This is a genomic window from Macrococcoides goetzii, from assembly GCF_002742385.2.
Taxonomy (GTDB): Bacteria; Bacillota; Bacilli; order Staphylococcales; family Staphylococcaceae; genus Macrococcoides; species Macrococcoides goetzii.
This window is the reverse complement of record NZ_MJBI02000006.1, coordinates 1-57671: the sequence shown is the minus strand read 5'-3', so window position 1 is coordinate 57671 and position 57671 is coordinate 1. Positions and strand designations below refer to the sequence as shown.

65 protein-coding genes (1 of these 65 running past the window's edge) are annotated in these 57671 nt (G+C 34.9%); 58 read left to right on the top strand and 7 right to left on the bottom strand.

The window, feature by feature from the left end; translation table 11 throughout:
- The 36 genes from BFS35_RS11110 to BFS35_RS10930 all read left to right on the top strand — a co-directional run.
- On the top strand, window positions 1-67 hold the final stretch of the coding sequence (locus tag BFS35_RS11110) for a hypothetical protein (RefSeq protein ID WP_099576968.1). Its footprint begins 332 nt before the window's first position; only the last 67 of its 399 coding nucleotides appear in the window; the start codon falls outside the window, past its left edge; it ends in the stop codon at window positions 65-67.
- Entirely contained in the window at window positions 60-380 is a 321-nt protein-coding gene (locus BFS35_RS11105) for a hypothetical protein (protein WP_099576970.1), read from the top strand. Before BFS35_RS11110 ends, BFS35_RS11105 begins: the two co-directional genes overlap by 8 nt.
- Entirely contained in the window at window positions 377-670 is a 294-nt protein-coding gene (locus tag BFS35_RS11100; RefSeq protein WP_099576972.1) for a hypothetical protein, read from the top strand. The genes BFS35_RS11105 and BFS35_RS11100 overlap by 4 nt, the downstream gene beginning before the upstream one ends.
- A gap of 133 nt (window positions 671-803) precedes the next feature.
- Window positions 804-1076, top strand: a complete 273-nt coding sequence (locus BFS35_RS11095) for a hypothetical protein (RefSeq protein WP_099576974.1) — start codon at window positions 804-806, stop codon at window positions 1074-1076.
- A gap of 33 nt (window positions 1077-1109) precedes the next feature.
- Window positions 1110-1331, top strand: coding sequence for a hypothetical protein (locus BFS35_RS11090; RefSeq protein WP_099576976.1), 222 nt, complete (start codon window positions 1110-1112; stop codon window positions 1329-1331).
- 48 nt (window positions 1332-1379) lie between these two features.
- Entirely contained in the window at window positions 1380-1772 is a 393-nt protein-coding gene (locus BFS35_RS11085; RefSeq protein ID WP_099576978.1) for a beta-sandwich lipoprotein, read from the top strand.
- Between the two features lie 233 nt (window positions 1773-2005).
- Window positions 2006-2437, top strand: a complete 432-nt coding sequence (locus BFS35_RS11080; RefSeq protein ID WP_099576980.1) for a hypothetical protein — start codon at window positions 2006-2008, stop codon at window positions 2435-2437.
- A 221-nt stretch (window positions 2438-2658) separates the two neighbouring features.
- Window positions 2659-3138: a terminase small subunit gene (locus tag BFS35_RS11075; RefSeq protein ID WP_099576982.1), complete on the top strand. Its 480-nt coding sequence runs from the start codon at window positions 2659-2661 to the stop codon at window positions 3136-3138.
- Entirely contained in the window at window positions 3131-4435 is a 1305-nt protein-coding gene (locus BFS35_RS11070; protein ID WP_099577054.1) for a PBSX family phage terminase large subunit, read from the top strand. Before BFS35_RS11075 ends, BFS35_RS11070 begins: the two co-directional genes overlap by 8 nt.
- Window positions 4436-4446: 11 nt before the next feature.
- A complete protein-coding gene (locus BFS35_RS11065; RefSeq protein ID WP_099576984.1) occupies window positions 4447-5823 on the top strand; it encodes a phage portal protein in 1377 nt (458 codons plus the stop codon).
- Window positions 5804-6742, top strand: coding sequence for a phage minor head protein (locus BFS35_RS11060; protein ID WP_099576985.1), 939 nt, complete (start codon window positions 5804-5806; stop codon window positions 6740-6742). Before BFS35_RS11065 ends, BFS35_RS11060 begins: the two co-directional genes overlap by 20 nt.
- Window positions 6739-6948, top strand: coding sequence for a hypothetical protein (locus BFS35_RS11055; RefSeq protein WP_099576987.1), 210 nt, complete (start codon window positions 6739-6741; stop codon window positions 6946-6948). The genes BFS35_RS11060 and BFS35_RS11055 overlap by 4 nt, the downstream gene beginning before the upstream one ends.
- A gap of 170 nt (window positions 6949-7118) precedes the next feature.
- Window positions 7119-7700: a phage scaffolding protein gene (locus tag BFS35_RS11050; RefSeq protein ID WP_158554312.1), complete on the top strand. Its 582-nt coding sequence runs from the start codon at window positions 7119-7121 to the stop codon at window positions 7698-7700.
- Window positions 7701-7715: 15 nt separating this feature from the next.
- Window positions 7716-8651 (top strand): phage capsid protein, encoded by a 936-nt coding sequence (locus tag BFS35_RS11045; RefSeq protein WP_099576991.1) that lies wholly within the window; start codon window positions 7716-7718, stop codon window positions 8649-8651.
- Window positions 8652-8679: 28 nt separating this feature from the next.
- Complete coding sequence (locus tag BFS35_RS11040; RefSeq protein ID WP_099576993.1) at window positions 8680-9018, top strand: Rho termination factor N-terminal domain-containing protein; 339 nt, start codon at window positions 8680-8682, stop codon at window positions 9016-9018.
- 8 nt (window positions 9019-9026) lie between these two features.
- The gene (locus BFS35_RS11035; RefSeq protein ID WP_099576995.1) at window positions 9027-9323 is read left to right on the top strand and encodes a head-tail connector protein; all 297 of its coding nucleotides are present in this window, start codon (window positions 9027-9029) and stop codon (window positions 9321-9323) included.
- 1 nt (window position 9324) lies between these two features.
- Window positions 9325-9651, top strand: coding sequence for a hypothetical protein (locus tag BFS35_RS11030; protein WP_099576997.1), 327 nt, complete (start codon window positions 9325-9327; stop codon window positions 9649-9651).
- The gene (locus BFS35_RS11025; protein ID WP_099576999.1) at window positions 9648-10034 is read left to right on the top strand and encodes an HK97-gp10 family putative phage morphogenesis protein; all 387 of its coding nucleotides are present in this window, start codon (window positions 9648-9650) and stop codon (window positions 10032-10034) included. The genes BFS35_RS11030 and BFS35_RS11025 overlap by 4 nt, the downstream gene beginning before the upstream one ends.
- A 12-nt stretch (window positions 10035-10046) precedes the next feature.
- Window positions 10047-10493, top strand: a complete 447-nt coding sequence (locus BFS35_RS11020) for a hypothetical protein (RefSeq protein ID WP_099577001.1) — start codon at window positions 10047-10049, stop codon at window positions 10491-10493.
- 14 nt (window positions 10494-10507) lie between these two features.
- Window positions 10508-11050: a phage tail protein gene (locus BFS35_RS11015; protein WP_099577003.1), complete on the top strand. Its 543-nt coding sequence runs from the start codon at window positions 10508-10510 to the stop codon at window positions 11048-11050.
- A gap of 88 nt (window positions 11051-11138) precedes the next feature.
- Window positions 11139-11729, top strand: coding sequence for a tail assembly chaperone (locus BFS35_RS11010; RefSeq protein ID WP_158554311.1), 591 nt, complete (start codon window positions 11139-11141; stop codon window positions 11727-11729).
- A 26-nt stretch (window positions 11730-11755) separates the two neighbouring features.
- Window positions 11756-12100: a hypothetical protein gene (locus BFS35_RS11005; protein ID WP_099577007.1), complete on the top strand. Its 345-nt coding sequence runs from the start codon at window positions 11756-11758 to the stop codon at window positions 12098-12100.
- Window positions 12093-15953, top strand: a complete 3861-nt coding sequence (locus BFS35_RS11000) for a hypothetical protein (RefSeq protein WP_099577008.1) — start codon at window positions 12093-12095, stop codon at window positions 15951-15953. The genes BFS35_RS11005 and BFS35_RS11000 overlap by 8 nt, the downstream gene beginning before the upstream one ends.
- A gap of 13 nt (window positions 15954-15966) precedes the next feature.
- On the top strand, window positions 15967-18015 hold the full coding sequence (locus BFS35_RS10995) for an Ig-like domain-containing protein (protein ID WP_099577010.1): 2049 nt from the start codon (window positions 15967-15969) through the stop codon (window positions 18013-18015).
- Window positions 18016-18020: 5 nt separating this feature from the next.
- Window positions 18021-21626, top strand: coding sequence for an Ig-like domain-containing protein (locus tag BFS35_RS14155; protein WP_147329919.1), 3606 nt, complete (start codon window positions 18021-18023; stop codon window positions 21624-21626).
- Between the two features lie 67 nt (window positions 21627-21693).
- Entirely contained in the window at window positions 21694-22341 is a 648-nt protein-coding gene (locus BFS35_RS10980; RefSeq protein WP_099577014.1) for a hypothetical protein, read from the top strand.
- A 40-nt stretch (window positions 22342-22381) separates the two neighbouring features.
- A complete protein-coding gene (locus tag BFS35_RS10975; protein WP_099577016.1) occupies window positions 22382-24334 on the top strand; it encodes a phage tail protein in 1953 nt (650 codons plus the stop codon).
- 11 nt (window positions 24335-24345) lie between these two features.
- The gene (locus tag BFS35_RS10970; RefSeq protein ID WP_099577018.1) at window positions 24346-24702 is read left to right on the top strand and encodes a hypothetical protein; all 357 of its coding nucleotides are present in this window, start codon (window positions 24346-24348) and stop codon (window positions 24700-24702) included.
- 52 nt (window positions 24703-24754) lie between these two features.
- Window positions 24755-25045, top strand: coding sequence for a hypothetical protein (locus tag BFS35_RS10965; protein WP_099576886.1), 291 nt, complete (start codon window positions 24755-24757; stop codon window positions 25043-25045).
- The gene (locus BFS35_RS10960; RefSeq protein ID WP_099577020.1) at window positions 25045-25485 is read left to right on the top strand and encodes a hypothetical protein; all 441 of its coding nucleotides are present in this window, start codon (window positions 25045-25047) and stop codon (window positions 25483-25485) included. Before BFS35_RS10965 ends, BFS35_RS10960 begins: the two co-directional genes overlap by 1 nt.
- Before the next feature lie 38 nt (window positions 25486-25523).
- Window positions 25524-25865, top strand: coding sequence for a phage holin (locus tag BFS35_RS10955; protein ID WP_099577022.1), 342 nt, complete (start codon window positions 25524-25526; stop codon window positions 25863-25865).
- A complete protein-coding gene (locus BFS35_RS14280; protein WP_117946036.1) occupies window positions 25866-26630 on the top strand; it encodes a LysM peptidoglycan-binding domain-containing protein in 765 nt (254 codons plus the stop codon).
- Window positions 26631-26710: 80 nt separating this feature from the next.
- Window positions 26711-27130, top strand: a complete 420-nt coding sequence (locus BFS35_RS10945) for a CHAP domain-containing protein (RefSeq protein ID WP_099577023.1) — start codon at window positions 26711-26713, stop codon at window positions 27128-27130.
- 512 nt (window positions 27131-27642) lie between these two features.
- Entirely contained in the window at window positions 27643-27837 is a 195-nt protein-coding gene (locus BFS35_RS10940; RefSeq protein WP_099577025.1) for a hypothetical protein, read from the top strand.
- 325 nt (window positions 27838-28162) lie between these two features.
- Window positions 28163-28855, top strand: coding sequence for a GNAT family N-acetyltransferase (locus BFS35_RS10935; protein WP_099577027.1), 693 nt, complete (start codon window positions 28163-28165; stop codon window positions 28853-28855).
- Window positions 28856-28938: 83 nt separating this feature from the next.
- Window positions 28939-29316, top strand: a complete 378-nt coding sequence (locus BFS35_RS10930; protein ID WP_099577029.1) for a PH domain-containing protein — start codon at window positions 28939-28941, stop codon at window positions 29314-29316.
- A gap of 41 nt (window positions 29317-29357) precedes the next feature.
- On the opposite strand, the gene BFS35_RS10925 is transcribed toward BFS35_RS10930, so the two are convergent.
- Entirely contained in the window at window positions 29358-30596 is a 1239-nt protein-coding gene (locus BFS35_RS10925; RefSeq protein WP_158554310.1) for a helix-turn-helix domain-containing protein, read from the bottom strand.
- Window positions 30597-30701: 105 nt separating this feature from the next.
- Here BFS35_RS10925 and BFS35_RS10920 point away from each other — a divergent pair, with 105 nt between their 5' ends.
- Window positions 30702-31979, top strand: coding sequence for an MFS transporter (locus BFS35_RS10920; RefSeq protein ID WP_099577033.1), 1278 nt, complete (start codon window positions 30702-30704; stop codon window positions 31977-31979).
- 81 nt (window positions 31980-32060) lie between these two features.
- Window positions 32061-32354, top strand: coding sequence for a type II toxin-antitoxin system RelB/DinJ family antitoxin (locus BFS35_RS10915; protein ID WP_099577035.1), 294 nt, complete (start codon window positions 32061-32063; stop codon window positions 32352-32354).
- Between the two features lie 24 nt (window positions 32355-32378).
- Here the strand turns inward: BFS35_RS10915 and BFS35_RS10910 are convergent, their stop codons facing one another.
- Window positions 32379-33290 carry a DMT family transporter gene (locus BFS35_RS10910; protein ID WP_099577037.1) on the bottom strand — a complete coding sequence of 304 codons (912 nt, stop codon included), beginning with the start codon at window positions 33288-33290 and terminating at the stop codon, window positions 32379-32381.
- A gap of 178 nt (window positions 33291-33468) precedes the next feature.
- Between BFS35_RS10910 and BFS35_RS10905 the strand changes: the two genes are divergently transcribed.
- From BFS35_RS10905 to BFS35_RS10895, 3 genes are read left to right on the top strand one after another with little or no spacing between them, the layout of a single operon-like run.
- Window positions 33469-34284, top strand: coding sequence for a coiled-coil domain-containing protein (locus BFS35_RS10905; RefSeq protein ID WP_099577039.1), 816 nt, complete (start codon window positions 33469-33471; stop codon window positions 34282-34284).
- 1 nt (window position 34285) lies between these two features.
- Window positions 34286-34678 carry an HIRAN domain-containing protein gene (locus BFS35_RS10900; protein WP_099577041.1) on the top strand — a complete coding sequence of 131 codons (393 nt, stop codon included), beginning with the start codon at window positions 34286-34288 and terminating at the stop codon, window positions 34676-34678.
- 30 nt (window positions 34679-34708) lie between these two features.
- The gene (locus BFS35_RS10895; protein ID WP_099577042.1) at window positions 34709-35515 is read left to right on the top strand and encodes an alpha/beta fold hydrolase; all 807 of its coding nucleotides are present in this window, start codon (window positions 34709-34711) and stop codon (window positions 35513-35515) included.
- A 4-nt stretch (window positions 35516-35519) separates the two neighbouring features.
- On the opposite strand, the gene BFS35_RS10890 is transcribed toward BFS35_RS10895, so the two are convergent.
- Window positions 35520-35732 carry a YkvA family protein gene (locus BFS35_RS10890; RefSeq protein WP_117946032.1) on the bottom strand — a complete coding sequence of 71 codons (213 nt, stop codon included), beginning with the start codon at window positions 35730-35732 and terminating at the stop codon, window positions 35520-35522.
- 76 nt (window positions 35733-35808) lie between these two features.
- On the opposite strand from BFS35_RS10890, the gene BFS35_RS10885 reads away from it, so the two are divergent.
- Together BFS35_RS10885 and BFS35_RS10880 are read left to right on the top strand one after the other, a co-directional pair.
- The gene (locus BFS35_RS10885) at window positions 35809-36618 is read left to right on the top strand and encodes an aminoglycoside phosphotransferase family protein (protein ID WP_099577046.1); all 810 of its coding nucleotides are present in this window, start codon (window positions 35809-35811) and stop codon (window positions 36616-36618) included.
- Between the two features lie 25 nt (window positions 36619-36643).
- Window positions 36644-37138 carry a P-loop NTPase family protein gene (locus BFS35_RS10880; protein ID WP_099577048.1) on the top strand — a complete coding sequence of 165 codons (495 nt, stop codon included), beginning with the start codon at window positions 36644-36646 and terminating at the stop codon, window positions 37136-37138.
- A gap of 293 nt (window positions 37139-37431) precedes the next feature.
- Here the strand turns inward: BFS35_RS10880 and BFS35_RS10875 are convergent, their stop codons facing one another.
- Window positions 37432-37986 carry an ATP-dependent Clp protease proteolytic subunit gene (locus BFS35_RS10875; protein ID WP_096075971.1) on the bottom strand — a complete coding sequence of 185 codons (555 nt, stop codon included), beginning with the start codon at window positions 37984-37986 and terminating at the stop codon, window positions 37432-37434.
- A gap of 165 nt (window positions 37987-38151) precedes the next feature.
- Here BFS35_RS10875 and BFS35_RS10870 point away from each other — a divergent pair, with 165 nt between their 5' ends.
- A complete protein-coding gene (locus BFS35_RS10870) occupies window positions 38152-38502 on the top strand; it encodes a nucleoside triphosphate pyrophosphohydrolase family protein (protein ID WP_099577050.1) in 351 nt (116 codons plus the stop codon).
- Between the two features lie 91 nt (window positions 38503-38593).
- Window positions 38594-39640, top strand: coding sequence for a PTS sugar transporter subunit IIC (locus BFS35_RS10865; protein ID WP_099577052.1), 1047 nt, complete (start codon window positions 38594-38596; stop codon window positions 39638-39640).
- 174 nt (window positions 39641-39814) lie between these two features.
- On the opposite strand, the gene BFS35_RS10860 is transcribed toward BFS35_RS10865, so the two are convergent.
- Window positions 39815-40969 (bottom strand): aminotransferase class I/II-fold pyridoxal phosphate-dependent enzyme, encoded by a 1155-nt coding sequence (locus BFS35_RS10860; protein WP_099577419.1) that lies wholly within the window; start codon window positions 40967-40969, stop codon window positions 39815-39817.
- Window positions 40970-41172: 203 nt separating this feature from the next.
- Between BFS35_RS10860 and BFS35_RS10855 the strand changes: the two genes are divergently transcribed.
- The 10 genes from BFS35_RS10855 (at window position 41173) to BFS35_RS10815 (ending at window position 52162) form a co-directional block, all read left to right on the top strand.
- Window positions 41173-42579, top strand: a complete 1407-nt coding sequence (locus tag BFS35_RS10855) for an ABC transporter substrate-binding protein/permease (RefSeq protein WP_205757161.1) — start codon at window positions 41173-41175, stop codon at window positions 42577-42579.
- Complete coding sequence (locus BFS35_RS10850; RefSeq protein WP_099577422.1) at window positions 42572-43294, top strand: amino acid ABC transporter ATP-binding protein; 723 nt, start codon at window positions 42572-42574, stop codon at window positions 43292-43294. Before BFS35_RS10855 ends, BFS35_RS10850 begins: the two co-directional genes overlap by 8 nt.
- A 155-nt stretch (window positions 43295-43449) precedes the next feature.
- On the top strand, window positions 43450-44574 hold the full coding sequence (queG, locus tag BFS35_RS10845) for a tRNA epoxyqueuosine(34) reductase QueG (protein ID WP_099577423.1): 1125 nt from the start codon (window positions 43450-43452) through the stop codon (window positions 44572-44574).
- Entirely contained in the window at window positions 44575-45048 is a 474-nt protein-coding gene (gene trmL / locus BFS35_RS10840; protein ID WP_099577424.1) for a tRNA (uridine(34)/cytosine(34)/5-carboxymethylaminomethyluridine(34)-2'-O)-methyltransferase TrmL, read from the top strand.
- Between the two features lie 12 nt (window positions 45049-45060).
- Window positions 45061-45798 (top strand): oxygen-insensitive NADPH nitroreductase, encoded by a 738-nt coding sequence (gene nfsA / locus BFS35_RS10835; RefSeq protein WP_099577426.1) that lies wholly within the window; start codon window positions 45061-45063, stop codon window positions 45796-45798.
- Window positions 45799-46127: 329 nt separating this feature from the next.
- The gene (locus tag BFS35_RS10830; RefSeq protein ID WP_099577428.1) at window positions 46128-46739 is read left to right on the top strand and encodes a sugar phosphate isomerase family; all 612 of its coding nucleotides are present in this window, start codon (window positions 46128-46130) and stop codon (window positions 46737-46739) included.
- 12 nt (window positions 46740-46751) lie between these two features.
- Window positions 46752-46895: an SAS053 family DNA gyrase inhibitor gene (locus BFS35_RS13910; protein WP_165958672.1), complete on the top strand. Its 144-nt coding sequence runs from the start codon at window positions 46752-46754 to the stop codon at window positions 46893-46895.
- Window positions 46896-47004: 109 nt separating this feature from the next.
- Window positions 47005-48390: a class II fumarate hydratase gene (gene fumC / locus BFS35_RS10825; RefSeq protein WP_099577430.1), complete on the top strand. Its 1386-nt coding sequence runs from the start codon at window positions 47005-47007 to the stop codon at window positions 48388-48390.
- A gap of 30 nt (window positions 48391-48420) precedes the next feature.
- On the top strand, window positions 48421-49953 hold the full coding sequence (gene ppx / locus BFS35_RS10820; RefSeq protein ID WP_099577432.1) for an exopolyphosphatase: 1533 nt from the start codon (window positions 48421-48423) through the stop codon (window positions 49951-49953).
- A 58-nt stretch (window positions 49954-50011) separates the two neighbouring features.
- Entirely contained in the window at window positions 50012-52162 is a 2151-nt protein-coding gene (locus tag BFS35_RS10815; protein WP_099577433.1) for an RNA degradosome polyphosphate kinase, read from the top strand.
- Window positions 52163-52238: 76 nt separating this feature from the next.
- On the opposite strand, the gene BFS35_RS10810 is transcribed toward BFS35_RS10815, so the two are convergent.
- On the bottom strand, window positions 52239-52850 hold the full coding sequence (locus tag BFS35_RS10810; RefSeq protein ID WP_099577435.1) for a nitroreductase family protein: 612 nt from the start codon (window positions 52848-52850) through the stop codon (window positions 52239-52241).
- Between the two features lie 79 nt (window positions 52851-52929).
- Window positions 52930-53748, bottom strand: coding sequence for an RluA family pseudouridine synthase (locus BFS35_RS10805; protein ID WP_099577437.1), 819 nt, complete (start codon window positions 53746-53748; stop codon window positions 52930-52932).
- Between the two features lie 123 nt (window positions 53749-53871).
- Between BFS35_RS10805 and BFS35_RS10800 the strand changes: the two genes are divergently transcribed.
- From BFS35_RS10800 to BFS35_RS10790, 3 genes are read left to right on the top strand one after another with little or no spacing between them, the layout of a single operon-like run.
- Window positions 53872-55413, top strand: a complete 1542-nt coding sequence (locus tag BFS35_RS10800; protein ID WP_099577439.1) for a bifunctional GNAT family N-acetyltransferase/carbon-nitrogen hydrolase family protein — start codon at window positions 53872-53874, stop codon at window positions 55411-55413.
- A gap of 20 nt (window positions 55414-55433) precedes the next feature.
- A complete protein-coding gene (locus tag BFS35_RS10795; protein ID WP_099577441.1) occupies window positions 55434-56567 on the top strand; it encodes a GAF domain-containing sensor histidine kinase in 1134 nt (377 codons plus the stop codon).
- On the top strand, window positions 56545-57168 hold the full coding sequence (locus BFS35_RS10790) for a response regulator transcription factor (RefSeq protein ID WP_099577443.1): 624 nt from the start codon (window positions 56545-56547) through the stop codon (window positions 57166-57168). Before BFS35_RS10795 ends, BFS35_RS10790 begins: the two co-directional genes overlap by 23 nt.
- Window positions 57169-57671 lie beyond the last annotated feature (503 nt).

The following is a 57671-nucleotide window of genomic DNA, read 5'->3' as shown; positions in this document are numbered from 1 at the left end:
CCTTCAAAACCCTGACGGTTCAATCTGCGAATTGATTTGGAGTAAGGAGCGTGGGCTTATTGATTAATCTAATTGGAGAAAAGTTGTATCACCCACACTTGAATGCTGAGTATACTGTAATCAATTTTGAAAGAGGATTGTTGAAGGTTAAAAGTAATAACAGTGATGTAACTGAATGGTTATCAGTACAACAGGGGTTAGAGTTATATGCCGAACAACAAAAACGCCGTGCTGATCGAGCAGAAAAGCGATGGGAAATATTAAAAGAAAAAATAGAAGAATCATCTAACAGCGCTTTTATGGCTGGTAAGGGTTATATAGGTGGTTTACTTGTAGACATTGAAAATTTGATGAAACACTTAGAGGAGGATGGCGAGTGAAACACAAAACAGCTCATGTCCATATTCCACCATTTTTAATTGATGGTTCTAATAGGTTAGAAAATTACGTTTTGAACAACATTAACATCTATAAAAAACTAGGTTATCGAGATATATGGTTTAACGTAATGCTCAGTTATAACCAGGAGTTAGAGGAAGTGCTGCGAAAAAATGATATTCGTTCGTATGGAATGATGTTTGATGGTTCGTTTCATCATTCAAAGGTATTTTTGAATCCTACATGGATAGACAAAATTAGATACAGACTAACTAGCACAAAAACAAAGTAAAACGGAGTAATGAAGAGTAACTAGAAAGCTACTAGAAACGTCCATCAAACACTTTGGTACCGACATTGAAGTCGGTCGCAAAATCTAAACTAGTCGAATTCGACTACTTTAAATCACAAGGAGGAAATGAGAGATGGCTGTTAAAACAATAGAAGTAGAAGAATATATATGTGATGTGTGTGGAGGTTATGCTGACGGTTCATGGTTTGAAGTGACACATCTAAACGGAGAAGTTTATGCAGAGATGAGTTGTCCTATAGATTTATGTCAAGAACACATGGGAATATTTGCGCGATGGTTTACAAGTTATGCATACGAACGTGGATGCGGTCAAACAACTAGCAATGATGAATTGATTAAAAAAATGAAAAAGAAAGTAGAAGAAATTAAATCGGATGTTTTTTGAAAAAGATTGTAACTCACGAAAGGAGTGAGGGTTGTGCGTAACTTAGGAACGCCAATGTTAAAAAAAGAAATAGAGAAATTAGGATATGAATTTAAACGTTGGAGTGGTACATCGACATTTATGGTGCTAAAACATGATGAGATTATAACTGAATACGACCATAAAAATGAACAATATGGTATTTCGGAAGATGAACGAGTTAATACTCTCATGGAAGAATATAAGAAATACAGACAACGTTGTAGGATTGATTAGATTAAACAATATCATGGTCTAAATAAAAACTGAAAAGGAGAATGACAAATGAAAAAGATACTAGGTACATTATTTTTATCTTCAGTACTATTAACAGCTTGTGGTACAGAGGCGGATAGGGTGACAGAGAACTTAGCTCAGGAGTCTGATAATTTCAATACTGTGAGAAAAGTCACAGTAATCAATGCAATCAAGAATGACATCATCTTTCAGATGTCTGGACGTATGAGTATTAAAGCAGATAGAAAAGATAAGCAATTAGAAGTGGTTGTTGAAAATGACAAAGGGCAATACCAAAAACATATCATTGGTCTATCTGACAACGTTTCTTACGTTGTTGAAGATATGGAAGTTAAAAATGTTAGTAAGTACAGATATGAAATCAATTACAACCCTCACATGTGGGTGCCGGCTGTACCTAAACCTAAGTATGTAGATTAGGGAGGAATTATATATGACACCAACACAAATTGCATCAAATAATCTATTATCAAACAATGCATCAAGTAGTGCAGGAGATGGAGAGTTTTCGTTATTGGCATTGATTGTGTTTATACTCCTAATTTATTTAATCTACAAGATATATAAAACCTACTAATTAACATTAAAAAAGAGCCCTCTCGGACTCTATAATTTATTCTCAACAAATATATTATATCATTCGGGAGGTACTCATGGCATTAAGTGACACAAAAGAATATATCAAAGAATTGATAGATAGTTATGCCTGGAAAAATAACATGTTAAAAACCGATAAAGAATATTTTCAAATTAAAATAACAGCTGCATATGGTATTGAATCATCTTTACCATCAGGAAAAGGAACAACATCGGACAAGGTAGGTAATGAAATCATCAGACGTATATCAAGGCAAGAGCGATTACAACAATATGCAGATGATATTGTATTCATGAATTACTGTGCTAATCAGTTGGAAGGTATAGAACGTGAAATACTTGAGTATCGTTTTGATGGTAGATCATTAAATAACTGTGGTGCTTTATTAGGTATAAAACGTACAAGGTTGGAAAATATTCATGATTCCATAATTGAAAAATGTACTAAGGTGTATGAAACGAAAAAAGAAGAAAAGGAAAAACAGTAAATTAACTAAGAAAAGCAAGAAAACGACAATCCAACACATTCTTTTTTTATTAATAAGTTTCTTGTTATACTGTGTATGTACTTCATGGTACTCCTTATTGTTTTATGGTTCATGATGTACCTCCTTTAAGTTTATTAACATACAGACACTCATTAATTTGGGTGTCTTATTTTTATGCAAAAATATATTAAGCGATTAGCGATAAGTAGGTGATATATGAAATGAAATTAACATTGAAACAACAGAAGTTTGCAGATGAGTATATTAAGACAGGAAATGTATATCAGTCAGCAAAAAGTGCTGGATATAGTGAAAACTATGCAAAAGGTAATTCAGTAAAATTGTTGGAGAATGTGAGTGTTTCCGAGTATATAGACAATCGAATGAATGAAATCAAATCTCAAGCAATAGCAGACCAAACAGAAGTACTTGAATATTTAACGTCTGTGATGCGTAGAGAGAAGAAAGAAAGCCAAGTTGTTACATTAAGCAGAACAGAATCAAAGTGGGTTGATGGCAAGAAACAAACTGTTACTGAAGAATATACTGAGATTGTTGAGACACCAGCAAGATTAAGCGATGCAAATAAAGCTGCTGAATTATTAGGAAAACGATACAGATTATTTACTGAACGTCATGAAATTGATGCTAATGCAGTTATTCAAATTGTTGATGATTTGGATGTATTAGATGATGAATAAAAGAATTAAAATATCTGAAATCATCACTGATCAATTTAAATTGTTTTGGATTGCATCAAAAGCTAAGAAACATTTAAGGTACGTTCTTAAAGGTGGTCGTGGTAGTGGTAAATCATTTCATGTGCCAATAAGAATATTATTAGACATCATTGAATATCCTGTATCAGCTATTGCAATACGTAAAATACAACGTAACTTAGCAAAGTCAGTTATACAGAACTTTAAAGCAGCAGCAAATATCTTAGGTGTGAGACATCTATTCAGATTCATTGATAGTAAATTAGAAGCTACTTATTTACCGAGAGGGAACAAGATTTATTTTACTGGTGCTGATGACCCTGAAAAGATTAAATCAATTAAAGATGCAGATTTTCCATTAGCTATTATGTGGATTGAAGAAGTTGCAGAGTTTAGAACTGAGGATGAAGTTACTTCAATTGAAAACTCTGTATTACGTGAAGAATTAGAAGGAAACGTTAAAGCTGAAAACAGTATTCGCAAGAATGTATATCCTTTTGATTATTCGTTCTATTACACATACAATCCACCAAAGAGAAAACAACACTGGTTGAATAAGAAGTATGAAAGTGCATTTATTGAGAATAATACTTTTGTTCATCACAGTACATATTTAGGAAATCCATTCATCTCTAAAAAGTTTATTGAAGAAGCAGAGAATGTTAAAAAGAATAATCCTAAAAAGTATCGTTGGGAGTACCTGGGTGAGCCTATCGGTTCGGGTGTTGTTCCATTCGACAATTTAAACTTCAGAGAAATAACTGATGTTGAGTTGAGTGCATTTGATAATATTCGCAATGCAGTCGATTTTGGTTATGCTACTGATCCATTAGCATTCGTTAGGTGGCATTACGACAAAAAGAAAAATACAATTTACGCTATTGATGAATTGTATGGTCAAAAGATAAGTAATAGACAGTTATCTAAATGGTTACATGAAAAAGAATATGCAAGTGAAGAAATTGCAGCCGATTCAGCAGAGCCAAAGAGTATTGCAGAACTGCAAGATGACTTTAATGTTCCAAGAATATATGGAGTTAAAAAAGGTGCAGATTCGGTTGAGTTTGGTGAACGTTGGTTAGATGATTTAGATGCTATAGTAATCGACCCTAAACGAACACCAAACATCGCAAAAGAGTTTGAGAATATAGATTATCAAACAGATAAGGATGGTAATCCAAAACCTAGATTATTAGACAAGGATAATCATACTATTGATGCAACAAGATATGCATTTGAAGATGATATGAACAATAACGGAATGTTTATTTTAACTTAAGGAGGTAACACATGAGTGATGTGAGATTATACTTTGAAGAAGTATTAGATAATATGAGACGTGAAGAAACAGAATCAAGAGGTAGATTGATTAAGAGATTAATTGATGAACATGTTTATGTAGTTCAGAAACAACGTGTAGGACATTTATATTACAATGATGAACCTGATATTTTGTTGAGACCTAGACCAAAAGACCCGTTAGGTCAGATAGATGAAGATAAGCCGCATAATTTACTTGTTGCTAACTTTCATCCTAATCAGGTAGACCAAAAGGTTGGTTACTTATTAGCAGAACCTATTAACTTTAAAGCAGAAAACACTACAATCTTAGAAAAGATTGGTGAAGTGTTAAACGATGACTTTGACGACATGATGAACGATATATTAACTGCAGCATCAAATAAAGGTGTTGAATGGTTACATGTTTATTATGATGATAAAGGAAACTTCAGATACAGACAGATTCCTGCTGAACAGATTGTTCCTGTGTATGATGAATATGGAGATCTAGTGACAGTAATCAGACATTACTTGTTAAAAGATGTTGAACGTGCTGAAGTATGGAACGCTGAAACAGTTTCTTACTGGATGTTAGAAGGTGGAGAATTCGTACCTGATTATTATTGGGGAGAACATGAAACTTATCATCATAGCAATGGTTCGTGGGATAAGATTCCGTTCATTCCGTTTAAGAATAACTCACAAGAAAAAGGCGACATTTGGAAGTACAAGACATTGATTGATGCATTCAATAATCGTTTATCTGATTTACAGAATACGTTTGATGAATCAACTGAAATCATATTCGCTTTAAAAGGGTTTAGAGGTCAAGGACTTAAAGAGTTTATGGCAGGACTGAAACATTACAAAGCAGTCAATTTAGGTAGTGATGGTGGTATTGATACGATAAGTGTTAAGATTCCGATTGATGAAACAGAAAAATATTTAAAGATGTTACGTGAGATGATCATAGACTTTGGTCGAGGTGTTGACTTCAATTCTGATAAGTTTGGAAATAGTCCATCTGGTGTAGCTTTAAAGATTTTATACAGTGGGTTAGACATTAAAGCTAAACAGTTAGAACGTAAAACAAGAGTAGCTCTTAAAGAGTTGCTCTTTTTTGTATTCAAGCATCAAGGAATCAATGCAGACCCTCAAGATGTTGAAATGAAATTCAATTACAACAGATTGAAAAACGATATGGAAGATACTCAGATTGCTACTATGTCTAAAGGAATTGTATCTGATATAACTATCGTTACAAATCATCCGTGGACAGATGACCCTCAAGGCGAATTAGAGCGCCTGGAAGAACAAGAAATGGCAATGAATGATATTCTACCTCAGATTGAAGTAGGTGCTGAAGATGAACCAGGAACAGATTAAGAAACAGATTGAACAACTTATTGCACAGACTGAAAAAGAGATTGATAAAGTATGGTCGGAACGATTAGACAGTATTCTAAAGATACTCACAACGCTTTATGAAAAAGTATCTGATAAAGATGGTCATGTTGGTTGGACTGAAGTAAATAAATTCAATCGACTGAACAAAGAATTAGATATGATTGCTAAAGAGATTACCGGTGATTACTCAAAAATTGCAACGATCATAAAGAAGTCTCAAGAGAATATTTATCTCGAAGCTTATCTTATGCACATGTTTATTTATGAGTTCACAACACAGAAAATTGTAATGCCTCAAATTCCACGAATAGAGACGATTAGAGAGGCTTTAGAATTACCTATAGAATATATCAAACTACTTCCTACACTGGCTAAACAACGCATGAGAGTGCTTGACAGGATAAGAAATGACATAGCACAAGGAATTATGGCAGGTGAAGGCTTTGGTAACATTGCAAAACGTTTAAGAGAATCATTAGGAATGACTTCAAAACAATCTAAACGAGTTGCGAGAACTGAGGGTGGTCGTGCAATGATGACTGCTAAATATAAATCAGCAGTTGAGTTACATGAATCTGGTATTGAAGTTAAAAAAGTATGGCAGGCAACCCTTGATAAAAGAACACGTACAACTCATAGATCGTTAGACGGTCAAACTGTAGGTATTTACGAAGAATTTGAATCACCTTCAGGATGTAAAGGACAGCATCCAAAGATGCTATATGGACTTAATTCAGCAGCAGAAAACATTAACTGTAGATGTGACTTGATGATAATTATTGATGGTAAGTTACCTGAAGTAAGACGTGCAAAGAATGATGATGATGAATCAATTGTTATTCCTTACATGACGTATGACAAATATAAATCTTGGGTCAAAGGTGGTCGAGCAGCGTGATAGAAGAACATACACCACATAATATATTGAAAGATGTTATAGAGAATATAAAGGATATTGAGGATATTGTAGTAGTTGTGCGATATGATAACGAACAAATTACACAATCATATTCTCATATGAAAACTACAGAAGTTGTAGGTTTATTAGAATGTGCTAAACATAGCGTTTTATTAGATATGACAGAAGAATTTGAAGAAGATTAACCGACAGTCGTGAGGATTGACGGTTTTTTTAATGCAGTTTTTTACTTCAACACAAGGAGATGATCACTGTATCTCATGATGGTGGTATTCCATCACTTGCCTGACGGGGCGTTAAATACGTGACGTGCTTGTAAAATCAAGCGTAATAAAAAATGTAAAGGATGATAAGAATGAATAGAGAATTTTTAAGAGGTTTAGGAGTTACTGAGGACATTATTCCACAGATTATTAATCAACATCATGATGCATTACGTCCATTACGTGAGAAAGCTGATAAGGCTGACGAATTGCAACAAACTGTTGATGGATTAAACGAGGAATTAAAGAATCGTGATACTCAACTCAATGCTTTACAAGAGAAAGCGAAAGATAATGAAGATTTAAACGCTGAACTTGAAAAGTACAAGCAACAAAACGAGCAGAAAACAACAGAGATTAAGCAGTTACAACTTAACAATGCAATTAAAGTTGAAGCTTTAAAACACAATGTTGTTGATGCTGACGCATTCATTAAGTTAGTTGATACTTCAAAGGTAAAACTTAATGAAGATGGCACTTTTGAGGGATTAGACAGTTTGATCACTGAATCAACTGAGAAAATGCCTTACTTATTCACTGACACTAAGCCATTAGGAAAACCGTTGCCAGTTGGTGGACAACCTCAAGCAATGACTAAAGAACAAATTCTGAAAGTCGAAGATCGTTCGGAACGTCAAAGACTTATCAGAGAAAACATGAATTTATTTCAATAACAAAGGAGAAATAATATGAAAACAAATTTAGCATTAAAATTAAACATTCAACACTTTGCAACACAAACATTTCCGGAACCAAATTTACAAACAGTTCCAACATTAGATAACTTTAAAGAAAAGTCAGTAGACTTTGCTTATCGTTTTGAACAAGATTTAATTGATTTCCAAAAAGCTTTAGGTATTACTCGTTTAATGCCTGTAGCAAGTGGTATGACAATTGAATTGTTCGGTAAACCTGAGGTTACTTTAGCAAATGGAGATGTTCCTGAAGGTGATTTAATTCCACTTTCTTACGTTACACCAGTTGTTGCATCAACTAAAAAAATCACTTTAAAAAAATATCGTAAAGCGACTAGTGGAGAAGCAATTCAAACTTATGGCGCAGATGCTGCAGTAGATATTACTGATACTGCGTTGATTAAAGAAGTACAAAACAATGTACGTAAAGATTTATTTACTTTAGTACAGTCTGGTGAAGCTCAAACGAATTTAAACACAGGTAATGGTTTACAAGGTGCACTTGCTACAGTATGGGGTACTTTACAAACTATTTTTGAAGATGACACTGTTCGTCCGATTGTTTTTGCGCACCCTATGGACGTTGCACAAGCAGTTGCTGATAAACAAATGACATTAGAAACTACTTTCGGTTTAAACTATTACACAGATCTAACTGGAACAATTGTATTTACGTCTACTCAAGTTGAGCGTGGAAATGTTTATGGAACTGCTGCAGATAATTTAGTTATTGCTTACATTCCGGCTGGAACATCTGACTTAGGTCAACAATTCGGCTTAACTTCAGATAACACTGGATTTATTGGAATGAAACATTTCTTACACAACGAAACATTAACACAACAAACATTATTAGTTTCTGGTGTATTAATGTTCCCAGAACGTTTAGATGGAGTTGTTAAGGTGCCTCTTGCTTCAGCAGGTGCTTAATCTATTATTCAAAGGAGTGAATTAGCTTATGGCTAAGACAGATAAAACTGGTACTACTCTAACATATTGGGAAGATTTAAAGGATAATAGTCGTCCGTACAACATGGGCGATGTTTTTCCTCATCCTGAAGTAAGTTATGAAGTAACTGACGCACGCATGAATGAATTAGCAAGTGAAAAGAACAGACGTAAGCAACCACTTATTAAAATTAATGAAGATGCAGAAACAGTTGAGACTGAAACAAGCAACAAAATTAATTTTGATGAATATTCAGTTACTGAATTAAAAGCACTTGCGAAAGAACGAAAATTAGAAGGTTATTCAGCATTAAAACGTGATGAATTAATCAGCTTATTAAGTAAGTAGGTGATTGTATGAACCCTTTAGAGGTTAGAACAATCAATCAATGGCCTGATAGTAAAGTAGTTGATGATACTAAGTTACAGATGTTGATTGAAGTATATAGAGGCATTGCACAAGATGAATGTAATGATCAATTCATAGATGGATATGAGCCGATGGGCGTGAAGAAATTTATTGCCTATTCAATCAATCTGCATGGAGAAGAATTATTTACGTCTAAGTCTATGGGTAGTGTCTCTTATTCTTATTCAGACATTCCGAAAAGTATCACGAATTACTTAAGTCCATACATGAAAATGAGGTGGTAACGTGTTTGAAGAATTTTATATTCACGACATTCTCATTGAGCGTAAGACGACTGTACGAGATACATCTACTTATCCACCAAAAACAGTTACAAATACTGAACTGATTCCTTTAACAGTCTCTATGGATACACCATCATCAAGAGAACAAACTCTTTACCATGAACGTAATATTGAACTAACTAACGTCATGTTTTATCCGAAAGGTAGCGCACAAATCAAAAAAACAGACATCATTTTATTTGATGATCAACGCTATGAAGTGGTTGGTAAACCTGAACATCAGGGTCAAAGAAGTGGTGTCATGCGATTACCTTTGAGAGAACTATGAAAGATTTAGTAATTGCGTTAGATTATTTCGGTAAAGATGTTGAAGATTGGGCAAAAAAAGGCGTTGCTAAAACTATTATGGAGATTTATAACACTGCATTATCTTTAGCTGCTACTGATACCGGATTTTTAAGGCAATCCATTGATTTTAAAATATCTAATGGTGGTCTTAAAGGTGTTGTGTCAGTTGGTGCAGAGTACGCAATTTACGTTGAGTTTGGGACGGGAATATATGCTACTCAAGGCAGTAAAGCTAAAAAGATACCGTGGGTATATCAATCTCCTGATGGTGAATGGGTTACTACTTATGGTAGTCCACCGCAACCTTTTTGGATGCCCGCACTTGATGCAGGTGAAAAGGTATTTAGAGATTATTTCAGTTAAAGGGGTGATGATATGGCAGATTGGTTAAGTGCAGAACAGCCATTGATTAAAGCGATCATGGAACATCTTTATCAATCTCATTTGATGATTGAGTTAAATGGAAACATTTACGATAAAGCACAAGTTGATATTCAAGGAGACACATACATCATTATTGGTGAGACAAACGTCATTGAGTATCAGACGAGCAACACAAACAAAGAAGTTATAGCAGTAACCGCTCATATATATCACAAGAACGAAGCTAATCCAGAACTAACTGTTGATGAAACACGTCAGTTCATGCGTTGGCTTCGTTTTTATATGCAGCAGATTCAGCGTATGCAAATGGAACACTATGTGATTCAACATGCAAGGCTTGATTTACAAGAAACAATTGCAGATGTCGATTTAGTTACACAGCACGGAATATTACGAATCAAATATGAAGTCTGGCATAAAGTCAGATATTTAAAATAAGGAGTGGTTTATAGATGGCAGCATCAGATATGTTTATTCTTATGCAACCTGTTGATAATGCGTTAGGTGACCAAGGGTTAGTATTCGCAGGATTACAAGAGGGCGCACACAAGTATTCAAATGAAGTAAGGGAGAAACCGATTGGCGGTAAAATGGATCACTCATATGGAGTGAGTTCAGAAGAAATTGATTTTACATTAGATAGAATCAAAGACGACCCTGCACAACTTCAATTATTAGGTGCATTCCGTAAAAAGAAACAAATCAAGTTTTGGAAAGGTTACAGAGCTTATGACCCTGTTACTAATAAACATGATGTTGATTTCGGTTACGGAGTAGTTGAAGAAATTGAAGATGGTTTTGATGACGAATCAGCAACAATTGAATCAACGTTAAAGGTTAAGTTGGAAACTGTACCTATGCAAATTCCTAAGCTACCGGATTCTATCCTTAATCCATCAAGTGCATCAATCACTATTACACCTGAATTACCAGGTGAATATAAAGGTGAACTTGAAACACGTACTAAGACACCTGATGAAAATGCGGGTGCTTAATTCTATAGGGGCTTAAATGCCCCTCTTTTTTTATTTTGGCCAAGATAAAAACAAAAATAAAACTATAAAACGAAAAGAGGAAATTAAAATGACAGAATCAATTAAAGTATTAAATTTTGGTAAGAAAGTTGAATTAGTGGAGAGTGTAAATGAGTTAGGTGAAACAGTAAAAGAAGAAAAAGTTGTAGATTACGGAAAAGATATTGCGGCACGAGGAACGTTTTGGTTCTCAAAGATTGCTAAAGAGAAATTCGGTTCTAAGGATAGTAATAGTGCAACTGATACATTCTTCAGTAATTTATACACTGGTTTAATCATGATGGATGAATCTAAACTAGTTGAATTTTGGGTATGTGCGACTGCTTACCTTCGTGACAAAGCACCTACTGAAGATGAAATCATGGATAAATTGCAAGAGGTTGCAGATGTTAAAGGTATGAAACCATTATTCAAAGGTGCACTTGAAGTGCTTGAGTATTCAGGTTTTTTCAAAGACAAAGTAGCTCAATCTTGGGACATGATGCAGAAGGGCGCGCGTATCGAAGCGAAGAAGGAAATGAAGAAAGTGGAAACTCAACAGGAGAAAGACGAGATTATGGAAGAGTCGATGGAACAGATGACAATGATGGTGGATATGAAGAACGAAATCCTAGAAATCAATCAAGAAGCAACAGTATAGATATATCCACCATTGAAAGAGATGCAGTGCGTTATTTCGACATGATTGATTTAACGCAACTGTATGATCTTACACCTAACGAATGGAACAACATGTTAGAAGGTCATGAATACCGAATGATTGACAAGAAAAGATTTGCAGTTGAAGAGGCTTATCTATTTGCTAATGCAAATAACGGTAAAAAACTTACTTCTTATACTAGGTCTTTAGATTTGCAAGAGGCAAAAGTCGGCAAAACTGAAGAAGAGGTTAAGAAAGATAAAGCTTATCAGAAAGCACTGCATCAGAAGCAATCTATTGATATGTCAATTTGGTATAAAAACTTACCAAATGCTCAAGAAGAGGAAGAGAAGGAGGAAGAGGATGAATAAAAACTTTGTTGCTAATATTACTGCCAATGTTAATAAATTCATAGCAAACATCAATAGAGCACAAGCAGCAGCTAACAAATTACAAGATAATGTAACTGTTGATGTTGAAGCGAATACTGCTGCAGCTACTGCTCAAATCAGTAAATTCAGATTGATGTTAAAGTCTATTCCTAATAAATTCCGTGTACGAGGTGACGTGGATACTTCAGCGATATCTAAAATGAATTTAATCAGAACAGCAATGGCAAATGCCGGCAAGGGTGTTGAAACGTTAAGAAGTAAGATTGGTTTATTACCGTCTGCATTTCTAGCCTTAGCACCTGCAGCAATACCTGTACTAGCTTCTATCGTACCTGCTGTAATGGCTATTGGTAATGCATTAGCTGTTGTCGGTGGTGGTGCTATTGGTTTAGTAGGTGCATTTGGTATAGCAGGTGCAGGAGCAATGGCATTTGGTGCAATGGCAATGACTGCTTATAAAATGTTGCAGGACGGAACAATTCAAGCTACGGCACAGACGAGAGCATTTCAAACAGCATTAGCATCATTAAAAACACAATGGCAGAGTTTAGTTCAAGCTAATTCAGGAGCAATATTTACTACAATGACAAATGGTATCAATATTGCTAAAACTGCTCTAAGTGGGCTTACTCCATTCATTACAGGGGTAGCAAACTCAATGAGTACATTAAGTGCTAAGATGCTTTCATTTTTTCAAACGTCTAGTATAGCGAATAACTTCTTTGCGATGTTCAACACGATCGGTGTACAAGCATTTAATAACGTTATGAATGCAGTTGGTCAATTTGGTGCAGGATTCATGGCTTTAATCACGCAATTTGGGCCATTATTTTCATGGATGGCTCAAGGATTAGCGAACATGTCAGCACAGTTTCAAGCATGGGCAACATCAGTGAGTACTGCAAATGGAATTAAGACATTCATTAGTTATGTTCAAACTAATTTACCGTTGATTGGTCAAATTTTCGGTAATGTGTTTACGGGTATTTTTAATTTATTTAAAGCATTCGGTACTAACTCACAGACTATTTTTCAATCATTAGCACAAATGAGTGCAAAATTTGCACAATGGTCTGCTACTATCGGACAATCTCAAGGCTTTAAACAGTTTATTGACTATGTCCAAACAAATGGACCAACAATCATGAGTACAATCGGTAATATTGTTACAGCTGTTATTGCATTCGCTACTGCTATGGCTCCTGTAGGTGCGGCAGTTATGAGTGTGGTATCGAGTATTGCTCAATGGGTAGCTTCATTTGCTACTGCTCATCCACAGATTACTATGGTGATTGGAGCGGTAGCGGCATTTATAGGTGCAGTAGCTCAAATAGCCCCTATTGTAATGAGCGTGGTTAGTGGTATTACTACATTTGTTAGTATTGTATCTAAAGTTTTCAATGTAGTAAAAATGGCTAGTATGGCCTTTACTTTATTGTCTAGTCCTATAGGTATTGCTATTGTAGCTATCGTGGCCATAGGTGCAGCATTGTATTTATTATGGACAAAATGTGAAACATTCAGAAATGGTGTAATGATACTAGTTGGTGTTATGCAGACATTAGGTAGTGCGATCATGAGTGGATTGGGCGCTGCATTCACATGGATAGGTCAACAATTACAAGTTGTTATGGGTGTTTTATCAGCTTTTGGCTCCTTTTTAATGGGGGTTTTTGCAGGAGCTTGGAACGGATTAGTAACCGTTGTACAAACTGTATGGACAGCAATTTCTACAGCTGTAACCACTGGTATTCAGTTAATCATTGCAGGTATTACTGCGTTTGGTTCAATGGTCATGTCTGTGTTTGGTGCAGCCTGGAATGGTATAGTGATGATTGTTACAACAGTGTGGAATACCATCGTTACAATAATAAGCACTGTTATTTCAACTGTAGTATCTGTAGTTTCATCAGGATTTAATATGGTTGTCTCAACAGTATCATCAATAATGAGTTCTGTATTTAGCGTTATCTCAAGTATTTGGAATTCTATTGTATCTACAGTAACGAGTGTAATCAGCAATATTGTTTCATTTGTTTCTAGTGGATTCTCAAATATGCTTTCTACTGCAAGTTCAATCATGAGCAGTATTTTCTCAGCAGTTTCTTCTGCTTGGTCAAATATTGTATCGACAATATCAAACTTCCTGTCTCAAGCAGTATCATTTGTTATAAATGGTTTTTCTCAAATGATTTCAGCAGTGGTTGACTTTGCTGGTCAGTTAGTGAGTAACATTTCACGCGCCATGAGTGATTTCGTAAATCGAGTTATGGAAGGTGGAAGTAATGCAGTAAATGCGATTACTGACGCATGTTCTAACATGATTTCAGCGATTTCAGGCTTTGTTGGTGATATGGCTAGCGCAGGGATGGATTTAGTAAAAGGTTTTATTAATGGTATTAAAGACATGGCAGGAGAAGCGGTTGCAGCAGCTAAGAACATGGCTAGTGAAGCAGTTGCTACTGTCAAATCATTCTTAAAAATCGGATCTCCATCTAAAGTACTTAAGCAGATTGGTCAATGGTTAGCTCAAGGTTTCGCAATCGGTATCGAGAAAGATATTCCACGAGTAGCGACAGCAGTAGAACGTATGCTCAGACCAGTAACAAAAGGATTGGCTAAATTAAAAACTGCTAATTATGGTAACGCTCAAGAAGGTGCATCTTCTGTTTATAGCTTGATGGCTGAAAATATGAAAGAAGCAACGAAAAAGATTGAAGAAATTATTGATAAGCGTAAATCACTTAGCAAAAAAATTGCAGAAGCGAATAAGTCACTTGCTAAAAATATGAGTATAAAGGCACGTGCTGCAAAAATTTCAAACTTAAACAAGTTAAAGGCGCAATATGTTAAGTTAGGAAAAATAGCACACGGTCAATATATGAAACGAGCTAAAAATAGAAACTTGATTAGAGAAGTCCGTCCAATGCTTATCTATATGACGCGTATCGCTAAGAAACGTGAGGCGATTGCTAAGCAATTAGAAAAAGCACAAGATAAATTACAAGCAGCACTTGATAAGAAAACGGATTTTAAAAATGCTATTCGTAATGATTTACGTGGCTATGCATCAATTATGAACACGGGTCGTAAGACATCACAAGGTATGGTTAAAATGATGACTAAACGACTTGATGAGATTAAAAAATATGAAGCTTTAATCGGATCGTTGAAGAAACGAGGATTAAATAAAGATACCCTTAAAGAAATATTAGATGCGGGTATTGAACAAGGCTCTGTAATTGCAAAAGGTCTATTTGTTGGTGGACAAGATGCGATCAAACAAGTAAATATCTTACAATCTCAGATTAACAAAGCATCTGCAAATATGGGAGATGCTAATGCTAAACATTTTTATCAAGCAGGTGTAGATGCAGCAAAAGGTATTGTAAATGGATTAAAGGCACAAGAAAAGTATCTTAAATCCGTTGCAGTTAAAATTGCTGATGTCATTTCAAGCACTATAAAGAAACGATTGAAAATTCACAGTCCATCAAGAGTTATGCTTGATTTAATGAGGTATGTTGGTGCAGGACTTGTTAATGGATTGAATACCGCAGCGAAATTGTCTGCTAAAGCAGCAAGTGCAATCAGTGCAGGTATTGAGTCGAATATTGACCCGAATGTTCATATTGCCGATATTAAAACTGCATCTGATCTGAAAGGATTAAACAGTACTGTAACACAAAGTATGATTACAGATATGTCTAACGAAGATAATAAGAACATTACTATTGTTCTTAAATCAGATACAGATTTACCTGCAGTAAAAACATATATTGAACGAGTACAAGGTATTAATTCGGGTGTGCGTATACTTAGAAAATCTTAGGAGGTGCTAGTTAATGCACGGTTTTGAAATCTCAAGGGGTAATACAGTCATTGCTTTAGAGCGTGAGGGCTTTATCATTGATGACATCATTGTTAGCACCCCTGAGCAAGAAAATAACTTTGAATCAAGTAATGGCTTAATGGGTCGTTATTTGATGAACTCATCACATACATTTACATCAATCGAGGTCAAATTATCATATGAAGGTGATTATGATCTCGATTTTCCTTTACTCAGAGATAAACTTTATGGCTTAGTGTCTGACACTAAGCCTTTTTATATTCGTGGAAAGTGGGCAAAAGCTCCTAATATTCTTCCTGAATTGCCTGGTGAAACAACAGGTGATATGAAATTTGAAGCGCCGGAATTTGAAAGTGGAAAAAGATTCTATGTAATTAGGACTGGTAGCAGTTCAATTGAAAAGGTGGCTTTAAATGGAGAAGGATCAATCACATTTGAAACTGCAGCATTACCTTATGCAGAATCTGTGTGGACAACAATGGATATTAATAATAACGGTATTAATTATGACGGTAAATGGTCGTATGGCATGGGCCTTTATTTTAAAGGTGTAGATAATTTCGGTAATGACAAGACTTATACATGGAAATACAGACATACTACTTCTCCATTCACTATCTTTAATGCGGGAGACGTTGCAATAACAAGCAAGCGAATGTATCGCAAGATAAAGATAACGCTTGGACAAAGTACAAGTAAGATTCAATTAAAAGATGATTCAGGACGTATATTTGAAATCAATCGAGCAATGTACAGTGGTGACGTTATTTTATTAGATGGTCCATTTATTACTGTAAACGGAATGAATGCAGTACATCAAACAAATAGAGTGTTTCCTTATATTTATAAAGGAGATAACAAATTTGAATTGATTGGCGCTACATCATTCACGGTTGAATTTGATTTCAGATATTATTATGGATCACCTGACATTGAACGAATTCAATCTTCAAGTTCAGGTACTACTGTTTATCGTGACATTACACCACCTGCACCACCTTCTGTTGATGAGATTAATTTAGGTGCAAGTAAATTTACAGGAATTTCAGAAGAAGGAGCTACTATTACAGTAACTTATCCTGATGGAACAAAACTTACTACAATAGGTGGTTTGAATGGTGCATTTTCAGTAACTAACTCAAAAATATTAACAAGTGGACAGAATATTACATTCACTGCCACTGATACATCCGGAAATATATCTGCAGTAACAACGAAAACTGTTAGAGGATTTATGTATACAGCACCAATTGTACAATCTTTTAATAAGGAAACGATGGATATGGTGATTACAAATATCCCATCATCTTTAACTGGAGATTCAAGATATTTAATGTATAAAGTCTATCGAGGTAGTAATGAAGTAGGAAGTGGATTCAACAGTATTTTATCAGTTCCTTACACTTTAAATTTAAGAAATATTAGTAATTATACGCCTTCTAATGGCGATGTAGTGCACCTTTGGATTGAAGGCACAGGAGATGAAGATTTATCTCCTATTACTAAATACACACTGAATATCACAGAACAGACAGCATTGAACCAATGGCGCTCATCTTATAAAGATTATAGTACAACTATCAATAGTGGTGGTCGTAAACAGATTACAGAAATATTAACTGTTATCGGAAATCCTGAACAATACGTAAATGTAAAAACTGTTGGTGATGATCTAATTGTAAACGGTGGAGCAGGTAGTCAAAGGTATTATGAATTATCAGGCTTGAAACCTAACACCACATATACATTAAGCTACAACATCACATGGACAGACTCAACACAAGGGTTGCATACACATGCATGGGGAATTGGATTACTCTCTGACTCTCTAAAAGGTACTAGGAGAAAGTTCACTTTCACAACAAATGCATACGGTAAATTTGGATATGGTAATGGTGCAACTATGGATAGTATTCCATCGCATTATCTTAATTACATGAATGAAGCAGTTGATAACAATATAGTGACGTATAGCAAGATAACATTGAATGAAGGTACTGTAGATATGGGACATACTGCAGGAACTCAAACGGGGGTGTAGATTGAATGACATTAGAATTTGAAGAAATACTGAACTCTTTAGATGTAGAAAACAAGCAAAGAGAAAATAGAAACTGGCAAAAAGTTGCGCGAGAACTTGGGGTGTTAATCACTGATTTAAGTGTAATAAATTCAAAACTTGTTAATTTAAAAGAAGGGCCACAAGGTCCTACAGGTCCAATGGGTCCAACAGGACCAAAAGGTGATAAGGGTGATACAGGTCTTACCGGTGCAACTGGTAAAGCCTTTACTTATGCCGATTTTACATCTGAACAGTTGCTTGCTTTAAAAGGTCCTAAAGGAGATAAAGGTGACCAGGGATTACAGGGTCTAAAAGGTGATACCGGTGCGCAAGGTCCCCAAGGTTTGAAGGGTGATAAAGGCGATATTGGTCTTACTGGTCCTCAAGGGCCAATTGGACAAACCGGGGCGACCGGACCGAAAGGTGACACTGGCCCACAAGGTATTCAAGGTCCGATTGGTCCTACCGGTGCAGGCTTAAAAATTAAAGATTCGTTCACTCAAGTGTCTCAGCTACCTACTACAGGGGTAGCCGGAGACGCTTATTTTGTTGGTACAGACTTATATGTATGGAGTACTTCAACGAATAAATATGAGAATAAAGGAACAATGAAAGGCGCACAAGGAGAACAGGGGCCAATCGGTCCCCAAGGTCCTCAAGGACCAAAAGGAGATACCGGTTTAACAGGTCCAGCCGGTCCGCAAGGTTTGCAAGGAGCAACCGGTGCGAAAGGTGACACTGGTATACAAGGTACTCAAGGCTTACAAGGATACGGTATTTACGCTGCTAATATAGCCACTGCTCCAACAGATGCATCTGGGGGCTCTTCAGCTTATCAAATTGGAGATTATGTGCTTAATAATTTAGGTAATCTGTATAAAAAAACTGCAGCTAATACCTATACGCTTCAATTCTCGATTAAAGGGGCAACGGGAACAACAGGTAGTACAGGGGCACAAGGTTATAGCATTTATAACACAACTGTGACTACTGCTTTGACAGATACAAATGGTGGTAGCGTCTCTTACCGTGTAGGAGATTTTGTTATTGATGGTAATGGTGATCTCTATAAGAAAACTGCAACGAACACTTATACAAAGCAGATTAGTTTAAAAGGACCAAAAGGAGATACAGGGGAAACAGGACCAGCCGGCACAGGCTCATCTACTCCTGTTAACGTGTTATCCTATGTTGACGTAGTGGCAAAGTTTGGCTTAAAAGATACTTCTCTGCCAGAGAACGCCTCTTTTGACAACTATGACGGTATTAAAGCGTGGGCAAACCATTGGAACACTCATACCGGTCAAAGATATGTGGTTGATCCATCGTTCAAAGAGATTAGGTCTCAACGTTACAGACAAGTAGATGCTGAACAAAATACTCTAAGTACTTCCGCCGATGATATTTATTGGAACGGTAACACAAATAACAAAATTATAGGTAATGGTGTAAGATTCGTATCTATGCCAACTAACGGTTTTGAGCGTGGATTTGATTACATTGTTGGTAATTATTATCGTTCTAAAAACTGTCACCTGAACTTATTTAAGTTTGTGGGTGCTGAAAACTTTGAGATTGATGGCCTTATCGTAGATGGTGAATCACATAAAATTACTTTTCCTGCAGGAGCCACGCAAGAAGAAAATGCTAATGTTAAATATAATGGTAAAACTTTAGCTGAGACGCATGGACACATGATAGAATTTTCTGGCTGTAAGTTCTTTAAGATTACACGTTCGAAATTCTTGAACGCGTCAGTTGACTGTGTAAACATTTCATCATTAATGGATCTTGCAACATTCAAAGCAACACATACTGACTTTTTCACATTTGATGAATGTGTATTTTCAGGTGGTGGACGATTATCGTTCGCAATGATTGGTGGTACTAACTTTGAAATTACTCGAAGTGAATTCACTAATGCCGGTACGATTAAGAACTCACAAGGTAAGCAAATCTTTTATAGTCCGGCAATGGGATTAGACATTGAACCACACTTCAGTGAGATTGCAGGAGATAACGATACAGCAAGTAAGTGGCGCGCGGACAAATGGAACGGACACGCTAAAATTAGACAATGTTTATTTAATAATAACGCTGGTGGTGGTGTTGCCTGCACTTCAACCCTATTAACTAAACTAATCTCATTTGAACAAAACGTATTTAAACCAGGAACAGCAGGTAAAGGAAATTACTATATGATTAATAGTTCTTTACGTGTATGCGAATTTGTTAATAATGATTTCAGGGGATTAATGACTGATGGAAATTATGCGAAAATCATACCATTTGGTGCAGGGCTTGTTAACGAACAGACTGGAGTTATAAACGGTGAACCGTCGAATGCAACAACTAATTTTATTGGTAATACGTTTGAAAAATGTGATTTCTGGACTAATACAGAAAACACTGATAATGATCCAAAAACTGGTCAATACGGTTTACACCGTGTTTATTTAGAGCGTAACAATTTCTTAGACTGTTTGATTCAGTATAAGAACACGAGACAATTTACATTTATTAATAACGTATTTAGTTGGTCAGCAAACGAAAGTAAAACTACACAACTATTAATGCGTAACAGTATATTGAAAGATAATATCTTCAAATCTGATAAGCCTGGAGCAATCACGTTAGATTTTGGTAGTGGTGATCAATTATCAGTTATTGAAAATCTAATGGCGCAGGTTGGTAAATTTACGATTGCCAACACTTCTAAAGCTACTAAAGTTAAAACGCGTACAGACGAAAATTTAGATATTTACTATCAAACACCATTGATGGAGTATTTACTTGCTAATAGCGGAACAGGTAGCACTACGCCATCTGATACAACCCCACCTAACGCTCCGACAGTCAACCCTGTATACAACAACAGTACGACTATCACTGGTACTGCTGAGGCTAACAGTACAGTATTATTTACTGGTGGATTTACAGGACAGACAACTGCGAACAGCTCAGGCGCTTATACGATTGTAGCTAGCAACCTTACAGCAGGTCAGACAATCACAGTTAAGGCTAAGGACGCGGCAGGTAACACTTCAGCAGGAACGACTGTCACTATTCAGACTGCTCAAAGTGGTACGGGAGCGAACTTATGGCCAACGGCAACCTTCGACTATACTAACAAGACAATTCCGCAACTTGGAGGCTCTGGCAGTAAGTACGCTATGAACTCTGTTTACACAATCAGTAACAACGAGGCTCAACCTCTTAACATGACGGGCTCAGGAGATACTATCACATTTAACGCTGTGGCAGGTACAAGTAAGTACGGCTTCTTTACATTAGAGCCTAATACGCAGTACACAATCAGAGTTAAAGCAAGTGATACGATTGCCAACGCTTCTGACCTTGTAACTATGCTTGGTGGAGATTATATCTGGCCTAACCCTAAGGTCATTGATATTACTTTCACGACTGACGCTAATGGTAAATACGGTTACGACTTCAACGGTGTAACGTATGGCGCAGCTGACGCTACTAAAGGCTTATTCCACAGAGCTAACGGTGGTAAGAACTCAACTACGACATATAAAATCTGGTTGAATAAAGGAGCTACTTCAACAGCAACGTGGTCATCTTAATCAATTTTCTCCTTATCATTTTACGAACAATAGAGTATATTTAAATTAAAATGATAGGAGGATTTTTATGGATAAGGTTGAACAAAAGAACTTTATAAATAATTTGAGATGGAAATATTCATTTATGGCATTATCTGCATTAATGATAATGTTGATTTCTTTTATTTGTTTTACTAAAGAAGATGCATGGTTATTTTTAGGGTTTTCGGGAACAGCACTTTCTATTGTGTTATCAGTGATCGCTATTTTAATAACTCTGATAGATGTTGCAGGACAAAAACAACAAGTAGTAGATATAACAAATAGTGCTAAAGAATTAAGAGAAGTTCTCGAGATGAATAAACAATTAAATGAAGAATATATTGTGTCACTTGAGAAATTGATTAAAGAAAATTCTAGAGAACAAATAATCGAGCTTACTGAGGTAATAAATAAATTGCCGGATAAGATAAACGAAGAATCATCGAATGATGATTTGCAAGAATTATCTAAGAATGTGGCAGAAGCAAAAAAGAAAATTAACGATATTAATCAAAGCAGCGCCGTCATTGATATTGATAATCTAATGAAAGCTTATAATTTTAATCATTCAATAGAAATTCCAAAAAATAATTATATAGATTCTAATTTGAACATCAAAATTAATAAAGAATTGAATAAAAATTTAAATGATTTAATTTCAAAAAAATCTCTAACAAAAAGAAGTGATTCTTAATGAATCGCTTCTTTTATTCTCTAGAAAGTGAGGTGGATAGATGGTTGTATTAACAGACCTTACAGCAAAAGAACATATCATTGAAGCTGAAACAGAACATGAAAAACAGTTATCAAGTGATGACATTCTCACAGTTAGAATTGTTCAGTCTGAAATCAATCAGCATATCATAGGTCAGATTGGTGCTAACTGGAGAGTAAGTGGCGTGACTGATGAAAGCGATAAAAATCAATATATTGTAACACAGGTATCAAAAGTAAATGTAGGTTCAAGTATAATTTTAGAATTGCAATGTATTACTCTGATGATTCATAGACTAAGTAAAATGTACTATTACTTAGTACATGAGGGTGAGTTCAGTTTAAATACGATTTTGAATAACATTTTTAAAGATACTGGATTTATCCCTCGAATTATTGGAGAAGTTAAAACCGGTGTCAAAATGGAGTTCTATGGTGATGGTCAGAATCGTGTTGAGATATTAAAAGAAGCTTTAGAATTGTGGGAACTTGAATTTATCATCAATGGTGAATATGTCGATTTTTACACTCATGCTAGTCGTAAGGTTGATTACATTTTATCTGATGATCTTAATATGCGTAATGTAACTGTACAAGAAGATGCTACCGAGTTTTATACATTTGTTAGAGCATACGGTGATATTAACGATGGTGAACCATTATCTACTGCAGGTGTGAGTTTAATCTATGAACATCCATTAGCAAGTAACTCGATGATAGGCAAGCTTGAAGCACCACCTTTAAGATTAATCAACAATGAAGAAACATCATCTGATGCGAATGTGATTAAAGAAAAATTAAGGCAAGCAGCAAAAGATTTAGTGGATAATTCTTTAAAGCTTACATTCCAAGCTGATTTCTTACACATGCCTGATTTCCCTTATGCTAATCCTAGAATTGCTGATGAAGTTATGTTTGAGGCTACTAACATGGATTACACGACTGCTGTCAGAATCATTTCAATTAAGACAAAAAGAAATGGGAGCGGCGACATCGTAGAGATGATTCTAACATTTGGAGATGCGCCTATTTGGGAAAGACATCAAGCTAACTTAGATTATGCAGCTAAGTTTGTAAGTGATATTACAAGTGGTAAGAAACAAATCTCGAAAGGCATGTTAGATAGTGCAATGCAAGTTGCAACTCAGTTATTAATGAATGTTAGAACTGAGTTAAAGTTTACTGAATTTGATGGTATTCTTGCTGAAAACAGAGATAATCCTGATGAAAAAGTATTTTTTAATAGTCGTGGTTTGCTTATATCAAATGGCGATGAACCTCAACTTGCTATTAGTGGTGCAGGTATTGTTGCAGATGCTATTACTTCAGGAAGTATTGATACTAAATTAATTACAATTGAAGGTACTACAGGAGCATTTGTTATAAGTGGGGATGCATTAATAGCAACTGACCCTAGGAACCCGAAGAAAAAAGTTGAGATTAGACCTGGAACGGTTACAACATGGGGTGGTGGATTTACTGCATATCGTCCAGACGGTGTAACTTCTATGACAAATGGAATGCTTGATAATGAGTATGCTATTTATGCGTATGATCCACCATTCATTTCTCAGAATGCAAGTGGTGTAAATAGGATATGGCAAGAAGGACCATTTTATGTTTCAACTAAAGGGATTTACGACGAAGTAGGAGATTACTATACTCAAAATGCATATCGTTTTAAACATACTGGGCGTTACTTACTCATAAATTTTTACGTGAAAGTAAATAATGGTGCAGGAATATTTGTTAAAGTAGAGGAATTTGCAACACCTGCAGGTATTATAAGTTTTGAACCTACTGCTAAAGGTTTTGTCTATAACGCTGCTGAACCTTATGGTAATTTTAAAATTGATTTAGGTAGACCAACTAAAAAAGAGCGAAGCTTCTATATAAAAATTAAAGGTAATACTCAAGGTACTGCAAATAGTCAATTTGGTATCAGGTTTACAAAGATGGCACTTGATGAATAGGGGAGATGTTTATGTTAAATAATTACGATTCATTAAATGAAATGGTTGATGGTGCGCCTGTTAGAATTCCAGGACGTACAACAGTTTTTATACCATATGCATCAATTAAAGATGATGGTACTTTTGAGACAATTGAAATAGGTGATACTCATAAAGATAAACAAGGGTTTGCTTTTATTGTTGATAAGTTTGTGCCTGAACAGTTTGAAAAACTCAAAATTGATAATAGTGGATTTATTCCGAAGTTAGTATTAAAAGATGGGGAATCAATTGATGATCCTAGAACAACAGACCAAATTTTATTAGAAGAAAAAGAATTAGAATTAATTCAACTTAAATCAAAGTTGAATACTCAACCTCTATCTTAACAGGCTAGGGGTTTTTATTATAGATGAGCAATTAAAACGAGGTGATGTGCGTGTGATAAAAAGGTTTATTGATCGAGTTGATAATCTCGGTACTGAAGCGTGGATAGCAATACTCAATTACATTGATACAAGTATCGACAACTTGCAAGAGCGAAGTAAGAGTAATGAAGATAGAATCAATAAAGTCGAAGAAGAATTCAGAGAATTAAAAGAAGAGCTTGGAGATGCAAAAGCTGTCATAGACAGTAATAAAGAGTTAAGTAAAACTATAAAGAAAACTGCACTCACTACAGGTGTTGGCGCAGTTGTGATGTACATTCTGAATAAATTGGGGGTGGTTTAATGCGAAGTCCGAAATATAACGAAATATTTGTAATGATGTTTAGTTTGTATGTATGGTTTACGTTATCTGTTGAACCAGAACTTTTTACTTCGACGAACGGAAAATCAGGTGACATTTATGATACTTACATCGGTATGGTAGGTACACAGAATAATTTAGCGTGGATAAGTTTAGGTGTATCACTACTATATTTAGCTAATCTATTCACTAGGAAATATGGACTGATAATAATCGTTCACGTTATAGGTATGATTTATTATTTATTCATCAATGCATCATTTTTAATCAACTATCCGAACATTGCATTCGGTGTATTGAGTTTAGTATCAATATGGCTATTCATGGATTTAATGAAGTTAATTGATATTACTGAAGAAGAAAAAGCACGAAAGATAAAAGAGAAGAATGGATTAAATGATTGTGAATCTTTAAAGCGTTAGGAATATATCCTAGCGCTTATTTTAATGGAGGTTTTTAAATGGATAAAGGCACACAGATAAGAACGGTGTTAATGATTTTGTCGTGGATCAATATGTATCTAGCACGCAAAGGTATGTCACCTATTCCAGTGAACGAAGAAGAAATAGGATTGATATTGATGATTGTTACTTCTATCTGGGCTTGGTGGAAAAATAACAATTTCACTAAAAACGCTCAACAAGCACAAGAATTCAAAGATAAGTTAGATAAAGGTGAAGTTGAATTTAAAGGTGCTGAAGTTGTTAAAGAGAAATCAGATATTGAAGTTGATAATACTAACTTAAAACATGCACCCGAAGATGAAGAAACAATATATCCTACGGGAGAAAGGATGAATTAGATGAAACACATTTATTCTAAGCACATTGAAGGCTCAAAATTAACAGGCAAGAAAGATAGTATTGCAGGAGTAGTTATCCATAATGATTATGGACGTATGACGCCATCACAATACCTCTCGTGGTTGTATCAAAGAGAGGCTAATGGAACACATGTAGATGGATTTGCTAGTGTGTATGCTAATAAAGATGAATGTCTATGGTATCATCCAACTGATTATGTAGAATGGCATTGCGCTAATAGATGGGCTAACGCTAATTTAATCGGCATTGAAGTAGTACAATCATATCCAGGTATTTTGACTGATGAACAATTTAAATTGAATGAAGAAGCATGTTTTGAAATTGCAGCTGATATTTTAAAATCATATAATTTACCTGTAAATCGCGACACGGTAAATCTTCACAGAGAATATTATGCTACTGCATGTCCACATAGATCGTGGGATATTCACGTTGGCAAAAACGCTCCTAACACAAGAGCGAATCAAGTAAAATTGTTAGATTACTTTATTAGTAGAATTAAATTCTATTACAATGGTGGTTCGACTAAGACAGTAACAAAACAAAAAGCACCTGTTAAAAAGAAAGTCGTAAAAAAAATGAGTAAACCAAAGTCATCTACATCAACTTATAAAGTTAAAAGTGGTGATTCTCTTTGGGGAATTGCTACATCAAATAAAATGACTGTTGCTGAACTTAAGAAGTTAAATGGACTTAAGACAAACGACATCTTTGTTAATCAGGTACTTAAAATAAAAAAGTAGAAAAGGCGCAGACTGTAAAAAAACAGAAAGCGCCTGTTAAAAAAGTATTTACTGAGTGTTTATTAACTGAAGCTGAAGCAGTGAAATATGCTTATAGTTTAGTCGGTAACGGATATGATTTTGATGGTTACTTTGGATGGCAATGTGTCGATTTAAGTAATATGTACTACTTCAGATTATTCAAAGACTATCTAAGATGTGAAGGGGCAATCGACATACCTACGTGGAACAATTTTACTAACAGAGCAAAGGTATATAAGAACACACCTGATTTCTTAGCTAAACCTGGTGACATTGTTGTTTGGGGATATGGTTTTGGTATTGATAAATACGGAAAGCACTGGGGTCATACTGCTGTAGTTTTATCTGCTGATCTAAATCAAATAACAGTAGTAGAACAAAACTGGGAAGGTGGAGGACGTACTTTTACGGAAAAAGCAACAAAGCGCTCGCATCCATACCATCAAAACATGTGGTTTATTCGTCCAATATATAAATAAATATGTTATAATCCAATCACACTAATTAATAGGAAGGAAGTGAAAAACACTTCCACCTTTTAAATAATTCGTGTATGTATTATGAACACACAAGATATATAACCCTACTGCTCCTCATAAGCAGTAGGGTTATTTTTTTGTATTTTTTTAAATTTTTTTATAAACAGTATAGACATACTACATAATATGTAGTATTATTAATACATGGAGGTGAGGTAATGAATCGCTCAAAAAAGAATGAAGAAAAACAAAAAGAGCGTATAAGTTGGATAGCACTAATAACATCCCTGGTAAGTTTGTTAACAGCTATCGTAAACTTGATACACTCAATGATTAAGTAAGTAGAGGGCGCAAGCCCTTTACCACTTATCAACATTTTATCATAAAAGGGGAGATGTTGAAATGAGTACAGAAAAAAGAATTAAATTATCATTATTTATCGCAGTCGTTGCACTAATAATATCTGTAATAAATTTATTCATATAAAAAAATTGAGCGATTCATTTAAAAATATGAGGAAAGAAATTGAATTATTATTATCAAGTAATATTACTGGTTATCAAATTGAAAAAGAAACTGGTGTAAGACAGTCAACAATTTCTAATATCAGATTAGGTAAATCTAGTTTAGATACTTTACCGTTTGCAAAGGCAGAAGCATTATATAACTTTGCTATAAATTCGGCTGATGATACGAAAAATAAATAATTCGTCTATATTAACGAATTATGATATTATATAGATATGTCTCCTAAAGACAAATAAAAAATCATTTTTTCTTATATCGTAAATCCCCTTAAGTCCTAGATGGATTTAAGGGGATTTTATGTTTTTGGTCATGAAATGGTCACGATTCTATTATAACCATTGATAAATCTAGGGGATTCACCCCGACCGGTGGTACTAATGTCTCTTTAACTTTTAGTTAGAGGGACTTTTTTTATTTTAGATACTTGAACAATTCCGGATACTTGGAGTATCCGGAATTGTTTAATATAATAGCAACAGACACACAAATGAAAGTAGGATAATTATGAGATATAACGAATATAATCAGCCAGTAGGAGATTTGATTAAAGATTATTCACCTGGAATACTACCTAACATACAATCAATCTCAGGAAAGACAGTCACTATAGAAAAAATTAATATTAAGCACTGTGATGATCTATATGAAATTTATGGTGCATCATCAGAACCAGAAAATCTTACATATATGCTGCTTCAAAGATTTGAGAGTAAATTAGAATTTAAAGATTATTTAATACAGTTAATAGCTTCTGTTGATCCTTACTATTTAACGATTATCGACAATCATACACAAAAAGCAGTAGGAACATTCTCTCTCATGCGTATAGACAATCTGAATAGGGTCATTGAAATGGGATGGATTGTGTATTCTCCATTATTAAAACGCAGCAGACAGGCTACAGAAGCGCAGTATTTATTAATGAAGTATGTATTTGAAGAATTAAACTACCGACGCTATGAATGGAAATGTGATAGCTTAAATGAGGCATCGAATAGATCAGCAAAACGACTAGGATTTACGTTTGAAGGCACATTTAGACAAGCTACTGTTTATAAAGGACGTAACCGTGATACAAATTGGTTTTCAATAATCGATAAAGAATGGCCTGCCAATAAATTGAGATTAGAATCATGGTTAGATGACAGTAACTTTGATGAAAATCAGAACCAATTGAGATCGTTAAGTGCAATGTAATATTTTAAATATATACTCTTATTCCTATTAATTCCAAATTTATTTTGTTATATTAATATTATATAAAATAAGGAGGCATTAGAATGGGATTATTTGATGAATTAATGGGTAATTCTAGCGAAAAGAATGTAGGGGAAGTTCAGGCTGAATTTCAGGATTATTTGCTTGAAGATGAAGTAGTAGAAGCAAGTTTTATTCTGATTCGTGATTTGTTTGTGTTCACGAATAAACGTATCTTAATCGTTGATAAACAAGGATTTTCAGGTAAGAAGATTGAGTTTATTACAATACCTTATAAGAATATTAGAGCATTCAGTGTTGAAAATGCAGGTCGATTTGATATCGATGCAGAATTAAAACTATTTGTGGCAGGTATTCAAATGCCAATCGTTAAATTATTTAATAAAGACACTGATATTGTGAAGTTACAAAAATTAATAGCACAAAGATTACTTAATTAATGAAAGCCCGCAGATTATGATTATTAATCTGTGGGCTCATTTTAGTTCATTATTCTTTTGTAAGTGTCTTCTGTAATTTTTGTGAAATGATTTGGAGGGATTTGCTTAATTTTGTCATTAGCTATTTGAATAAATTCTTTTGCTTTTTTTATATTATTTAATCGTTCCTCATTCATTGCTAAGTAAGTATATTTTTGTGCGAAAACAGCAATATCTGCAGGTGCTTGAAATTCAATATCAGGTTGGTATTTTTGAAGTAATATAATTGCATCGTCATACATTTCTTTGCGATAAAGTGCAATACCCTTCATAAGTGTCCATATATTTTTATTTGCTGAATCAAATGTATCTCGTGTATAGTCATCGCTTTCCAGGTGTTGATGCTGATTATTGATTAATTCCAATAAAGCTTCATCTTGTTTGTTATAAAAATAGTAAATCATTTTTGTCGTAAAGATATCATATTTATAATTAAAATCGTTATGAAGAAAAGGTTCTAAATAATCGAACTTATCTAATGTTTGTTTGTACATATCGATATCCCCATCAAGCATATATCCGAAACATAATGATTTATATATGGATGGTAATAATTTAATCGTTTTATTGTTTATACTTTCTTTTTCGGCTAACTTAAGATATTTAAATAGATTACTTAAATCATAGCTGGAATATGCATAAGCAGAAACACTTAATAACAGTCTCGGAAGTGCATTTGGGTTTGAAATTTCATAGTCATCTTTATATTTTTCATATAGTTCAACACCACTACTAAATGCTTCGTTGTAATTATTTAAGATAAATTGAATTGTTATAACATCATTTTCAACATCCAGCAATGCATTTTTATCATTGAGTTCAAGATATATCTGTTTTGCTGTATTTAAATAATCTAATGCAGTTTGATCTTTATGTACTGCTTTTGTATAGGCATAACATTGAAAAATAAATGCACCTTTTCTGTTATGTTTTATTTGATCAATGATTGGATCAAGTATATCTTTAAATTCATGTTCGCGAGTAAAACTTGGTGATTTTAAATTTTCTTTTATTTTTATATATGTTTCATTTGTAATGACTTCATCCCCATCTTCCATGAGGGCACTTACTGATGTGTCTAACTTTTTAGCGATGTATTCTAAACTTTCCATTGATGGATTGTTTTTATCATTTTCTATAAGACTGAGCATACCCTTTGTCATATAATCCCCAGCGAGATCTACGAGCGTCATTTTTTTACTTTTGCGAAGACTTCTAATTTTAGATCCTAATGTATTCATAATAACCTCCATTAATTAGTTTAATTATATTAAACTTTTATTTGCTTTTCAAATTTTAATTTTATATAATAAGTTTAATTAAATTAAACTTTGGAGGTAGGTATTATGGAATTAGAAATGAAACAATCAAAACGTCAAATGTATCTATTAATATTAAGTACGATGATTTCGATGTTGGGTGTATCTATCTATAGTTTCGGTATCAGTTTTTATATCCTTTCTGCTACAGGTTCTGCCAAACTATTTTCAATTAATTTAGCGATGAGTGTTCTTGGTAGAATCGCGGTAACACCGTTATCTGGATACTTAGCAGATAACTTTGATCGTAAAAAGGTTATATTCTGGAGTATTTTTATAGAAGCTATTTTAGTATTTCTTTTATTGCTTTATATTCATTTTCTAGGTTTTAATATCATTGCCCTATACATCGTAACTTTTTTTGCTGCATTTATTTCAAGCGCGAGCAGTCCTAGTTTCATGGCAGCAATTCCGCATATTGTCCATAGTGAACATTTACAAAAGACAATGGGATATAATTCCACAGCAAGTAGTTTGTCGATGCTTTTAGGTCCAGTGTTAGGTGGTTTATTATATGGATTTGTGTCTAAAGAATTATTTTTATTCATTTTCGTTATTGCATATATTTGTGCAAGTTTGGTCATTCTTATGATTAATTTCAAATTATTTAAAAAGGATGATGTTGTTGATTCAAATGATGCGATAATTGAAAAAGAAGGTGTCTTTAAAAGTTTTAAGTATGGGTTACAATATATTTGGCATCATGAAATTTTAAGAACGCTACTTATATTATTTATGTCCTTAAATTTCTTTGTATCTGGTATAAATATAGGCATGAGCAAAATTATCATCGGTCATTTTGAAGCAAGCTCAGAAATGATGGGGATATTAGAAGCTTCATTTAGTGTGGGGGTACTGATTGGTGGCATAATTATTGGCAATAAGAAAAAATTTGATAATCCATTTCCTATGCTTAAAAAAGGATTATTATTAGAGGGTGTATTTTTAATTGTGATAAGTTTGCCATTGCTATTAATGAACAGCTTATGGCCGGTTTATATTACATTCTTTATTTGTGGTCTACTATTAGGTATTACAGCACAGTTTGTTAATACACCATTGTTTGTATTCTTTCAGGAGCATATCGAAGCGCGTGTTCAGGGAAGGGTATTCTCTGTAATCAATTTAACAGCACAGTTACTGATGCCAATTTCTTATATTATATTTGGAATTATCTTTGATCAAGGTTACTATGGTATAACGTTTCTAGTTTGTGGCGTGAGTTGCATTGTACTTGTATTAAGTGTTATGAATCAGAAGTTTACAATACGATCTAATAAATTTTTAAAACTAAAATATGATTGATAATTATCAATCATAAAGTGTAAAATTACTTGAATTTATCTAAATAAAGTGTTACAATGCATTTACATTGGAGGTGCATTTATGGTTAAATCAAGTACGATTACTTTGAGAGTAGATAAAGAATTAAAAGAAGATGCCGATAAAGTTCTGAAATCACTAGGACTCACAATCTCAACTGCATTTGATATGTACTTACAACAAATTGTCTTAACTAATAGTATTCCTTTCGAATTAAAATTACCTGAAGATAAAGTATCTAAAAACGAAATTTATAGTTTGATATCTGAGGCACTGGAAGAATATGGATTTACTCAAGAAACAACTTCTTTAGAAGAAGTCAAAAGAAAATACGACAATGGAACAAATGACGTATGATTATTAGAAAAACCAAACATCTCATTAACGAGATGCTTGGTTTTTTTCTTTTGTATTTAATATAGATATGAATAGCACGACACCGAGTATAATCATCATTCCTGCACATTGGATAATATCAAAAGGCTGTTTCAGCCAGACAATACTGAGGATAACTGCTGTTAATGGTTCAATACATCCGAGTAGCGCAGTAAGTTGTGGGTCGATATATTTTACGCTGAGTAGATATAGGAAGAAGGCTAGCGCGGTTCCAACGATGATAACGAATATAAGATAAACGTTAAACATTGCACCGTATGACAATGGATTGATCTGCCAGTGTCTATTGAATAGACTGATAAACAATCCAGCTATAAGCATCGCCCATCCGATGATCACGAGTGGGGTATTACGGACAAAGAGTCTTCCGGCGTACATTGTATAGAACGCTGCTGCGATTGCTGATAATAGTCCCCATATAATTGCTGCTGGCGGTACGACGACATTGTTAATATTACCGCTCGTAAGCAATAGAAATGTTCCGAATGATGAGACGAGTATAATGATCAGATCTATCGCTCTAAATTCTGTCTTACGTGTAATAAGCAGGAAAGTCAGTATGACAATCGGAGCTAAATATTGCAAGAGTGTCGCTACTGCTGCATTACCCGCTTCTATTGATGCTAGAAATGTATACTGTACCGCAAGCATTCCAAATATTGAATAAATCACAAGCTGGAAAAATGTATGCTTATCGCGAAATACATTCAGTATATTTTGCTTCCTTATCATGGCCAGGCAAAGCAAAAAGATACCGCTTAAGATTAATCTAATGGTAATAAACCAATCGAGTGGTACGCTATAGCCTTGAAAGATTTGCTGGGATACGGTGCCTCCGACACCCCAGAAAATTGACCCTAATGTGACAAACATAATCCCCTTTAACTTATTATTCATCACTTCACTCCTTTCAAGCATTATATTGATTATAAATTTCCATATATAAGAATGTCAACATGACGTGAACGTTGTTTATTTAGAGTGGACATTTTTATGATTTACAGTATTAACTTTGTTATGCATAATAATTAATAAATATATGAATTGTATCGTATTTTGAAAGGAGTGATTAAAGATGGCTGATGAACTTAATGCGGAGAATAATATAATCATATTTCCAGATATTGATGGCATAAAACAGGAAGTTAAAAAGCTTAAAATAGAGATATCGATGTTAATACTTGAGCGCGATGAACTTTTATTTGTGGAGTGTAAAAATATCGAAACAACGTATATGATTCTTCTTGGATTTTTAGAATATAAAATATTTGAAAAGGAATGTTTATATTTACGTTTAAAAAGAAAGATGGAATTGATTCAGACGAAGTTAAATCGTCAGGAGAAAGTAGATTTATCATTAATTGATGAGCAACTGGATCAGGAGTTTATCATATACAAACATCAACTGGATGAACAGCTGAATAAACTGAACGATGCTATCAACTATCAAAAAGGTGAAGCATTGTCAGAAGAAGATTATAAGGCATTAAAAAAGATGTATCGAACAATTGTTAAGTCGTTACATCCTGATTTAAATAGCGATTTAACCGAGGAGCAGTTAAAGTTATTTCAAAATGCAGTCAGTGCATATGAAAAGGGTGACATACTCACAATTGAAATGATATATTTCATTATTAATGGAACTTCAAATGATAAAAAATTGGATAATAAGTCTGTTATTGATGAACGTGATAAATTGCGTCAAAAGTTAGAACTGATTAAGCTTGAGATTGAACAGATAAAGGCGTCATACCCTTATACGATGAAGCCAATAATTACTGATCAGGATGCAATAGATAAGAAAAAAACTGAGCTGGAACAAGTGTTAATTCAACTGGATGAAGTAATTAAAATATTTGAGCAAAAAATTGATGCATTGCGAGGTGTTTAAAATGCACGAAATAGATAAAACGAATGACCATGGATTGATGCATTTAATCCATAATAAAAATTTAACGGTACCGTTGCCTTTTGAGCGTGAAATCTTTTTATTTGATACTTATATCGCCGGAACATCACATATTGAGGGTATTGAGGAATTATATGAGTACTTAAAGGTTGGTCATCTATTAAATTTTTATAGAGAACCAGATAATCCGTATGATGCTCAGGCTATAATGATAAAAAATGCTGATGGTGTTAAGTTAGGGTATATTCCTAAAGCAGATAATATAATATTTTCGAGGCTGATGGATGCTGGTAAGCTACTTTTTGGTAAAATTTCATCGAAAAGTATGAACGGAAATTGGGTAAAGATAAAGATAGATATATTTTTAAAAGACTAATATATAGGTAGTATAGAGAGGACAAAATTAATGACGACAATAGAGATTAAAGATGTAACATTGAACTACAAGATTGAAGGAGAAGGTTTACCTGTTTACTTCTTTCATGGTAATGGTGTAGATTTAACGAGCCATTATGAAATGTATGATGATATATTTGCTGATTACAAACGTATTTATTTAGATATTCCTGGTATGGGAGAATCTGAAGCGGATTTAGGTTTAAATAGTACGAACGATATTTTAGATGTTGTACTGGGATTTATTGAAGAGATGACGGCTGATGAAGAGATTGTACTTGTGGGTCATTCTTACGGCAGCTATATGTGTTTAGGCGTAATGGACAGATTACAGGATCAGGTGAAGGCTGGGTTTATCACATGTCCGGTCGTTGAAGGTCAGAAACATTTACGCACGATTGAAAAGTTGGATCGTCAAGTAGATGAGCAGTTTGAAGTATTAGAGGATAAAGATTATTATAAAGATTATTTAAGTATGACTGTGCGCATTAATCATGAGACATGGGAATTGTTTAGACGTTTAATGGTGCCGGGTATAAAACGCGCGAATAATCAATTTATGAAGAATCTGCGCCGTCAGGATAATGAATTTTATCAGTTTAGATGTGAAGATAATATTCAGATTCACGAGGATACGCTTTTATATGTAATACTTGGACAATATGATAACGTCGTAGGATATAAAGATCAAATTCGATTCTTTGAGCCGATTGAACATATTCATACAACGGTACTAACCAATACTGGTCATAATCCAATGATAGATGCTTATGATGAAGTGCGTAGACTTGCTAAAAAGTTTGTAGATACGTTATAAACGTTTAATAGACCGTATACATTTTAAGATAGATGACGTCATCTAAAAATCCTAGTACTGGAATGAAATCTAGAATAAGATCTATAGGTGACAATGCATAGATGATAGTGATAAGCGCCAATACTTTAGCGAGTGTTGGCGTTTCTTTTTTATGTAAAGCGATAAATATAGCTGGAACATCTATTTTTAATTGTTTTGCACGTTGTTTTAAGTTCATCTTTTAACCTCGATAGTTTTTAGTCATGATATCGAATATAATAAAAAGATGCAAATTATAGATAGGACGTGATAGTTTGGCTTCAGTTAGAGAGGTGTTATTTGCATTACAAGATATGCATTATGTCAGTGGACGTTGTGTGTTAACTGAAATTACATCGGGAACAACAAGCAAAGTATTCTTTATCGATGATTTTGATAAGAAATATATTCTTAAACTCAATCCACCATTATCAATTCAGTCTGAAAGTCAGTTTCTGAAAAGATATCAGCAAATAGAATCATTTCCTGAATGTATTGCGACAGATGATACAACATATATATTAATGGAACATATGAAAGGTTCGATGCTGTATGAACAATACAGTAAATTAAAAATACTAGATAAGATAAATTTTATGAATCAATATGAATATAGTGATAACAGAGTCGGTTATATCAATGATTTAAAACCTGATTTTAAAATATTTTTAAAAGATGAGCTGGCATTAGAACGACTGGTCATCGATGATTATTTTGATAGTGAAGCTTTGTTTGAAGCATTGGACACTGTAGCATTACCAGAGGAAACACCGAAATATGTTCATGGCGATTTCGGTTATCATAATTTTATTATGCAAAAAGAAGTGCTATCTGTAATCGATCCAACTCCGATGCAGAATTTGATACTATATGAACTATTGTTTTTATATTGTTCAAGTCCATATGACATCAATGAAGAAACACTGCGTGCATATTATGACTATTATTTAAAGTTTAGCTGGATAGATTATAAAGACTTTTTAATATATGCAAGAATTATTATGGCTTTACGGCTTTCAACGAGTACTAGACATCATCCGGAAGATACAACACAGTATGTGGTGTTGCTAAACGAATTATTTTAAATAATGAAGATTTTGGGGGTTACCTATGAAAAAGATGATAGTAATCGGATGTCCTGGAAGCGGAAAAAGTACGTTTTCTCGTAATCTCAGTAAATGTTTAGATATACCAGTTATTCATCTCGATCTTCTGAACTGGAAGTCAGATCGAACTGTAGTAGAAAGAGAAGTATTTTTGAATCGACAAAGGGAAGCGTTAAAAGGTGAGACATGGATTATTGACGGGAATTATGGATCAACAATTGAGATGCGCATCGCTGCATGTGACACGATTTATTTCTTAGACTTACCAGTTGAAGTTTGTCTGGAGAGTATCGAGCAAAGAAAAGGAAAAGAGAGACCAGATATGCCTTGGATAGAGACTAGTGAAACGGATTCAGAATTTATTGCTTTCATTAAACAATATAATATTGTGAGCAGACCAAAAGTAATTGAGCTATTAGAGAAATATCCCGATAAAAAGCAGGTAATTTTCCAGTCACGTGAAGCAGTGAATGCTTATATTAATGCTTATTTGAAGTAATAGCGGAATCGAGTGGTAAAGCGAGAAGATACCGCTAAAAACGAAGCGTAATAGCGGAATCGAGTGGTAAATATAGAAGATACCGCTAAAAACGAAGTGTAATAGCGGAATCGAGTGGTAAAGCGAGAAGATACCGCTAAAACTGAAGCGTAATAGCGGAATCGAGTGGTGAAGCGAGAAGATACCGCTAAAACTGAAGTGTAATAGCGGAATCGAGTGGTAAAGCGAGAAGATACCGCTAAAACTGCCGAAAAAAATCCCAATGCATCGAAATGTGCATTGGGATTTATGATTTAGATTTCTTTTTGGTTTTCAATAATTTTATTGACGATACCGTACTCTAAAGCTTCTTGTGTGCTTAACCAGTAATCACGACCTGTATGTTGTTCAACTTCTTCTACAGATTTGCCAGTTTCACGTGCGATTAATTCGTTTAATTTTTGACGTGTACGGATAATTTCTTTTGCAGTAATTTCCATGTTGGACGCTTGTCCTTGTGTACCACCACTTGGTTGGTGAATCATGAAGCGTGTATTTGGTAATGCGTAGCGATTTTCTTTCTTACCTGATAAGTAAATTAATACGCCTGCACTAACTACCCATCCTGCACCAATAATTTTAACTTCTGATTCGATGAAATTAATCATATCATGTATTAAATAACCTGAATCTACATGTCCACCTGGAGAAGAGATGATTAATTTAATCGGCTCATGATTGATTGAATCTAATAATAATAATTGATTAACAACTTCTTTCGCTGATTTATCATCAATACCACCTGAGATTAAGATTGTACGTGATTCTATCATTTTTTCTAACATAAGATCTTTATTTTCGTTTGTCATAATGTGCCTCCTATAAGCTTATTAATTATATTTTATTTGTTTGGTCAATTTAAGTCAAAAAATATGGATTATTTAAGTAAATAATAAAAAGCATGTAAATATCTAATCATGATATACATTAAATGATAATTTGATATGATAGATAAAAACAATCGAGGTATACTTATGGAAAATTCATTTGAGACAATTATCGAGCAAGCGATTAGGATTAGAAAACAATATCATGCGTTAGAAATAGAACATCATAATACAGAATGGACGTTAGAGGAAGATGCGTTGGCATTTTTAACAGATGCTGCGCTTGTTGGTCGATTAGTAATGGATAAAGCTGAACGTTGGCCAAAACCTAACAGTGAGGGTGAGCTTGGTTATAAAATTGCTGAATCGATTTGGTGGTTAATTAATATTGCAGAACGTAGTGATATCGATATTGCAAAGATTTTACCAGAAGTTCTGGAAACACTTGACCGAAATACAAAACCGAAAAAAAGTGATTTCTTTAAAAAAATACAATAAATTCATTGCTTTTAAGCGTTAAAGTATGTTAGAAATAGTACTATACATTTTTAATGCGTATTTAAATTAAAATTATAGGGTAGGTGTACAGATGAATATTAGCGCAAAACAATTCTTCACTAATATATTAAATGGTATGGCAGCCGGGATTGTCGTTGCTTTAGTGCCAAACGCAATGCTCGGGGAGCTATTTAAATATTTAGCAGGATATCATCCTGTGTTTACAAGTCTTGGACAATTATTGATCATCTTTCAGTTTTGTTTAAGTGCATTAGCTGGTATTACGATCAGTCAGCAATTTAAATTTAATGGCTTACAAACAGCGATACTTTCTGGGGCTTCAGTGCTAGGTTCTGGTGCCGTACAGTTTAATGGAAAAGGCTTTATGTTTGCAGGAATCGGCGACATTATTAATATGATGTTAACCGTTGCGCTTAGTGCTTTTGTTCTAATATTACTAGGAAATAAGATGGGCAGTTTGAATATCGTCTTTTTACCTTTGTTTGCAGGAATTTTACCTGGATTTATCGGTTCTCTTACATTGCCTTTCGTAAAACAATTTACAGGTGCGATTGGGCAGGTCATTCAACATTTTACGACTTTAAATCCACTCTTAATGTGTATTTTGATTGCGATTAGTTATAGTCTTTTGATGGCAACACCCATTTCTCTTGTTGCAATTGCAACTGTTATTAGTTTGGCGGGATTAGGAAGTGGCGCAGCAAACTTAGGTATCGTTGCATGTTGTTACACATTCCTATTCGGTGCACTGCGTGTGAATGATAAAGGTACGATTATCACATTAATTATTGGCGCAGCAAAAATGATGATGCCTGTATATTTCAAACATCCGATTATTATGGTGCCGTTACTTATCAATGGTATCATTGGTGGATTGTGTGCTTACTTCTTTAACGTTCAAGGTACGCCGATGTCGGCTGGATTTGGATACACAGGACTAGTCGGTCCGATCAATGCCTTTAAATTTATGGACGGCACTGTAATGCAGAATGTTATCAGTTTACTGTTAGCATATGTCATCATTCCGTTACCGATTGCATTTTTGTCTCATCAATTACTGAAAAAAGTATTACCGCATTATAATGATGAAATATATCTTTATAAAGCTGAACATTAATATAAAGTAAAATGGCCCGGTTCCTTAAGAGAATCGGGCCACATCATCATATTTGGCCCGATTCCAGAGCAGAACCGAGCCACATCACCATATTTGGCCCGATTCCAGAGCAGAACCGAGCCACATCACCATATTTGGCCCGATTCCATAAAAGAATCGGGCCACTTTTTAACGCTATTTATTATAATTTTTTAAAAAGCGTTCCAGTCTTACCATTGCTTCTTTTATTTCTTCCATACTTGATGCAAACGATAATCTGATATGTCCTTCACCGTATTTTGAGAATGCACTTCCTGGTACTACAGCTAATCTCTCCTGATCCAGTAAATCTAAAGAGAACTGATATGAATCACTATTGTAAGCTGATATATCCGGGAAGATATAAAATGCACCTTGTGGTTTTTCAACCGGTAATCCTAATCCGGTTAGTTTTTCATATAAAAAATCTCTACGTTCGATATATGCTTTATTCATAATTTTTACTGTCTCTGAATCTTTGAATGCTTCTATCGCACCATATTGACTCGGTGTTGCAACACAGATTGAATTATAGAGATGTACTGATGTAACGTGTGTAATGAGTTCTGCATTAGATACCACGTAACCGATACGGGCACCTGTCACTGCATGAGATTTAGATAGACCATTGATAACAAATAATTTATCTCTCAGTTCAGGAAACTCTAAAAATGAATGATGGGGTGCATCATATACATTCTCACTGTAAATTTCATCTGTCACGATAAAGATATCTTCATCTTTCAACATATTTGCTAATCCTTGAATTTGTTCGTACGTTAATGTTTTACCTGTAGGATTGGTCGGATAGTTGAATAGTACTGCTTTTGTATTAGGTGTTATTGCTTCTTTAATCGCTTCTGGTGTAGGTACGAGGTGTGTATTAGAAGTATCAACGAGCACTACTTTAGCACCGAGCAGCTTAATGATAGGTTCATATCCTAAATAACATGGTGATGGTAAGATAACTTCATCTCCAGGATTGATGATAGTTCTAAATACATCATCAATCGCTTCTGATCCTCCGTTTGTAACTACAATTTCTGTCTCAGGATCATAATCTACATTAAATTTTTTCTGAATTGACTTTGCAATCTCATTTCTCAGCTCTAGTAAACCTCTATTATGTGTATAGCGTAATTTATCATTTTCAATCGCCTCAATCATTGCATGTTTGACTGATGCAGGAGGAGCGAAATCTGACTGTCCTAACGTCAAATCGATACAATCTTCTAGACCTGCTGCTTTATTTGCAAACTCTCGCGTTCCAGGTATTGTTACTTCATTGATGAATTCATTTAATTGCGGCATTTTATACACTTCTCTTTCAACTATTTTTGTTAATGATTATACGCTATCTCCCTTTAATAAGCAAAAGGATAAGCAAAATAAACAGAAAAAAATAAAAATTCTGACTTGTATACTTATACATATCAATGTATAATAAATTTTATCTAAAGGAGGGGAAGTCATTGTCTTTTAAAAAGTTATTAAGTTATCTTATATTGATTGTTATGATTGCAACGATTACACCATTTACGGCTCATGCAAAAATCGATCAATACGATACGATTAAGAAAAACGGTGTGCTGCGCGTCGGATTATCTGCCGATTATGCACCATATGAATTTGAGAAAACGGTTAACGGAAAGCGAGAATATGCAGGTATTGATATCGAACTTTCAAAAAAATTAGCGAAAGATCTTGGTGTTGAATTAAAGATAGTAAATATGCAGTTCGATAGTTTACTTGGTGCTCTAAAGACTGGGAAGATTGACGTAATTATTTCCGGTATGTCACCGACACCTGAACGTAAAAAAGAAGTGGACTTCTCTGACTATTATATGCATGTTCAGCAGCGTATGATTATACAGAAGAAAGATGCAAAAAAGTTAAAATCAATTGAAGATTTCAAAGGTAAAAACATCGGTGTTCAAAAACAAACAACTCAAGAAGAGCTTGCCAAGACTGAAATTCCTGATGCGAACGTTACATCACTGACACGTGTGCCTGAAATTATTATGTCTTTAAATACAGGTAAGATTGATGGCGTTGTATTAGAAGGTCCCGTTGGTGAAGCGTATTTATCACAGAATACAAACTTAGCTTTCTCTGATATGCAGTTTGCTGATGAAAATAAAGGAACGGCAATTGCTTTGCCGAAAGATTCTCCAAAGTTACTTGATGCACTTAATAAAACGATTAAAGAAGTAGAAGATAAAGGATTAATGAAAGGTTATAAAGATAAAGCGAATGAAGCGATGTTTGATGAAGGGTCATTTTTCAGTAAATATGGTTCATTCTTTATTCAAGGTATTGGTGCTACAATCTTAATTTCTTTAATCGGTGTGATTCTCGGATCAATCTTTGGTGGTATTTTAGCCTTTATGAAATTAAGTAAGAATATTATTTTAAAAACATTATCATGGATTTACATTGAGTTTATTCGTGGTACACCATTACTTGTTCAAGTATTTTTAGTTTATTTTGGAACAACAGCAGTACTAGGTATCGACTTATCAGCATTTATTTGTGGTGCAATTGCATTGGTTATTAACTGTGCTGCATATATCGCCGAAATTATTCGTGCAGGTATTAATGCGGTAGATAAAGGTCAAACTGAAGCGGCACGTTCTTTAGGTTTAAGCCATGCCCAGACGATGAATAAAGTTGTGATGCCTCAAGCAATTAAAAATATCTTACCTGCTTTAGGTAATGAATTCGTCACAGTAATTAAAGAATCATCAATCGTATCTGTTATCGGTGTTTCTGAATTGATGTTTAATGCACAGGTTGTTCAAGGGGCATCATTCGATCCATTTACACCATTATTGATCGCCGCAGTTGTGTACTTCATCCTAACATTCGCGCTAAGTCGAGTGATGAATGTATTTGAAAGGAGAATGAGGGTTAGTGATTAAAGTAAATGATTTGCATAAATATTTTGGTAAAGTTGAAGTGTTAAAAGGCATTGATCTTGAAATATCAGAAGGTGAAGTCGTTGCGATTATCGGTCCATCAGGTAGTGGTAAATCAACGTTGTTACGCTGTTTAAATCTACTGGAAACACCGACGAGCGGTGAAATTATATTTGAAGGTAACGCACTCACTGCTAAAGGAACTGATATAAACAAGCTCCGTCAGAAGATGGGCATGGTATTCCAAAGCTTTAATCTCTTCCCGCATAAGACTGCGAAAGAGAACTTAATGCTGGCGCCATCATTACTAGGTAAAGGTAAGAAAAGTGAACTGGAAGCGAAAGCATTAGATTTATTAGCAAAAGTTGGATTATCTGATAGAGCAGACAATTATCCTTCGCAATTATCTGGTGGTCAAAAGCAGCGTGTAGCGATAGCCAGAGCACTTGCAATGGATCCGGATGTCATCTTGTTTGATGAGCCAACGTCTGCACTTGACCCTGAAGTAGTAGGGGATGTATTAGCCGTTATGAAGAAGCTCGCTGAAGAAGGGATGACGATGGTCGTCGTAACCCATGAGATGGGTTTTGCCAGAGAAGTTGCTGACAGAGTTGTATTTATGGATAATGGCGTCGTTCAGGAAGATGCACCACCAGAACAATTATTTAATAACCCTCAAAATGAACGTGCGAAAGCATTTTTATCGAAAGTATTATAATGCTTCGTAAGTATTATTAATTAAAGTAAGAGAGTTGCCATAATCAAATTTGATTGTGGCAGCTTTTTTGTTTTGGATGATGTAATTATTATCTCTTAAAAAGATGTATTTTATGGTAAAATAATAGTCTTATAAAGTGAAAGGGGGAGAGATGGGTGTATCAAAAGTTAAAGCAGGAAATTATTGAATATAGTAAGACGATTGGCATAGATGCCATCGGTTTCACTACAGCAGAACCTTTTGAGTCACTGCGTCCAAAACTGGAAGCATATTATGCAAATAACTATGATTCTGGTTTTGAGAAAGGCACGATTGAAGAACGTATCAACCCTAAGCTTTCTCTCCCTGAAGCACAGTCTATTATTGCGATTGCCGTCGGTTATCCGAATAAGCTACCTAATGCACCGAAGAGTATTCGTGGCGCAAGACGAGGTATTTTCGCACGTGCATCATGGGGAATTGATTATCACACTTTATTAAATAAACGACTCGAACTGCTTGTCGCATTTATTAAAGAGAGAGTTCCTGAAGCACAAACGATGAATATGGTAGATACAGGTGTGCTCAGTGACAGGGCAGTTGCTGAACGTGCGGGTCTCGGCTATGCAGCTAAAAATGGCTTTATCTTAAATAAAGATTTAGGCACATGGACTTATCTTGGCGAAATACTTGTATCGATTCCATTTGAACCCGATCACCCAGTAATAGATTCATGTTTAGATTGTACAATTTGCATTGATCGTTGTCCGACAGGTGCTCTACTAGGTAATGGGCAGCTTGATTCGAATAAATGCATCAGTTTCCTTACCCAGACGAAAGGATTTATGCCGGACGAATATCGTAGTAAGATTGGAAATCGTCTATATGGGTGCGACACGTGTCAGCAAGTGTGTCCGAAGAATCGAGGTATCAATACAACCCATGAGGATATTGAACTGGAACCTGAAAAATTAAAGCCTCTACTCGTTCCTCTACTCAAGATGACGAATAAAACTTTCAAATCAGAATTTGGTCATTTAGCTGGTGCATGGCGCGGTAAGAAACCGATTCAACGTAATGCCATTTTAGCACTCGCTCATTTCAAAGAAATCGATGCAGTACCAGATTTAAAGGAAGTCGCAGAAAGTGATCCTCGACCAGAAATTAAGGGAACAGCTTATTGGGCAATTGGTCAAATAAGTCATGATGAAATTGATTATTTAAAGGCAAGATATGAAAAAGAAACAGATAATGATGTTAAACTAGAAATATTAAAAAGTATAGAAAGTGTGGAAAAATAAATGTCATCAATTAACGTAGTATTATATCAACCGGAAATACCTGCTAACACAGGAAATATCGCTAGAAGTTGTGCAGCAACAGATACGCATCTTCATTTAATTCGTCCACTAGGATTCTCTACGGACGATAAAATGTTACGTCGTGCCGGCTTGGATTACTGGAAATTTGTAAATATCACCTATTACGATAGTATCGAAGAATTCTTTGAAAAGAATGAAGGTCACTATTATTTACTGACGAAGTTTGGTACGAAACCTCATACGACATTCGATTATAGTAACACTGACGAGAAACATTTCTTTATCTTTGGTCGTGAAACAACTGGTTTACCGGACTGGGTTAAAGAAAAATATATGGACACAGCACTGCGCATTCCAATGAACGACAATGTTCGTTCGCTTAATTTATCAAATACAGCAGCAATATTAATCTATGAAGCTTTACGTCAACAAAACTATCCAGGCTTAAACTAAGGAGGTCAAGTGATGAACGATACAATCCAGTTATTACAGAACCATCGCTCAATTCGTAAATTTAAAGATGAAGCGCTCAATCAGGAGACGATTAAGACTTTAGTGCGTGCAGCACAAAGTGCATCGACATCAAGTTATGTCCAGGCATATTCAATTATCGGTATTACTGACCAGCACATTAAGCAGCAACTTAGAGCAATCAGTGGTCAATCTTACGTTGAACATAATGGCCATCTCTTTGTATTCGTGGTTGATTATCATCGTCATCATGGATTAGCAGATCATCTCGAATCAAATGTAGATGATTATTTCGGGACGACAGAATCGCTATTAGTCGGTACGGTAGATGCTGCTTTAGCCAGTCAGAATATGGCAGTCGCAGCTGAAAGTATGGGACTTGGTATTTGTTATATCGGATCATTACGCAATAATATGCAGCGTGTGATAGATTTGCTTAAATTACCGGAATACACGTATCCATTGTTTGGCATGGTTGTCGGTGTACCAGATGACGAAGGTAGTCAGAAAGAAAGATTACCACTGGACGTTGTTTATCATGAGAATACATATCAGCATTTTAACTATGATGATTATAAAGCTTATGATGCGCGCACAAGTGCCTATTATAAAACGCGTACAGCAGGTAAACGTGATGATAAATGGAGTGAACAGGTAATACAGATGCTTGGCGGTAAAGCACGTCTTGATGTAGATGGTGTCGTAAAGCAGCAAGGCTTTCTGAAACAATAAAAATAAGCCGAAGACAATTTGTCTTCGGCTTATTTTGTGATTATTTGTTTAAATCTTCTTCCTTAACACCGTAGCTTGATTCACGACCAGCAGTTAAGATAGCTGTTAGGAAAGCGATACATACCATACCGATTAATAATGTATTCATTGGTAATCCCCCTAGATTTCATTAATAAAACTATTATAACCTATTCAATACACTTTTAAAACCACAAATAGATGTTTGCCTTAATTATTCATAATATTCATATTTATAGTGTTATGGGCTGTCAAAATAGGGTATAGCATATATAATAAAGAATGAGTAAAGATTCTAAGGAGGAATGAACATGGCAATGAATTTTAAAATTTTTGAAGATAAATTAACCGTATCGAACTACGTTGCTGATTTATTTAGAAAACAGATGAACAATAATCCAACTTCAATTATCGCTACTGCGTTAGGTGATGAAGCTGGTCACGTCATTGCAGAATTAAAGGCTGATACAGCACGTAATCCTGTTGAGACGAGTCAAATTCATATCTTTGATTATGATAAATTACGTGGCGACTATGGTACTGTTGGTATCGTTGATAAACAATACCATGAAGCAACAGGTAAAGATATTATGGAATTGATTAAAGACGAAGCGAAGACTAAAGAGAATAAAGGGAAATTAACAACTTTATTTGCTACGATTACTCAAGATGGCTCTGTCGGTTATAAAGAGATTAATCAGGATAACGATAAAGGATTACGTTCAGCACGTGAAATTATTATCGTATTAACAGGCGCAGACAAAGCTTCAATCGTTGAAAAGCTATACAATACTGAAGCGGGCGGCAACTTTGAAGCAGCGAATTTAAAAACACACCGTATGGTCAATGTGATTTTAGATGATGCAGCAGCCGCTGGATTGCCTCAAGATATACGTGAATACTACTTCCAAAAATTTGCGTAAAGGAATGATTATATGTCAACATCACATGATAATAAAAATGAAATGGTTACTGATTTCGACGACGTTGTAGAGTTAGGTAAAGAGATGGAACAAATTTCTGAACAAAACGCTGAAGCACGAGAAGAAGGTCAGGAACAAGAGGATGATCCTCAATAACTATTGAACAGTACATAATGATTTATGTACTGTATTTTTTTATTAATTAATGAATGTAAGCGTTATTTAATGTAAAATATAAGTATCAATAGATAAGGGGAGATAGTTAATGTCATTTAGAATTGAACATGATACATTTGGAGAAATCGAAGTACCATCAGATAAATATTGGGGTGCACAAACTGAACGTAGTAAACAAAACTTTCCAGTAGGAAAAGAAAAGATGCCAATCGAAGTTGTTTACGGATTTGCTCATCTTAAAAAAGCGGCAGCAATTGTCAACAAAGATTTAGGTAAATTATCAGCTGAGAAGTCAGATGCCATCGTAAAAGCATGTGATGATGTATTATCTGGAAAATTAGATGAACATTTTCCGTTAGTTGTATGGCAAACTGGTTCAGGTACGCAAAGTAACATGAACGTGAACGAAGTTGTAGCCTACGTTGCAAATATGTACTTGAAAGAATCAGGTAGCACAGAATCAGTTCATCCAAATGATGATGTGAATAAATCTCAATCATCGAACGATACTTATCCAACAGCAATGCATGTATCACTTTTCCATGAAATCGAAGCGAAATTAATGCCGGCATTAAATACACTTCGCAATACATTAAAAGAAAAAGAAGAAAAGTTTGCTGATATCATTAAGATTGGTCGTACACATTTACAGGATGCAACGCCATTAACTTTAGGACAAGAAATTTCTGGCTGGCGTTATATGCTTGATAAATGTGAAGCATTATTAAACCTATCTAAAAAAGAATTATTGAATTTAGCAATCGGGGGTACCGCCGTTGGTACTGGCATTAACGCACATCCTGAGTTTGGTGATCGCGTTGCTAAACAGATTGGTGTACAAACGGGTTATGATTTCATATCATCACCAAATAAATTCCATGCATTAACAGCGCATGATGAAGTGACATTTGTTCATGGCGCATTAAAAGCGCTTGCTGCAGATTTAATGAAGATTGCTAACGATGTACGCTGGTTATCATCTGGTCCACGTGCAGGTCTTGCTGAATTATCAATTCCTGAAAATGAACCGGGTTCTTCAATCATGCCTGGTAAAGTAAACCCTACACAATCTGAAATGCTGACGATGGTTGCTGTTCAGGTAATGGGTAATGACGCTGCAGTTGGTATTGCAGCAAGTCAAGGTAACTTTGAACTGAATGTATTTAAACCGGTTATTATGTATAACACATTACAATCAATCTATCTTTTAGCAGACGGTATGAATTCATTTAATGATAACTGTGCGGTTGGTATCGAGCCGATTGAAGAAAATATTCACAACTATTTAAATCAATCATTAATGTTAGTAACAGCTTTAAACCCTCATATCGGTTATGAAAAAGCAGCGCATATCGCAAAAACTGCACATAAAGAAGGTTTAACTTTAAAAGAATCAGCAATAAACTCAGGATTCTTAACAGAAGAGCAATTTGATGAGTGGATTAAACCTGAAAAAATGATTCATCCAAAATAAAATGTTTTAATCTGAAAGGGCAGGTCAGTTATGAAAAGATTAGGTTTAGTAGATATCGGATCAAATACAATCCGTTTAGTTATTTTTGAATACTCAAAAGAAACAGGATTACAGGAATTACAGAATATAAAAACACCTGCACGATTATATCAGTTTTTAAACAACGAAAAAGTTATGTCAGAACGTGGTATTGAAGTATTATGTGACACGTTAAATAGTTTTCAGAAAGTTGCACAAAAGTTTGATGTCCATGCTTTATATCCAGTTGCAACAGCTGCCGTACGACAAGCAACAAACATCGAAGAAGTAATCGATAAAGTAAAAGAAAAAACAGGCATAGAGATGCGTATTATTTCTGAAAAAGAAGAAGCATTTTTTGGATTCTATGCAGTCATTAATACTTTAGATTACTCGGATGGTGTCACAGTTGATATCGGTGGAGGAAGTACAGAAGTTACATTCTTTGAGGATAAAGAATTAAAATTTTCACATAGTTTTCCTTTCGGTGTCGTAACGCTTCAAAATATGTTTTTTGAAGGTAAGGCACATAACGATAAAGATGCGATAGAAGCAGCGGCAAAGTATATTCAGGAACAGCTGAGAAGTTTGCGATGGCTTGAGAAACGCCGTGTTCCAATTATAGCGATTGGTGGATCAGCACGTAATATTGCGAGAATCCATCAGTCATTAACAGAATATCCTATCGCAGGGGTACATGGCTATGCGATGAAAGAATCGGATCTTGATTTGGTATTTGATAACCTTACTGCAGCATCTGAAGATGACTTAGAAGATCTGGATGGATTAAGCAGAGACCGACAGGATATTATTATCCCTTCATGTGTATTATTTAATACATTATTTGATGAAGTAGAAGCGACTGAATTTATCTTCTCACGTAAAGGGTTACGTGAAGGTGTTATCATGAGCATTCTTGAAGAGGAGTATGTATTACCGTTCGATAAAGACAATGTCTTTAAAGACTCGTTAAAAAACTTAGCAACGGACTATAACATTAACCAGGAAGAAGCGAACCAACGTGTAATGATTGCCGAGACGCTCTATTATGAATTAGATAAGTTTGAACTGATTAAAGGTAATAAGCGTGACAAAGCATTCTTAAGAAATGCAGCGTATCTTTATTATTTAGGAAGTTACATCGATTCAGATGCCTCAAGTCAACATACGTACTATATTCTTTCAAACTCTAGCTTAAATGGTATCAGCCATAAAAATAGGGTGAAACTTGCATTACTTGCCAGCTTTAAAAATAAATCGTTACTTAAGTTTTATGAAGATGAAACGAAATGGTTTAATAGCGAAGAGCGAGAAACAATTCAAATGCTTGGCAGTATACTGAAATTCGCTTATGCATTAAATATTAGTAATACAAATATCGTTAAAGCTTTGTATTTTGAGAAAAAAGAAGCACACTTTGATTTAGTGATTGAGTACTCTGGCGATGCGATTGCTGAAGAATATCAGGCTGAAAGACAGAAGAAACATATCGAGAAAATAATAAAGTCAAAACTTAATCTCATTTTTACAGAATCTTTACAATAGTTAGGTATAACTAATATAGACTGTAAATTAATATACAATAAAAGTGGATGTGACGATAATGGAAAAATTAGATTTAAACAACAAGGCATTTTATAACAACAGAGAAGTAAGTTGGGTAGGTTTTAATCGTCGTGTAATTGAGGAAGCTTTTGATAAGAAAAATCCATTACTAGAACGTCTTAAATTTTTAGCAATTGCAAGTTCAAATGCTGATGAATTTTTTATGGTGCGTGTAGGTGGCCTTAAAGATCAGGTCGCGATGAACTTTAATGAACCTGAAAATAAAACACAGTTAACACCAACGGAACAATTAGTAGCAATTGATGCAGCTAATCGTGAAAACGTTAAATTACAATATGAACAATACAAAGCTTTGATTCAGGAGTTAGAAGGATATCAGGTTTTCTTTAAAGCAATTGATGAGTTGTCTCCTGAGAACTATCAAATCATTGAACAAAAGTTTAACTTTGAAATTTTACCGACGTTGACTCCACTTGGTATCGACGCTTACAGACCTTTTCCTAAATTATCAAACAAGTCATTAAATATATTCGTAGATGTAGAAACTGATGCTGGTGAAAAGAAATCTGCGATTGTTCAGATTCCAGCGTTATTAAATCGTATTATTCAGCTTGAAAATGGTGAACGTACAATCTTCGTATTATTAGAAGATGTGATTAATCATTTCATCGATAAGTTATTCTTTGGTTATAAAGTCATTCGTACATTTACGTTCAGAATTACAAGAAACGCAGATTTAACGATTCATGAAGATGGTGCGGAAGATTTATTAATTGAAATTGAAAAATTCTTAAAGAAACGTAAAAGTGGCGCTGCTGTTCGTTTAGAAATCGATACGCGCCATGATACGTCAATTAACGGTTCTTTCTTAATGAATGAATTAGAGATTGAAGCACGTGATATCTATAAGTTAGATGGACCACTTGATTTAACAATGTTATTCCAGTTAGCAGGAATGATAGAGAAGAAATATCCACAGCTAGCGTTTAAACCATTTGAAGCGGCACCACCGAAATATTTAAATGGTGGTAATGTTTATGAAGAAGCGCAGAAACATGATATCTTCTTCCATCATCCATATGAGTCATTCCAACCAATTGTTGACTTTATTAAACAAGCTTCTGAAGATCCTAATACGTTAGCAATTAAACAGACGTTATATCGTGTATCAAGTGATTCACCTATCATTGATGCATTGAAGAATGCAGCTGAAGCTGGTAAACAAGTAACAGTGCTTGTTGAGTTGAAAGCGCGATTTGATGAAGAGAATAATGTGCACTGGGCGCGTATGCTTGAAGAAGCGGGATGTCATGTAATTTATGGTATGACCCACTTAAAAACGCACTCTAAAATTACTTTAGTCGTGAAAAAAGAAGGTGACGAAGTAGTACCTTATGTACATTTAGGTACAGGTAACTATAACGATAAAACTGCTAAAATCTACACTGATATGGGTATTATCACAACGAATAAAGAAATTGGTCAGGATGCGATGAATTTCTTTAACTATTTAAGTGGTTATTCAGAAAAACCAACATATAAGAAATTACATGTCGCACCATTTGAAATTCGCGATGAATTTGTTGAACATATCAATCAGGAAATTGATTTTCATAAAGAATTTGGTAATGGCTTAATTATCGCCAAGATGAATTCATTAACTGATAAGACAGTTATTAAGAAATTATATGAGGCAAGTCAGGCTGGCGTAAAAGTTAAGTTAATCATTCGTGGAATTTGTTGTTTACGTCCTGGTATCCCAGGTATTAGTGAAAACATTCGTGTAATCAGTATTGTTGGTAGATTCCTTGAGCATTCTAGAATTTATTACTTCTATCATAACGGTGAAGAAAAGATGTATCTATCTTCTGCAGATATGATGACACGTAACATGATTAAACGTGTAGAGATTTTATTCCCAATCTTAGATCCAAAGATTGTGAACGAACTAAAAGAAATTTTAGAGCTACAGCTTAATGATAACCAAAAAGCTCGTGAGCAGGATGCGAGTGGTGTATATCATTATGTACGTAATAATCAGAATGCTGTAAATTCACAGGAAGAACTTGTGAATCAGGCAGAAAATTATAAACGTACATTGGTGAAGCCTAAAGTTACTGAGCCTCAGCCGGTAATGAGTAAACGTGCCAAATTATTAGGATTTGTCAGAAATCGTCTGAAGAAATAAGAAAAAAAGCGAGCCATTTCGTATGATTTCATACGAAATGGCTCATTTTTTATTTTACATTGATATTTAGGATGATTTAAACAAACTTCGTAACACTATTAATATTGCGACGCTCACTTGTTCTAGGTTCTTTTAACGTTTTACCGATAGTAATAATCAGTGCAGGTACATATCTTTCATCGATATTAAACGCTTCTTGTATACCGGTACGATTAAATCCGCCAATGGCACATGTACCTAAATCGTTAAGCGTTGCAAAATTCATCACTTGCATTGCCGGAAATGCAGAGTTCATAATTGCTGCCTCATATGCATATGCTTCATTTTGATAGACACCGTTTACTTGACCGGCAATCGTATCTTTAATTTCCTGAGTCATCGTACCTGCTTCAATGGCAGGGTCAAATACTGTATCGATATTTTTATTCGCTTCTTTATCACCTAATATAATAATCGTTGCACTCGAATCTTTCACTTGAGCCTGATTGTATGCTAGTGGTAATAACTTTGCTTTCGCTTCGTCGCTATGCACAACAAGAAATTCCCAATGTTGCAGGTTCCATGCTGAAGGAGCCTGATTAGCAGCTTCTAATATTTCAAGCAATGCTTCTTCTGACATTTTATATTCAGGGTCATAAACTTTGACCGCTTTACGTGTTAATAACTTATGCTGTATTGCATTTTCCATGATGCGCCTCCTAAAAATAAATAAAGATTTATATGATTATTATCATATAAATCTTTAATATATTATGCAATTGAACTGCTTAATCAAGTATTGCAGTAATCTTTTCCTGAGTAAGTGGATGGATAAATTCCAGCTTGTAACTTTCAAGCGCAAGCTGTCGCAAGTTAGAATCACTGTACAGTGGATCACCAAGCACAGGATAACCGATTGCTGCAAGATGCACACGAATTTGATGTGTACGACCCGTTTCTAATGTCAATTCAACTTCTGCGATGCCATCACCTAAAGCTTTTGAATCAACAATATGTGTTACTGCACGATCACCTGTTTGTGAAACACGACGTTTATTTGGATGAAACTTATCTTTACCGATTGGTAGATCGATTGTTTGTTTCTTAAGTGGAAGATGACTTTTAACTTTGGCACGATAAGTACGTGTGATTTCTCGTTCTTCAAGCATACGGTCGAGTATCTTTTTGATGAAAGGATTTTTAGCAACAAGTAATAATCCTACCGTTTCCTGATCGAGGCGGTGTACCGGTTCTACGTATGCTGAGTCTAACGTGTAGATGGCATGGTTGAGCAATGTATTAGATTCAGCCATATCATTAGGATGCGTTTTCACACCTTTAGGCTTTACAAGGATTGCTAAATGCTCATCTTCATATTTTACTTCACAAAGACGATAACTTGATTTGTATGCACTTTTTTCTTCACTGATTGGTAAGTATAACTGATCACCTTCAGAAAGTTTGCTTCTTAATGTAGCAGTCTCACCATTGATCGTGATATCCTTTGACATTCTGAATTCATGCATCGGTTTTTTAGGAATGTGTAAAGCTTTTAACATTTCTTCAATCGTTAAAGTATCCCATTCTTTAGTAATATTTATAATCATAATTTTTCTCCTAAATCGTATTTAAGTCGTATAATAATAGGGTAATATTTAATATCATATTAAAATTTATATAAATCATCATTCGCTTATATACTATTATAGATGAATTAAAGGAGAATTTACATGACTGAAGAAATTAATTTAGACAAATTTAATAAATCGATTGAAGCAAGACAAATGACATTTGATGATATCGATGAAATTATAGCACTACAAAAAATTTGTTTCCCAGGTATGGAACCGTGGGAAAGAGCACATTTAGAATCACATCTTAACCTGTTTCCACGTGGACAGATGGTTATTGAATATGAAGAGAAAATTATCGGATCATGTTCAAGTTTGATCATTAACTTTGATGAATATGATGATAAACATACCTGGAATGATATTACGGATTCTGGATATATTACAAATCATAATGATAATGGACATAACTTATATGGCATTGAAGTAATGGTTCATCCAGATTATCGTGGTATGCGTGTTGGACAACGTTTATATGAAGCACGCCGTGAAATCGCTTATGAACTTAACTTAAAATCAATCATTATCGGAGGACGTATTCCGAATTATCATCAATATCAGGATGAATTAACACCGCGTGAATATGTCAATGATGTGATGAAACGTAAAATTAAGGATCCAGTACTTACATTCCAGTTTATGAACGGATTTACTTTGATGCGTATTAATCCGAACTATTTAAAAGACGATGTGAAAAGCAGTAAGTACGCAACGTTAATGGAATGGAACAACCCTGATTTCGTTGCTAAATCTAACCTACATTTCAGAACAAGTTATCCGGTACGAATCTGTACAGTTAACTACATGATGCGAAAAATTGATTCATTTGAGGAGTTTGCGAACCAAATTGAATATTTCGTTGATGTAGCATATGATGCAGGCAGTGACTTTGTTGTCTTCCCGGAATTATTAACGACACAGCTGATGAGTTTTGATGAGAAGAGAAATCCAGCAGAATCTATCCGTCAGTTGACAAAATATACGGAACAATATATTGAAATGTTTAATGACTTTGCAATGCGATATAATATTAATATTATTGGCGGCAGTCACTTCGTTGAAGAAAATGATGATATTTATAATATTTCATACTTATTTAGACGCGACGGATCAATTGAAAAGCAATATAAAATTCATGTTACGCCAAATGAACGCAGATGGTGGGGTATTTCACCTGGTAAGAAGGTGGAAGTATTTGATACAGATTGTGGTAAGATTGCGATTCAAATCTGTTACGATAGTGAGTTCCCGGAGATGGCACGTATTGCGACTGAGAAGGGTGCTAAAATAATATTCACACCATTCTCAACTGAAGACAGACAAAGTTATCTGCGTGTGAAATATTGCTCAATGGCACGTGCGATAGAAAATCAAATCTATACTGTTACGAGTGGTACATGTGGTAACTTACCGCAAACTGAAAATATGGATATTCAGTATTCTGCTTCTGGTATCTATACACCAAGTGACTTTGGATTTGCACGTGATGGTATCGTCGGTGAAACGGGTGAAAATGATGAGATGGTTATGATCGGTGATGTTGACTTAGAAGTATTACGTCGTGGTCGAGAAGACGGTACTGTCCGTCAGTTACGTGATAGAAGACATGATTTATACCGCGTTGAATACAGACGTGACTAATATAAAAGAATGGTGTGCTTATGAAGAATAGTACGTTACTTTTAAAAGAAATTGCTGAATTTTTAAATGAAGAGACAGAAGTATATTCTATGATGAATGGTGCCCTTGACCGATTGGTTAAGGGGACCAATTTTTCTACTGGATGGATATTCTTTATCGATGAAGACGGGACCCATACGTTGGCATCTGAATATGGATTGCCGGATGCTTTGCTCATGGATGATTGTCGTTATATGACAGAAGGACCGTGCTGGTGTGTATCGCGATATCATCAGAAGAAGTTAACGAAAGCAAGTAATATTATTACATGTTCACGAATTGTAAAAGCAAATAAACAATATAGTGATAAGACCGGTGGCATTACACACCATGCAACAGTGCCACTTCAATCAGGTGATGAAAGATTTGGATTATTAAATGTAGCGACACCGAACACTAAAATTTATTCAGAAGAAGATCTCGCCTTATTAGAGTCTGTGGCCTTCCAAATCGGTAGTGCAATCAAACGTATCTATCTTACTGAGAAAGCACGAGAGACTGCATTACAAGAAGAACGAAATAGACTCGCTCGTGATTTGCATGACTCAGTTAACCAGATGCTATTTTCATTAAAGCTCACTGCACACGCAGCAGGGACGATGAGTAAGGACGAGCAATCTATTCAAGCGTTTCAGATGATAGAATCAACCAGTCAGGATGCTGTCAACGAAATGCGCGCATTAATCTGGCAGTTGAAACCAGTGGGATTAGAGCAGGGACTGGTTGAAGCTGTAAAGAACTACGCAGAAGTGTTAGGATTAGATGTAACGATTAAAGTAACTGGTCTACTCAATCTGGAAAGTAAAGTAGAACATACAATCTTCAGAATAATCCAGGAAGCAATGAATAATGTTAAGAAACATGCTCAAACAGATGCAGTATCTATTCATTTATCGCAGAAAAGTGAACAGTTTATAATGAAGATAGAAGACAAAGGTAAAGGATTTAAAGTAAGTTCAGCAAAAACTTTACCGACGCATGGTCTAAAGAACATACTGCAACGTAGCAATGAAATAGGCGCAGAAGTTAGTATGAAAAGTGAAGAAAATGTCGGAACAATAATAGAACTTTTTTATCCGAAAGGACAACAACATGAAAATAATAATCGTAGATGATCATCATATTGTGAGACAAGGATTACAATTTTTACTATCAACAGAAGCAGACTTTGATGTCGTTGCTGATTTCAGCGATGGCAGTGAAGTTGTGTCATATCTTAAAGAACATGATAAGCCGGATTTAATTATTATGGATTTAGTGATGCCTAACATGGATGGCATAGAAACAACTAAAGCCATTAAAAACAGCTATCCGGAAGTGAAAGTACTTGTATTATCCAGTTTCGTGGATGAAGAGCATGTAATGGGTGTGATAGATGCAGGAGCAGATGGCTATGAAATGAAGGACAGTGAACCTGATGTTTTGATTCACACGATCAAACAGGTACTATCTGGCGCTCAGGCGTTCCATCCGAGTGTAGAAGCATATAAAGAATCCGGGCAAAATTTGCCGCATATTAAAAATCCATTATCTAAGCGTGAATTAGAAGTATTAGCTGAAATGTCGAAAGGCTTAACCAATAAAGAGATAGCAGAAGAGCTATTTGTATCAGAGAAGACAGTTAAAACGCATGTCAGTCATATCTTTGCAAAACTTGAAGTGAAGGATCGTACACAAGCATCGATGTATGGTGCAAAGTATAATTTGTATAAGTAGATATGCATGAGGATGGATTGTTTTATGGATCGATGTCGATGTGTCCAATAAAGGTGAGATATTGGACACGTAATGAGAGAAACAGCGGAAATCGAAGTCAAGTGCGTCTTGTCCGATAAAAGTGATATATCGGACAAGTTGAGAGAGAAATAGGGTAAATCGAAGACGTCTTGTCCGATAAAACTGATATATCGGACAAGTTGAGAGCAGAATAGCGTAAATCGAAGACGTCTTGTCCGATAAAACTGATATATCGGACAAGTTGAGAGCAGAATAGCATAAATCGAAGACGTCTTGTCCGATAAAACTATATATCGGACACGTTGAGAGCAAAATAGCGTAAATCAAGGACGTCTTGTCCGATAAAACTGATATATCGGACACGTTGAGAGCAAATAGCGTAAATCAAGGACGTCTTGTCCGATAAAAGTGATATATCGGACATGATTGAGAGCAGAATAGCATAATCGAAGACGTCTTGTCCGATAAAAGATGAGTATATC

What these genes read in the sequence shown, in the direction of transcription:
- BFS35_RS10980 (WP_099577014.1), top strand. Translation starts at nt 21,694, where the DNA reads ATGGATAAGGTTGAACAAAAGAACTTTATAAATAATTTGAGATGGAAA.
- BFS35_RS10800 (WP_099577439.1), top strand. Translation starts at nt 53,872, where the DNA reads ATGACTGAAGAAATTAATTTAGACAAATTTAATAAATCGATTGAAGCA.
- BFS35_RS11085 (WP_099576978.1), top strand. Translation starts at nt 1,380, where the DNA reads ATGAAAAAGATACTAGGTACATTATTTTTATCTTCAGTACTATTAACA.
- BFS35_RS10920 (WP_099577033.1), top strand. Translation starts at nt 30,702, where the DNA reads ATGGAATTAGAAATGAAACAATCAAAACGTCAAATGTATCTATTAATA.
- fumC (WP_099577430.1), top strand. Translation starts at nt 47,005, where the DNA reads ATGTCATTTAGAATTGAACATGATACATTTGGAGAAATCGAAGTACCA.
- ppx (WP_099577432.1), top strand. Translation starts at nt 48,421, where the DNA reads ATGAAAAGATTAGGTTTAGTAGATATCGGATCAAATACAATCCGTTTA.
- BFS35_RS10905 (WP_099577039.1), top strand. Translation starts at nt 33,469, where the DNA reads ATGGCTGATGAACTTAATGCGGAGAATAATATAATCATATTTCCAGAT.
- BFS35_RS10890 (WP_117946032.1), bottom strand. Translation starts at nt 35,732, where the DNA reads ATGAACTTAAAACAACGTGCAAAACAATTAAAAATAGATGTTCCAGCT.
- BFS35_RS10915 (WP_099577035.1), top strand. Translation starts at nt 32,061, where the DNA reads ATGGTTAAATCAAGTACGATTACTTTGAGAGTAGATAAAGAATTAAAA.
- BFS35_RS14155 (WP_147329919.1), top strand. Translation starts at nt 18,021, where the DNA reads ATGACATTAGAATTTGAAGAAATACTGAACTCTTTAGATGTAGAAAAC.
- BFS35_RS10970 (WP_099577018.1), top strand. Translation starts at nt 24,346, where the DNA reads ATGTTAAATAATTACGATTCATTAAATGAAATGGTTGATGGTGCGCCT.
- nfsA (WP_099577426.1), top strand. Translation starts at nt 45,061, where the DNA reads ATGAACGATACAATCCAGTTATTACAGAACCATCGCTCAATTCGTAAA.
- BFS35_RS10865 (WP_099577052.1), top strand. Translation starts at nt 38,594, where the DNA reads ATGAATATTAGCGCAAAACAATTCTTCACTAATATATTAAATGGTATG.
- BFS35_RS10930 (WP_099577029.1), top strand. Translation starts at nt 28,939, where the DNA reads ATGGGATTATTTGATGAATTAATGGGTAATTCTAGCGAAAAGAATGTA.
- BFS35_RS11060 (WP_099576985.1), top strand. Translation starts at nt 5,804, where the DNA reads ATGAACCAGGAACAGATTAAGAAACAGATTGAACAACTTATTGCACAG.
- BFS35_RS10875 (WP_096075971.1), bottom strand. Translation starts at nt 37,986, where the DNA reads ATGACAAACGAAAATAAAGATCTTATGTTAGAAAAAATGATAGAATCA.
- BFS35_RS10975 (WP_099577016.1), top strand. Translation starts at nt 22,382, where the DNA reads ATGGTTGTATTAACAGACCTTACAGCAAAAGAACATATCATTGAAGCT.
- BFS35_RS10995 (WP_099577010.1), top strand. Translation starts at nt 15,967, where the DNA reads ATGCACGGTTTTGAAATCTCAAGGGGTAATACAGTCATTGCTTTAGAG.
- BFS35_RS10790 (WP_099577443.1), top strand. Translation starts at nt 56,545, where the DNA reads ATGAAAATAATAATCGTAGATGATCATCATATTGTGAGACAAGGATTA.
- BFS35_RS10960 (WP_099577020.1), top strand. Translation starts at nt 25,045, where the DNA reads ATGCGAAGTCCGAAATATAACGAAATATTTGTAATGATGTTTAGTTTG.
- BFS35_RS10795 (WP_099577441.1), top strand. Translation starts at nt 55,434, where the DNA reads ATGAAGAATAGTACGTTACTTTTAAAAGAAATTGCTGAATTTTTAAAT.
- BFS35_RS10815 (WP_099577433.1), top strand. Translation starts at nt 50,012, where the DNA reads ATGGAAAAATTAGATTTAAACAACAAGGCATTTTATAACAACAGAGAA.
- BFS35_RS11070 (WP_099577054.1), top strand. Translation starts at nt 3,131, where the DNA reads ATGAATAAAAGAATTAAAATATCTGAAATCATCACTGATCAATTTAAA.
- BFS35_RS10810 (WP_099577435.1), bottom strand. Translation starts at nt 52,850, where the DNA reads ATGGAAAATGCAATACAGCATAAGTTATTAACACGTAAAGCGGTCAAA.
- BFS35_RS10805 (WP_099577437.1), bottom strand. Translation starts at nt 53,748, where the DNA reads ATGATTATAAATATTACTAAAGAATGGGATACTTTAACGATTGAAGAA.
- BFS35_RS10940 (WP_099577025.1), top strand. Translation starts at nt 27,643, where the DNA reads ATGAGGAAAGAAATTGAATTATTATTATCAAGTAATATTACTGGTTAT.
- BFS35_RS13910 (WP_165958672.1), top strand. Translation starts at nt 46,752, where the DNA reads ATGTCAACATCACATGATAATAAAAATGAAATGGTTACTGATTTCGAC.
- BFS35_RS11025 (WP_099576999.1), top strand. Translation starts at nt 9,648, where the DNA reads ATGAAAGATTTAGTAATTGCGTTAGATTATTTCGGTAAAGATGTTGAA.
- BFS35_RS11095 (WP_099576974.1), top strand. Translation starts at nt 804, where the DNA reads ATGGCTGTTAAAACAATAGAAGTAGAAGAATATATATGTGATGTGTGT.
- BFS35_RS10910 (WP_099577037.1), bottom strand. Translation starts at nt 33,290, where the DNA reads ATGAATAATAAGTTAAAGGGGATTATGTTTGTCACATTAGGGTCAATT.
- BFS35_RS11000 (WP_099577008.1), top strand. Translation starts at nt 12,093, where the DNA reads ATGAATAAAAACTTTGTTGCTAATATTACTGCCAATGTTAATAAATTC.
- BFS35_RS11040 (WP_099576993.1), top strand. Translation starts at nt 8,680, where the DNA reads ATGGCTAAGACAGATAAAACTGGTACTACTCTAACATATTGGGAAGAT.
- trmL (WP_099577424.1), top strand. Translation starts at nt 44,575, where the DNA reads ATGTCATCAATTAACGTAGTATTATATCAACCGGAAATACCTGCTAAC.
- BFS35_RS10935 (WP_099577027.1), top strand. Translation starts at nt 28,163, where the DNA reads ATGAGATATAACGAATATAATCAGCCAGTAGGAGATTTGATTAAAGAT.
- BFS35_RS11050 (WP_158554312.1), top strand. Translation starts at nt 7,119, where the DNA reads ATGAATAGAGAATTTTTAAGAGGTTTAGGAGTTACTGAGGACATTATT.
- BFS35_RS14280 (WP_117946036.1), top strand. Translation starts at nt 25,866, where the DNA reads ATGAAACACATTTATTCTAAGCACATTGAAGGCTCAAAATTAACAGGC.
- BFS35_RS10880 (WP_099577048.1), top strand. Translation starts at nt 36,644, where the DNA reads ATGAAAAAGATGATAGTAATCGGATGTCCTGGAAGCGGAAAAAGTACG.
- BFS35_RS11015 (WP_099577003.1), top strand. Translation starts at nt 10,508, where the DNA reads ATGGCAGCATCAGATATGTTTATTCTTATGCAACCTGTTGATAATGCG.
- BFS35_RS10860 (WP_099577419.1), bottom strand. Translation starts at nt 40,969, where the DNA reads ATGCCGCAATTAAATGAATTCATCAATGAAGTAACAATACCTGGAACG.
- BFS35_RS10895 (WP_099577042.1), top strand. Translation starts at nt 34,709, where the DNA reads ATGACGACAATAGAGATTAAAGATGTAACATTGAACTACAAGATTGAA.
- BFS35_RS11065 (WP_099576984.1), top strand. Translation starts at nt 4,447, where the DNA reads ATGAGTGATGTGAGATTATACTTTGAAGAAGTATTAGATAATATGAGA.
- BFS35_RS10900 (WP_099577041.1), top strand. Translation starts at nt 34,286, where the DNA reads ATGCACGAAATAGATAAAACGAATGACCATGGATTGATGCATTTAATC.
- BFS35_RS10870 (WP_099577050.1), top strand. Translation starts at nt 38,152, where the DNA reads ATGGAAAATTCATTTGAGACAATTATCGAGCAAGCGATTAGGATTAGA.
- BFS35_RS10830 (WP_099577428.1), top strand. Translation starts at nt 46,128, where the DNA reads ATGGCAATGAATTTTAAAATTTTTGAAGATAAATTAACCGTATCGAAC.
- BFS35_RS11035 (WP_099576995.1), top strand. Translation starts at nt 9,027, where the DNA reads ATGAACCCTTTAGAGGTTAGAACAATCAATCAATGGCCTGATAGTAAA.
- BFS35_RS10855 (WP_205757161.1), top strand. Translation starts at nt 41,173, where the DNA reads ATGATTGCAACGATTACACCATTTACGGCTCATGCAAAAATCGATCAA.
- BFS35_RS11080 (WP_099576980.1), top strand. Translation starts at nt 2,006, where the DNA reads ATGGCATTAAGTGACACAAAAGAATATATCAAAGAATTGATAGATAGT.
- BFS35_RS11075 (WP_099576982.1), top strand. Translation starts at nt 2,659, where the DNA reads ATGAAATTAACATTGAAACAACAGAAGTTTGCAGATGAGTATATTAAG.
- BFS35_RS11010 (WP_158554311.1), top strand. Translation starts at nt 11,139, where the DNA reads ATGACAGAATCAATTAAAGTATTAAATTTTGGTAAGAAAGTTGAATTA.
- BFS35_RS10925 (WP_158554310.1), bottom strand. Translation starts at nt 30,596, where the DNA reads ATGAATACATTAGGATCTAAAATTAGAAGTCTTCGCAAAAGTAAAAAA.
- BFS35_RS10955 (WP_099577022.1), top strand. Translation starts at nt 25,524, where the DNA reads ATGGATAAAGGCACACAGATAAGAACGGTGTTAATGATTTTGTCGTGG.
- BFS35_RS11045 (WP_099576991.1), top strand. Translation starts at nt 7,716, where the DNA reads ATGAAAACAAATTTAGCATTAAAATTAAACATTCAACACTTTGCAACA.
- BFS35_RS11020 (WP_099577001.1), top strand. Translation starts at nt 10,047, where the DNA reads ATGGCAGATTGGTTAAGTGCAGAACAGCCATTGATTAAAGCGATCATG.